Annotated in this window: 58 protein-coding genes (1 of these 58 cut by a window edge); 28 read left to right on the top strand and 30 right to left on the bottom strand. The window is 73.6% G+C overall.

Annotation, left to right across the window (positions count from 1 at the left end):
- A protein-coding gene (locus ABZ135_RS00290) for an amino acid transporter (RefSeq protein ID WP_356690172.1) crosses the window boundary here: on the top strand, positions 1–956 show its end. Its footprint begins 1,036 nt before the window's first position; 956 of the gene's 1,992 nt are visible here — the last part of the coding sequence; its start codon lies off the left edge, out of view; it ends in the stop codon at positions 954–956.
- A gap of 3 nt (positions 957–959) precedes the next feature.
- On the opposite strand, the gene ABZ135_RS00285 is transcribed toward ABZ135_RS00290, so the two are convergent.
- Both ABZ135_RS00285 and ABZ135_RS00280 read right to left on the bottom strand, forming a co-directional pair.
- Positions 960–1,310 (bottom strand): YkvA family protein, encoded by a 351-nt coding sequence (locus ABZ135_RS00285; protein WP_356690170.1) that lies wholly within the window; start codon positions 1,308–1,310, stop codon positions 960–962.
- 420 nt (positions 1,311–1,730) lie between these two features.
- On the bottom strand, positions 1,731–1,904 hold the full coding sequence (locus ABZ135_RS00280) for a CsbD family protein (protein WP_356690168.1): 174 nt from the start codon (positions 1,902–1,904) through the stop codon (positions 1,731–1,733).
- A 266-nt stretch (positions 1,905–2,170) separates the two neighbouring features.
- On the opposite strand from ABZ135_RS00280, the gene ABZ135_RS00275 reads away from it, so the two are divergent.
- The 3 genes from ABZ135_RS00275 (at position 2,171) to ABZ135_RS00265 (ending at position 4,201) form a co-directional block, all read left to right on the top strand.
- Entirely contained in the window at positions 2,171–2,605 is a 435-nt protein-coding gene (locus ABZ135_RS00275) for an ATP-binding protein (protein WP_356690166.1), read from the top strand.
- Positions 2,606–2,802: 197 nt separating this feature from the next.
- The gene (locus tag ABZ135_RS00270) at positions 2,803–3,615 is read left to right on the top strand and encodes an RNA polymerase sigma factor SigF (protein ID WP_356690613.1); all 813 of its coding nucleotides are present in this window, start codon (positions 2,803–2,805) and stop codon (positions 3,613–3,615) included.
- A 220-nt stretch (positions 3,616–3,835) separates the two neighbouring features.
- On the top strand, positions 3,836–4,201 hold the full coding sequence (locus ABZ135_RS00265) for a PRC-barrel domain-containing protein (RefSeq protein WP_356690164.1): 366 nt from the start codon (positions 3,836–3,838) through the stop codon (positions 4,199–4,201).
- Here the strand turns inward: ABZ135_RS00265 and ABZ135_RS00260 are convergent.
- The 3 genes from ABZ135_RS00260 to ABZ135_RS00250 all read right to left on the bottom strand — a co-directional run bounded on the left by ABZ135_RS00260 (position 4,165) and on the right by ABZ135_RS00250 (position 6,253).
- Positions 4,165–4,809, bottom strand: coding sequence for a TIGR03086 family metal-binding protein (locus ABZ135_RS00260; protein WP_356690162.1), 645 nt, complete (start codon positions 4,807–4,809; stop codon positions 4,165–4,167). The two genes, ABZ135_RS00265 and ABZ135_RS00260, sit on opposite strands and share 37 nt — an antisense overlap.
- 224 nt (positions 4,810–5,033) lie before the next feature.
- Positions 5,034–5,963, bottom strand: a complete 930-nt coding sequence (locus ABZ135_RS00255) for a sensor histidine kinase (RefSeq protein WP_356690160.1) — start codon at positions 5,961–5,963, stop codon at positions 5,034–5,036.
- Positions 5,960–6,253: an STAS domain-containing protein gene (locus tag ABZ135_RS00250; RefSeq protein WP_356690158.1), complete on the bottom strand. Its 294-nt coding sequence runs from the start codon at positions 6,251–6,253 to the stop codon at positions 5,960–5,962. The genes ABZ135_RS00255 and ABZ135_RS00250 overlap by 4 nt, the downstream gene beginning before the upstream one ends.
- Positions 6,254–6,566: 313 nt before the next feature.
- Here ABZ135_RS00250 and ABZ135_RS00245 point away from each other — a divergent pair, with 313 nt between their 5' ends.
- The gene (locus ABZ135_RS00245; protein WP_356690156.1) at positions 6,567–6,971 is read left to right on the top strand and encodes an STAS domain-containing protein; all 405 of its coding nucleotides are present in this window, start codon (positions 6,567–6,569) and stop codon (positions 6,969–6,971) included.
- Between the two features lie 61 nt (positions 6,972–7,032).
- Positions 7,033–7,515 carry an ATP-binding protein gene (locus ABZ135_RS00240; RefSeq protein WP_356690154.1) on the top strand — a complete coding sequence of 161 codons (483 nt, stop codon included), beginning with the start codon at positions 7,033–7,035 and terminating at the stop codon, positions 7,513–7,515.
- Positions 7,516–7,562: 47 nt separating this feature from the next.
- On the opposite strand, the gene ABZ135_RS00235 is transcribed toward ABZ135_RS00240, so the two are convergent.
- Together ABZ135_RS00235 and ABZ135_RS00230 are read right to left on the bottom strand one after the other, a co-directional pair.
- On the bottom strand, positions 7,563–7,814 hold the full coding sequence (locus ABZ135_RS00235; RefSeq protein WP_356690152.1) for a DUF6479 family protein: 252 nt from the start codon (positions 7,812–7,814) through the stop codon (positions 7,563–7,565).
- Positions 7,815–8,111: 297 nt separating this feature from the next.
- Entirely contained in the window at positions 8,112–8,474 is a 363-nt protein-coding gene (locus ABZ135_RS00230) for a hypothetical protein (protein ID WP_356690150.1), read from the bottom strand.
- Between ABZ135_RS00230 and ABZ135_RS00225 the strand changes: the two genes are divergently transcribed.
- From ABZ135_RS00225 to ABZ135_RS00200, 6 genes are all read left to right on the top strand, one after another.
- Positions 8,437–10,152, top strand: a complete 1,716-nt coding sequence (locus ABZ135_RS00225; protein WP_356690148.1) for an RNase A-like domain-containing protein — start codon at positions 8,437–8,439, stop codon at positions 10,150–10,152. The two genes, ABZ135_RS00230 and ABZ135_RS00225, sit on opposite strands and share 38 nt — an antisense overlap.
- 10 nt (positions 10,153–10,162) lie before the next feature.
- On the top strand, positions 10,163–10,819 hold the full coding sequence (locus ABZ135_RS00220) for a hypothetical protein (protein WP_356690146.1): 657 nt from the start codon (positions 10,163–10,165) through the stop codon (positions 10,817–10,819).
- 35 nt (positions 10,820–10,854) lie between these two features.
- The gene (locus ABZ135_RS00215) at positions 10,855–11,265 is read left to right on the top strand and encodes a WXG100 family type VII secretion target (protein ID WP_356690144.1); all 411 of its coding nucleotides are present in this window, start codon (positions 10,855–10,857) and stop codon (positions 11,263–11,265) included.
- Positions 11,266–11,352: 87 nt separating this feature from the next.
- The gene (locus ABZ135_RS00210) at positions 11,353–11,655 is read left to right on the top strand and encodes a WXG100 family type VII secretion target (RefSeq protein ID WP_356690142.1); all 303 of its coding nucleotides are present in this window, start codon (positions 11,353–11,355) and stop codon (positions 11,653–11,655) included.
- 2 nt (positions 11,656–11,657) lie between these two features.
- Positions 11,658–12,026 carry an RNase A-like domain-containing protein gene (locus tag ABZ135_RS00205; RefSeq protein WP_356690140.1) on the top strand — a complete coding sequence of 123 codons (369 nt, stop codon included), beginning with the start codon at positions 11,658–11,660 and terminating at the stop codon, positions 12,024–12,026.
- A gap of 8 nt (positions 12,027–12,034) precedes the next feature.
- Complete coding sequence (locus ABZ135_RS00200) at positions 12,035–12,673, top strand: contact-dependent growth inhibition system immunity protein (RefSeq protein WP_356690138.1); 639 nt, start codon at positions 12,035–12,037, stop codon at positions 12,671–12,673.
- A 55-nt stretch (positions 12,674–12,728) separates the two neighbouring features.
- On the opposite strand, the gene ABZ135_RS00195 is transcribed toward ABZ135_RS00200, so the two are convergent.
- The 4 genes from ABZ135_RS00195 to ABZ135_RS00180 all read right to left on the bottom strand — a co-directional run bounded on the left by ABZ135_RS00195 (position 12,729) and on the right by ABZ135_RS00180 (position 17,537).
- A complete protein-coding gene (locus tag ABZ135_RS00195) occupies positions 12,729–14,207 on the bottom strand; it encodes a glutamate--cysteine ligase (RefSeq protein WP_356690136.1) in 1,479 nt (492 codons plus the stop codon).
- A 111-nt stretch (positions 14,208–14,318) separates the two neighbouring features.
- Positions 14,319–16,118, bottom strand: coding sequence for a SpoIIE family protein phosphatase (locus ABZ135_RS00190; protein ID WP_356690611.1), 1,800 nt, complete (start codon positions 16,116–16,118; stop codon positions 14,319–14,321).
- Positions 16,119–16,478: 360 nt separating this feature from the next.
- Positions 16,479–17,030 (bottom strand): GNAT family N-acetyltransferase, encoded by a 552-nt coding sequence (locus ABZ135_RS00185; RefSeq protein ID WP_356690134.1) that lies wholly within the window; start codon positions 17,028–17,030, stop codon positions 16,479–16,481.
- Between the two features lie 111 nt (positions 17,031–17,141).
- Complete coding sequence (locus tag ABZ135_RS00180; RefSeq protein ID WP_356690132.1) at positions 17,142–17,537, bottom strand: Imm7 family immunity protein; 396 nt, start codon at positions 17,535–17,537, stop codon at positions 17,142–17,144.
- A gap of 366 nt (positions 17,538–17,903) precedes the next feature.
- Between ABZ135_RS00180 and kdpF the strand changes: the two genes are divergently transcribed.
- The 4 genes from kdpF to ABZ135_RS00160 are packed head-to-tail and all read left to right on the top strand — an operon-like array spanning position 17,904 to position 22,644.
- On the top strand, positions 17,904–17,993 hold the full coding sequence (kdpF, locus tag ABZ135_RS00175; protein ID WP_356690130.1) for a K(+)-transporting ATPase subunit F: 90 nt from the start codon (positions 17,904–17,906) through the stop codon (positions 17,991–17,993).
- A gap of 8 nt (positions 17,994–18,001) precedes the next feature.
- Complete coding sequence (gene kdpA, locus ABZ135_RS00170; protein WP_356690128.1) at positions 18,002–19,666, top strand: potassium-transporting ATPase subunit KdpA; 1,665 nt, start codon at positions 18,002–18,004, stop codon at positions 19,664–19,666.
- Complete coding sequence (gene kdpB / locus ABZ135_RS00165) at positions 19,663–21,936, top strand: potassium-transporting ATPase subunit KdpB (protein WP_356690126.1); 2,274 nt, start codon at positions 19,663–19,665, stop codon at positions 21,934–21,936. The genes kdpA and kdpB overlap by 4 nt, the downstream gene beginning before the upstream one ends.
- 33 nt (positions 21,937–21,969) lie before the next feature.
- Positions 21,970–22,644, top strand: a complete 675-nt coding sequence (locus ABZ135_RS00160; protein WP_356690124.1) for a potassium-transporting ATPase subunit C — start codon at positions 21,970–21,972, stop codon at positions 22,642–22,644.
- A 24-nt stretch (positions 22,645–22,668) separates the two neighbouring features.
- Here the strand turns inward: ABZ135_RS00160 and ABZ135_RS00155 are convergent, their stop codons facing one another.
- From ABZ135_RS00155 to ABZ135_RS00145, 3 genes are all read right to left on the bottom strand, one after another.
- Positions 22,669–24,177 carry a hypothetical protein gene (locus tag ABZ135_RS00155; protein WP_356690122.1) on the bottom strand — a complete coding sequence of 503 codons (1,509 nt, stop codon included), beginning with the start codon at positions 24,175–24,177 and terminating at the stop codon, positions 22,669–22,671.
- A complete protein-coding gene (locus ABZ135_RS00150; RefSeq protein ID WP_356690120.1) occupies positions 24,167–24,679 on the bottom strand; it encodes an AAA family ATPase in 513 nt (170 codons plus the stop codon). Before ABZ135_RS00150 ends, ABZ135_RS00155 begins: the two co-directional genes overlap by 11 nt.
- A gap of 239 nt (positions 24,680–24,918) precedes the next feature.
- Positions 24,919–26,430 carry a SpoIIE family protein phosphatase gene (locus ABZ135_RS00145; RefSeq protein ID WP_356690118.1) on the bottom strand — a complete coding sequence of 504 codons (1,512 nt, stop codon included), beginning with the start codon at positions 26,428–26,430 and terminating at the stop codon, positions 24,919–24,921.
- A gap of 380 nt (positions 26,431–26,810) precedes the next feature.
- Here ABZ135_RS00145 and ABZ135_RS00140 point away from each other — a divergent pair, with 380 nt between their 5' ends.
- A complete protein-coding gene (locus tag ABZ135_RS00140; RefSeq protein WP_356690116.1) occupies positions 26,811–27,152 on the top strand; it encodes a GNAT family N-acetyltransferase in 342 nt (113 codons plus the stop codon).
- A gap of 106 nt (positions 27,153–27,258) precedes the next feature.
- On the opposite strand, the gene ABZ135_RS00135 is transcribed toward ABZ135_RS00140, so the two are convergent.
- Positions 27,259–28,536 (bottom strand): glycosyltransferase, encoded by a 1,278-nt coding sequence (locus ABZ135_RS00135; RefSeq protein WP_356690114.1) that lies wholly within the window; start codon positions 28,534–28,536, stop codon positions 27,259–27,261.
- Between the two features lie 86 nt (positions 28,537–28,622).
- Positions 28,623–28,913, bottom strand: a complete 291-nt coding sequence (locus ABZ135_RS00130) for a hypothetical protein (protein WP_356690112.1) — start codon at positions 28,911–28,913, stop codon at positions 28,623–28,625.
- Positions 28,914–29,171: 258 nt separating this feature from the next.
- Here ABZ135_RS00130 and ABZ135_RS00125 point away from each other — a divergent pair, with 258 nt between their 5' ends.
- On the top strand, positions 29,172–30,404 hold the full coding sequence (locus ABZ135_RS00125) for an SUKH-4 family immunity protein (protein WP_356690110.1): 1,233 nt from the start codon (positions 29,172–29,174) through the stop codon (positions 30,402–30,404).
- A gap of 27 nt (positions 30,405–30,431) precedes the next feature.
- Here ABZ135_RS00125 and ABZ135_RS00120 read toward each other — a convergent pair whose 3' ends face one another.
- The 4 genes from ABZ135_RS00120 to ABZ135_RS00105 all read right to left on the bottom strand — a co-directional run bounded on the left by ABZ135_RS00120 (position 30,432) and on the right by ABZ135_RS00105 (position 34,557).
- The gene (locus ABZ135_RS00120) at positions 30,432–31,502 is read right to left on the bottom strand and encodes a universal stress protein (protein ID WP_356690108.1); all 1,071 of its coding nucleotides are present in this window, start codon (positions 31,500–31,502) and stop codon (positions 30,432–30,434) included.
- Between the two features lie 5 nt (positions 31,503–31,507).
- The gene (locus ABZ135_RS00115) at positions 31,508–32,110 is read right to left on the bottom strand and encodes a CBS domain-containing protein (RefSeq protein ID WP_356690106.1); all 603 of its coding nucleotides are present in this window, start codon (positions 32,108–32,110) and stop codon (positions 31,508–31,510) included.
- Between the two features lie 142 nt (positions 32,111–32,252).
- A complete protein-coding gene (locus ABZ135_RS00110; RefSeq protein ID WP_356690104.1) occupies positions 32,253–33,140 on the bottom strand; it encodes a potassium channel family protein in 888 nt (295 codons plus the stop codon).
- Positions 33,141–33,192: 52 nt separating this feature from the next.
- The gene (locus tag ABZ135_RS00105) at positions 33,193–34,557 is read right to left on the bottom strand and encodes a nicotinate phosphoribosyltransferase (protein ID WP_356690102.1); all 1,365 of its coding nucleotides are present in this window, start codon (positions 34,555–34,557) and stop codon (positions 33,193–33,195) included.
- Positions 34,558–34,657: 100 nt separating this feature from the next.
- On the opposite strand from ABZ135_RS00105, the gene ABZ135_RS00100 reads away from it, so the two are divergent.
- Complete coding sequence (locus tag ABZ135_RS00100; protein WP_356690100.1) at positions 34,658–35,632, top strand: hypothetical protein; 975 nt, start codon at positions 34,658–34,660, stop codon at positions 35,630–35,632.
- A gap of 232 nt (positions 35,633–35,864) precedes the next feature.
- A complete protein-coding gene (locus tag ABZ135_RS00095; protein ID WP_356690098.1) occupies positions 35,865–37,286 on the top strand; it encodes an amidase in 1,422 nt (473 codons plus the stop codon).
- A 33-nt stretch (positions 37,287–37,319) separates the two neighbouring features.
- Here the strand turns inward: ABZ135_RS00095 and ABZ135_RS00090 are convergent, their stop codons facing one another.
- From ABZ135_RS00090 to ABZ135_RS00060, 7 genes are all read right to left on the bottom strand, one after another.
- Entirely contained in the window at positions 37,320–37,535 is a 216-nt protein-coding gene (locus ABZ135_RS00090) for a hypothetical protein (protein ID WP_356690096.1), read from the bottom strand.
- Between the two features lie 35 nt (positions 37,536–37,570).
- Positions 37,571–40,240 (bottom strand): LuxR C-terminal-related transcriptional regulator, encoded by a 2,670-nt coding sequence (locus ABZ135_RS00085; protein ID WP_356690094.1) that lies wholly within the window; start codon positions 40,238–40,240, stop codon positions 37,571–37,573.
- Positions 40,241–40,366: 126 nt separating this feature from the next.
- Positions 40,367–41,266 carry a dienelactone hydrolase family protein gene (locus tag ABZ135_RS00080; RefSeq protein WP_356690093.1) on the bottom strand — a complete coding sequence of 300 codons (900 nt, stop codon included), beginning with the start codon at positions 41,264–41,266 and terminating at the stop codon, positions 40,367–40,369.
- 214 nt (positions 41,267–41,480) lie between these two features.
- Positions 41,481–41,879, bottom strand: a complete 399-nt coding sequence (locus ABZ135_RS00075; RefSeq protein WP_356690092.1) for a nuclear transport factor 2 family protein — start codon at positions 41,877–41,879, stop codon at positions 41,481–41,483.
- 154 nt (positions 41,880–42,033) lie between these two features.
- A complete protein-coding gene (locus tag ABZ135_RS00070) occupies positions 42,034–43,338 on the bottom strand; it encodes a phytase (RefSeq protein ID WP_356690090.1) in 1,305 nt (434 codons plus the stop codon).
- Between the two features lie 125 nt (positions 43,339–43,463).
- Entirely contained in the window at positions 43,464–45,104 is a 1,641-nt protein-coding gene (locus ABZ135_RS00065; protein ID WP_356690088.1) for a DEAD/DEAH box helicase, read from the bottom strand.
- An 89-nt stretch (positions 45,105–45,193) separates the two neighbouring features.
- Positions 45,194–45,397 (bottom strand): cold-shock protein, encoded by a 204-nt coding sequence (locus tag ABZ135_RS00060; protein ID WP_031486274.1) that lies wholly within the window; start codon positions 45,395–45,397, stop codon positions 45,194–45,196.
- 193 nt (positions 45,398–45,590) lie between these two features.
- Between ABZ135_RS00060 and ABZ135_RS00055 the strand changes: the two genes are divergently transcribed.
- A complete protein-coding gene (locus ABZ135_RS00055) occupies positions 45,591–46,370 on the top strand; it encodes a uracil-DNA glycosylase (RefSeq protein ID WP_356690086.1) in 780 nt (259 codons plus the stop codon).
- 30 nt (positions 46,371–46,400) lie between these two features.
- Here ABZ135_RS00055 and ABZ135_RS00050 read toward each other — a convergent pair whose 3' ends face one another.
- Complete coding sequence (locus ABZ135_RS00050) at positions 46,401–47,048, bottom strand: ATP-dependent Clp protease proteolytic subunit (protein WP_356690084.1); 648 nt, start codon at positions 47,046–47,048, stop codon at positions 46,401–46,403.
- A gap of 258 nt (positions 47,049–47,306) precedes the next feature.
- Between ABZ135_RS00050 and ABZ135_RS00045 the strand changes: the two genes are divergently transcribed.
- The 3 genes from ABZ135_RS00045 (at position 47,307) to ABZ135_RS00035 (ending at position 48,585) form a co-directional block, all read left to right on the top strand.
- Complete coding sequence (locus ABZ135_RS00045) at positions 47,307–47,705, top strand: ATP-binding protein (protein WP_356690082.1); 399 nt, start codon at positions 47,307–47,309, stop codon at positions 47,703–47,705.
- Positions 47,706–47,780: 75 nt separating this feature from the next.
- Complete coding sequence (locus tag ABZ135_RS00040; RefSeq protein ID WP_356690080.1) at positions 47,781–48,203, top strand: STAS domain-containing protein; 423 nt, start codon at positions 47,781–47,783, stop codon at positions 48,201–48,203.
- A gap of 145 nt (positions 48,204–48,348) precedes the next feature.
- Entirely contained in the window at positions 48,349–48,585 is a 237-nt protein-coding gene (locus ABZ135_RS00035; protein WP_356690078.1) for a DUF397 domain-containing protein, read from the top strand.
- A 137-nt stretch (positions 48,586–48,722) separates the two neighbouring features.
- Here the strand turns inward: ABZ135_RS00035 and ABZ135_RS00030 are convergent, their stop codons facing one another.
- Complete coding sequence (locus ABZ135_RS00030; RefSeq protein ID WP_356690076.1) at positions 48,723–49,172, bottom strand: DUF4383 domain-containing protein; 450 nt, start codon at positions 49,170–49,172, stop codon at positions 48,723–48,725.
- A 233-nt stretch (positions 49,173–49,405) separates the two neighbouring features.
- Entirely contained in the window at positions 49,406–50,851 is a 1,446-nt protein-coding gene (locus tag ABZ135_RS00025) for a hypothetical protein (protein ID WP_356690074.1), read from the bottom strand.
- Between the two features lie 420 nt (positions 50,852–51,271).
- Here ABZ135_RS00025 and ABZ135_RS00020 point away from each other — a divergent pair, with 420 nt between their 5' ends.
- From ABZ135_RS00020 to ABZ135_RS00005, 4 genes are all read left to right on the top strand, one after another.
- Entirely contained in the window at positions 51,272–51,790 is a 519-nt protein-coding gene (locus tag ABZ135_RS00020; RefSeq protein WP_356690072.1) for a toxin-antitoxin system HicB family antitoxin, read from the top strand.
- A gap of 94 nt (positions 51,791–51,884) precedes the next feature.
- Positions 51,885–52,727 (top strand): DUF4097 family beta strand repeat-containing protein, encoded by an 843-nt coding sequence (locus ABZ135_RS00015; protein WP_356690070.1) that lies wholly within the window; start codon positions 51,885–51,887, stop codon positions 52,725–52,727.
- Between the two features lie 100 nt (positions 52,728–52,827).
- Entirely contained in the window at positions 52,828–53,835 is a 1,008-nt protein-coding gene (locus ABZ135_RS00010) for an ATP-binding cassette domain-containing protein (protein WP_356690068.1), read from the top strand.
- A complete protein-coding gene (locus tag ABZ135_RS00005) occupies positions 53,832–54,623 on the top strand; it encodes an ABC transporter permease (RefSeq protein WP_356690066.1) in 792 nt (263 codons plus the stop codon). Before ABZ135_RS00010 ends, ABZ135_RS00005 begins: the two co-directional genes overlap by 4 nt.
- Positions 54,624–54,721 lie beyond the last annotated feature (98 nt).

Raw genomic sequence — 54,721 nt, 5'->3', positions numbered from 1 at the left:
TCGGCACCGTCTACGACATCAGCACCATCCTGATCCTGTGGTTCGCCGGCGCGTCCGCCATGGCCGGACTGGTCAACATCGTCCCGCGCTACCTCCCCGGCTACGGCATGGCCCCCGAATGGGGCCGCGCGGTACGGCCCGTGGTGCTCGTCTACACCGCCCTGTGCATCCTCATCACCTTCGCCTTCGACGCCGACGTCGACGCCCAAGCGGGCGCGTACGCCACCGGGATCCTGGCCATGATGGTCTCCGGCGCCTTCGCCGTCACCCTGTCCGTCGCACGCTCCGGCCGCCGTCTCGTCGCGGCGGGGTTCGGCCTGCTCACCCTGGTCCTGCTCTACGCCCTCGTCCACAACATCGTCGACAAGCCCGACGGCATCACCATCTCCGGCTGCTTCATCGCCGGCATCATCCTCGTGTCGCTGATCTCCCGCGTGTCGCGCACCACCGAACTGCGCGCCGACCGCATCGTCTTCGACCCGGACGCGCGGCGCTTCCTCACCGAGACCCTGGCCCACGACGCCGCCATCAACATCATCGCCAACCGCCGCCAGGCCGGCGACGCCGCCGAGTACCGCGCGAAGGAGGCCGAACAGCGCGGCACCAACCCGGTCCCCGGCCCGGCCGACGTGATCTTCCTGGAGATCGACGTCGTCGACCCCTCGGACTTCAGCGACGCCCTCATGGTGCGCGGCGTCGAGGTCGACGGGTACCGGGTCCTGCGAGCGGAGGCGCCGGCCGCGCCGAACGCGATCGCGGCGATCCTGCTGGCGCTGCGCGACACCACGGGCGTCAAGCCGCACTGCTACTTCGCCTGGGCCGAAGGCAGCCCCCTGCTGCACATGTTCCGCTACTTCCTCCTCGGCCGCGGCGACACCGCCCCCGTCACCCGGGAGATCGTCCGCAAGCACGAACCCGACCCCGACCGCCGACCCGGCATCCACGTCGGCGGCTGACCCTCACCGCGACGGTGGCACCCGCGCCGGACCGGGAAGCGGAGACGGCGCGCTCCCGGACGATCCCGTGGATCCCGTGGGGGCGACCCCGCCGGCGGCCGCCGCCGCCCGCAGTGCCCGCAGGGCGATCAGGAGCACGCCGATGTCGTCCAGGTAGACCGGATCCGGGATGAGGTCGACCGGCGAGACCGTGTAGATCACCGCCGTCCAGAACAGCGCCTTGGACCGCAACGGGACACCGGCGTCCCGCAGCAGCCTGCGCGCCCGGAGGACGCGTACGAGCAGGACGGCCGCGCACGCCGCCACCGCGAGGACGAGAATCGCGGCCACGACGAGCCAGGCGGTGCTGTCCATGGGGCTCTCCATTCCCGGAAGGGTCCCGGCCGCCCGTCGGGGCGTACGGCCGTGGTGCGGGCAAGGCTACGACGCCGGGCCGCCCCTCGGAGCACCCGCCCGCCGCCCGGCTGCTCCGGGTTTGCCCGTACGAGAAGCGGCAAACCGAAACGAAAGGGGCCAATGGCTCGATGACGGGCGGTCAGATCCCGTCGTTCCCCGGCAAGGGGCACATGAGTCCGCCGTCCCGTCCGAGGACCCCAGTGCCGCGGGCCGGAGCGGCCGGGAGCCGCAGGAAGGGCTTCCGCCGTGACCTCCGCCGCACCGCGCGGACGGGACACCGGGCCGCCACGGCGAAAAAGGGCGGCTCCGCCGTGGCGGAGCCGCCCTCTTCTCTTGTCGACTTCTTTCGTCGACTCTCTTATGGACGAGGTCGGCGCGTCAGTGCTTGAAGACGTCCTTCGTCTTCTCCTTGGCGGCGCGCGCGTCGCCCTTCGTCTGCTCCGCGCGCCCCTCCGCCTCAAGGTGCTCGTCACCGGTCATCCGCCCGGCCGTCTCCTTGATCTTGCCCTTGACCTGCTCGCCCTTGGCCTTCGTCTTCTGCTCACCGGACACAGCCGATCACTCCTTGTCCGTTCGACACATCTGACGCAAAGGCGCCTGACCGCAAACCCCGGCCGTAAACCCCGGCCGTCACCCCGACCACCGACCCGGGCGGGGAACGGGGAACGGAATTCCCCATGGCCGGAAAAAATCGCGCGTTCGAAGGGATGGCTCACGCGCTACGGGGCAGGCCACCCCGGGAGGTCGTGCGTACGCTGCGGTGGTACGGCGGCAGCCAGGAGAGACGGTCCCGGGAGGAAGGAGGGGCGGTGGTTGAGGTGATCACCCGAACGGACACGGCGCGTCGGCCGTCGCTGTCCGCGAGCGTGTCCTACGGGGACGCCGACTCGGGGGACTGGACGATCGCGGCGGCCCGGGACTTCGTGGCCGACTTCCTCGCGGCCGCGCCGGCCGCCGGAGGCGACCCGGTGCCACGGGACAGCGTCGACCTGGCGCGCCTGGTGGTGAGCGAACTGGTGACCAACGCGGTGCGGCACGCCCCGGGCCCCTGCCAGGTGATCCTCGAACGGTTCGAGGACACGGTGGACATCTCGGTGGCCGACGGGCGCGAGGCCGCCCCCGTGCCCCGGCCCCACGATCCCGAGCGCATCGGGCAGCACGGTCTCGAGATCGTGCTCGCGGTCTGCGAGAGCGTGAGCGTGGAGCCGTACCAGGGCGGGAAGCGGGTCCGGGCCCGGCTGCCCCTCGCATGAGGGGCCGGGGGAGGGGGAGGGGCATGGAGGCCGGCTCGAAAAGTTTTTTCCGTGCAGATGAGTTTTCTCGGCATACGCCGCCGAAGTGGGGGTAGGCGACCCGCCTCACGGGGGTAATGACCACCGACGGACGAGGGAAGGGCATCACAGTGCCGACCGAGGTGACGACGGACACGAGGGCGGATGTCGAGACGGGGATGGAGGACCTTCCCGTACTTGAATCTCCCCGCAAGGTCGCTCCCAAGGACGCGCGCGAGCTGTCGAAGGTGTTCTTCGACAAGCTGGCGGTGGTGGAGGAGGGGACCCATGAGTACCAGTACGTGCGCAACACGCTGATCGAGATGAACATGTCTCTCGTCCGCTACGCCGCCGGCCGCTTCCGCGGGTCGCGAAGCGACGAGATGGAGGACATCGTCCAGGTCGGCACCATCGGCCTGATCAAGGCCATCGACCGGTTCGACCTCTCCCGCGAGGTGGAGTTCACCAGCTTCGCCGTCCCCTACATCGTCGGCGAGATCAAGCGCTTCTTCCGCGACACCTCCTGGGCGGTCCACGTACCGCGCCGGCTCCAGGAAGCCCGGGTGGAGCTGGCCAAGGCGACCGACGAGCTGAGCTCCCGACTCGGGCGCGCCCCGACGGTGGCGGAGCTGGCGAGCCTCATGAACCTCTCCGAGGACGAGGTGATCGAGGCGCGGATCGCCGCCAACGGCTACAACTCCGCCTCGCTCGACGCCGCCATCGGCCCCGACGGGGAGGACGACGCGGCGGCCCTGGCCGAGTTCATCGGCGTGGAGGATCCCGCGCTCGAACTCTTCGAGGACTTCCACACCCTCGCCCCGCTGCTCGGCGAACTCGACGAGCGCAGCCGCCGCATCCTGCACCTGCGCTTCGTCCAGGAGTTGACCCAGGCGGAGATCGGCAACGAGCTCGGCATCTCCCAGATGCACGTCTCCCGACTGCTCTCCCGCAATCTGGCACGCCTGCGCAAGGGCATGCTGGACCAGACGTAGACACCACCCCTCGGCGCCGTCAGGCGCGCCCCCGCACAGAACGGCCTCACCGCCCCCTTCGGTGAGGCCGTTCTGCGTGGTATGGGGTGGTATGGGCCGCGGGCGTCGGGGCACACGGAACGCAGGCGGGGAGAGACCCCGCCGTGAACGGCACAGGGGAAGAGCGAGCGGCGACGATCCGCCGGCTCTCCCCGCGCGGCCACCAGAGGAGTTGTTTCGCGTGACCGAGCACGTGTGGAGCTACAAGCCGACCGCGGGCCACCTGGCCGGTACCGAACTGACCGGATACAAGGTCGAGGCCGTCGACGGCAGCATCGGCAAGGTGGACAAGCACTCCGACGAGGCCGGTGACGCCTATCTGGTCGTGGACACCGGCGTGTGGATCTTCGGCAAGGAGGTCCTCATCCCGGCCGGTGCCGTGGTGCGGATCGACCCGGACGAGCGGAAGGTCTTCGTCGACCGGACCAAGGAGCAGATCAAGAACGCTCCCGAGTTCGTCCGCGACACGCACCTCCACGACCCCGACTACCGTCACCAGTTGGGCAACCACTACGGCCTGGGCGGCCCCTTCGGCCCCATCGTCTGAGCCCGTGGGGCCGACGCCCCCGGCGGTGTCCAGGCCGGGTCGCGGCCGCTGAGGCCGACGGCCCGGTCCAGGAGGGGCGCGTCGTCCGGTACGGGGACGACGGGCCCGAAGATGTCCCCGCGGCCCGGGTCGTCGGCGGACGCCAGCAGGAAGTCGTACGCGGCCCGCAGCGCGGCCTGATCGGGGTCGTAGGGCAGGCCGGCCGCCCGGGCGAGGTCCCAGCCGTGCACCACCAGTTCGTCGATCACCACCGCGCCGGCGACATCGCCGGGCAGGTCCACGCCACCGGCCCGGGTCATACCGCTCCAGGCGGCCGGCCGCCGCCACGCCTCGGCCAGTTCGTCGAGGACGTGGGGCAGCTCCTCCCGCCACGCGGCGGAGAGGACGGGCTTGGCCGAGTCGGGGGCCGTGTCCGTCGTGGGCCCCAGATCCTTGCGGGCGGCGTCCCGGAAGGCGACGGCGAGACCCGCGAGGTGGGCCAGCAGGTCGCCGACCGTGTACGCGGGGCACGGCGTCGGGTCACCGAGCCGCGCATCCGCGACACCGGCCGCGAGACGGGCCACGATCCTGGCCTGGGGCGTGAGGTCGAGAGTCGTCGAGGGGGGCATCCACCGCTCCTTGGGTGTCGGGTCGCAGGGTAGACCGGCGCCGGAGCCCGTACTCATCGGTCCGTACGGGCCCGATTCACCGGGCCGGACGGCCCGGCGGCCCCGCTGCCGGCCCGGCGGCCGGTTGACCAGGCTCCCGGCCCCGGCCCAGGCCCGGTCCCGAACCAGCTTCGGCCCCGACCGGGCCAGGACCTCGCAAGGTCGGGCCCGGCCGCCCCCGTCGTCTACAGCCCCAGGTAGAAGCGGATCGTCGTGCCTTCCGCGCCGGTGTGCACGCGTACCAGGTCGGACACATAGTGGACCAGCATCAGGCCCCGTCCGCCGATCTGGCCCGGCTTCGCAGGGCGGCGGCCCGCCAGAGGGTCGGACAGGCGGCCGGCGTCCCGGATCTCGCACACCACCGACCCGGCCTCGCTCCAGACCGCCAGCGTCCCGCGTCCGCCACCGTGCAGCACGCTGTTGGTGGTCAGCTCGGCGACGGCCAGCTCCGCGTCGTTCAGCCGCTGCGCCGCCAGGCCCAGCCGTGCCGCCTCGGCGACCGCGAACCGCCGGGCCGCCGGAAGGCCGTCGACGTCGAAGGCGAAGACGGCGGAGTCGGCCACGGGCGCCAGCGTCTCGTTGTACCGGGCGACGACCGCCTCCCAGTCGTACGCGTCGCTCTCCTCCTCGCGGCCCTCGCTGATGAGGACGGGGTGGGTCATGCGCGCGTCGGCGATCACCCGCGCGTCGAGCCGCGTCTCGTCGTACGGACACAGGATCGTGACCGCGCGGCCCTCGAAGGCCGCGTTGATCAACGCCTCGTGCTGCGCGCACGCCGGGTACTCGACCTCGCTGCGACCGGCCCAGATCGGCTCGCCGATGATCCGCACGCGCCCGTTCGGATGGGCGTCGGCGAAGCCGCGCAGCACGCGGGGGATGATCCGCCCCGGGTTGCGCCCGACGTCCGTCATGTCCAGGAACAGAACGCCGTCGGCGTCCGCGCCCAGTCCGTTCCTGATGAGCTCCAGGCGGGGGCCGGGCACGGCCACGGCCAGCGGCTCGCCGCCCGCGAGTCCCTTCCGCAGGAAGTCCACCGTCTGCCGCGTGTACTCCTGTTCGGTGCGATAGAACAGGGCGGGGTGCACGAACCTCTCGTCGGTCCTCACCGTGCTCATCGCTGCACCACCTCGATCTGCGGCAGGTCCGGCCAGAACATCTCCAGCACCCGCGGCACCTGCGGTGGAGGATGCTCCACCACCACCCGTCCTTCGGACAGGCCCATGGCGGTGACGGCCAGGGCCGTCACCCCGGCCACGTCGACGAAGGCGACGGCCGACAGTTCCACGTAGGACAGGCCGCTGTGCTTCCGGGCCAGCCCGGACAGAGCCTCCTCCCAGGACCGGCGGGTGACCTCGCTGATCTCACCGCCGACACGTATCCCCGGACGACCGGGCAAGGGGCTCACCTCCAACGCGGCCCTCGCCGGCGCCGTCACGCCGGGCCCGCCCACCGCATGCGGGACATCCTCACTCGGACTCCTCCACCCTCCATCAGCCGGCTGATGGTCGTCTCGGCTCGCCGGGCGCGACAGGCGACACCTTCCAGCCGAACACCCTATCGCGGTATCGCCGGCCCCCGTGCGCCGCACGGGGCGCGCCGCGCGCTCCTCCTCGACACGACGGTATCCTCCTCGACGTGCTGGAGCAGGCCCGGGTGTCTGCGGCGCCGAGCCCGGGTAGACCCCTTTTCCGTTCGTACCCAAGGAGCACACCATCACCATGCGAGCCGACAACGGCCAGGAGAGCACGGCCCAGCACGCACCCGAGGCGAAGGCCGCGGTGACGTTGCGAACGCACCACACCGAGACGGGCGTGGCCGTGTGCACGATCGTCGGTGACCTCGACTTCGACACCCGGGAGTCCGTCCAGGGGGAGCTGGCCGCCCTCGTCGAGGAGGGGACCTCCCCGCGCCCGCCCGCCCTCGTGGTGGACCTCTCGCAGGTCGGGTTCTGCGACTCCTCGGGCCTGAACATGCTGCTGCGCACCCGCGCGGCGGCGGAGGCCGTGGGGACGGAGCTCCGGCTGGCCGGCGTCGCTCCCGCCGTGATGCGGGTTCTCGAACTGACCGGTGCCGACACGGTGTTCTCTCTCTACGATTCGGTGGAGGACGCACTCGCGGTGTGACGGGACCCGCTCGGCCCGGCGCCCGCACACGGCATCACCGACGTCGAAGGGAACCCGGCACATGACGAACAGCAGGGGCGCCCGGGACGGCGCACAGGTGCGGGACAGCCCGACGACGGTCATCGGAGCCGCCCGGCGACGGCTGGCACTGGCGGGGCTGCCGTCGCCCGCCGGCCGGGCGAGGGAGTTCACCGTACGGGCTCTCGCCGACTGGTCCTGGTCCCCGGCCGCCGCCGGGGTCGACGCGGACGTGGCGGGCGACGTCGTCCTGGTCGTGGCCGAGCTCGTCGCCAACGCCGCAAGGCACGGGGGCGGGCCCTCGGAGCTGGTCCTGGACGCCTCCGCGCACCGCCTCCGGATCGAGGTCGGCGACCGCGACCCGCTCCCGCCCGCACCGCGCCGCTCCCACCACCCTGCGCTGCCCGGCGGACACGGTCTGTTCATCGTCGAGCGGGTCACCGACCGGTGGGGCGTCGAGCGGCACGGGCGGGGCAAGACGGTGTGGGCCGAGGTGGACGTCAAGCGCCTGGTGCCGGGGGACTGAGCCGGCGCCCGGTGACGTAAGAAGTCCCGGTGACGTAAGGAGTACGGTCAGCGGGGGCGGGAGTCGCCCAGGTCCTGGTCCTCGTCCGGAGTGGTCCAGGACTCGTCGCGTCCCCGCCCGCCGTGGGCCTGGGTGGGGTCGCCGACCGGACGGCGCCGGCGCGCGACGCGACGGCTGCCCCACAGGAACGCGCCGATGAGGACGGCGACGACCACCACGCCGATGACGATCGCGAAGACCATGGCGTTGGATCCGGCCGATGCGAGCGCGGGGACGGATGCTGATGCGGATGCGATCATGATCACCTTTCAGCGGGTCGGGGCGCGCCGTGACGGCTCCGGCCACGGGTGCCGGGGGCGCAAGCCGCGAATGTCCCGTTCTGAGGTTCGTAAACGCGATCGTCGGGGTCAGGGTCACCGACGGCTTCCGGGCGAGGTCGTTACCTCCGAGGCGCCGTGCCCGCAACCCCCAGCAGCGTGTCGCCTGCCGAATTCGGTCTTCCCTACGATTCTTTTCGGCCAACTGTGCGAGTGATTCCCGGATTTGGCGCATTCCCCTGCTAGCTTCGGCCGCAGTCCGACAGAGCCGGGGGGATCTCATGGGACGAGGAACGGGCGAGTGCGCGCCCTGCCGTGAGGCGAACGGGACGACCCGATGACCACGCCCACGCCCAGCCCGACCAGCACCCCCACCGCGAGCCCCAGCGCAAGCCCCACGCCGAGCCCGAGCTCCAGCCCCAGCCCGAGTGCGACGCCGACACCCGGGACGACGCCGACGCCCGGCACCACGCAGCCGCCGTCGCCGGGACAGCCGTCGGGTTCGCCCGGCTCCGATCCGACGCCGATGCCGTCGCCGAGCCCGAACGCTCCGCCGAAGCCCCCGGGCCCGCCGCCCCAGCTTCCTCCGGCGACCCCGCCGGCCGTGTCCAACCCCTGGACGGGTCCCGGCGGCTTCGACATCCAGCCGCTCCACCTGTACCAGGTGTCGGGCGCGCTGGCCGTCGAGCAGCAGTCGTTCCACAAGGCGCTCACGCAGTTCCTCGACGTCCACGGCTACTACTCCCGGGTCGGCGGCGCCGGCACCGTCACGGCCGAGTTCGCCACCCAGTACGCCGCGGTCATCGCCCTGCTCATGGAGGTGCACGGCAAGGCGGTGGTCGCCATCGGCGGCGCTGCGGTCGGCTTCACGACCACGGCCAACAACTTCCGGCAGGCGGACGCGGCCACCCACCCGCTCAATCCGCCCTTCGCGCCGCAACCGCCGCCGCAGGTCATCACCGCGCCGCCGGCGTACGCGGCCCCGCCGGCGTTCGGCGTCCGCGACGGCAACCCCGTCGACGACTTCCTCGACGTCTTCGACGGCGACGTCCCCGGCTCCCTCATCCGCACGGTCGTCGAGGAGGCCCTGGGCGCCGGCCGCGCCCTGGAGATCCTGCCGCTCCCGAACTACCTCAAGGTCAACGAGCTCTCGCAGGCATGGCTGCCGTACCAGACCGGCCTCGGCACCATCCAGGGGCAGCTCACCGGCACCGTCGACACCATCACGGACAACGCCAACGGCGACTGGCACGGGGCGATGCTGGAGTTCGTGTCGTCGCTGTGGGGCACGAAGGCGTGGGGCAAGAACACGGCCGGCTACGAGTGGGCGCACAAGCCGGCGACCGGGGCGGGCACCAGCCTTCCGGTCTTCGCCGTCCTCAGCACCACGGCGCAGATGCTGGCCCAGGCCCTCCGCTCCTACGCGGAGGCCGCCGAGAAGGTCCGCACCGAGCTGCGCGAGATCCTCTACAAGGCGATCAAGGACGCCCTCGCGCTCCTGGAGGCCACCGACCTGAAGGGCTTCCTGGGGAACCTCGCCGAGCGTCTGAAGAAGCTGTGGAAGGGCCTGGGCGCCGCCGTGCTCGTCAGCATCGACACGGACGCCGTCAACAAGGCCGTCGCCACCTACGAGACCGCGCTGCGGGAGCAGACGGAGGTGGTGAAGAAGCTGCTGGAGCCCCTGCGGGAGGCGTCGCGCGCGGTCCCGACCTTCCAGGCGCAGTCGGCGCGGGCCGAGGCGTTCGGCGCGCGCTCGCTCTTCGAGTTCGACCGGTCGATCGTCCCGCTCAACGAGCAGTCGCGGGACCCGAACAACCGGTTCGGCATCGACCTCGCCTCGATGGAGTGGGAGACCAACCCGTTCCAGCCGCCGCCCCCGGAGCCGCTGAGGCCCGGCAAGGACGCGCACACGATCGACCGGCATGTCGGGCTCACCGCGGACCAGCTCCGGATGCGCGTCCGGGATCAGGGCGTCGACGCCTCGGCCTTCCCGGACCTGCCCGTCGCGCAGAAGTCCGTCCAAGCTGCGCTCAACGATCCACGCAACATCCGGACGATCGAGGACTGGATGGAGAAGCAGGAGCAGAAAGTGGCCAACGGCACGTTCAAGCCCGGCTCTTCTCCGGACCTGCAGGTCGTCACCGTGAAAGACGCGCACGGGAACCCAGTCGCGACGGGCTCCTCCGTCACGCAGTCCGACTTCGCCGCCCAAGGCTTCGGCGCGCAGCCGCGACAAGTCCACAGCGTGAAGCTCGTCCTCGGCTATTCGCCGGAGTCCGGGACGTTCTATGTCCGCACCGCCTTCCCGAACCCGCCGTAACATGCGCCACGTGACCACGGAACACCATGAACTCGTCACCCAAGGCGCGGTGGGACTCCTCCTGCGTGTCGCCGTCGCGTCCCGCAACCCGGGGGCAGCCCCGCTGGAGGACGAACTCCAGCGGCTGTCGCGCGTTCTGCAGGATTCCAGGACGACATCCGGGGTGATGCCGCATGTGGTGCTCGCCTCGCTGCTGGACCTCCTGGCCGACGAGGTCGGCACGGCGGCGTTCGAAGCCAGGCCCGCCGCGTACCGCCAGGCACTCGCGCGGGCGGCCGGCGACGATCCGCCGGCGGACTTCCTGCGCGCGCTGGCCGCGCTCATCCGGGATCGCTACTTCCGCTCCTATCCGGACATGACGGAGCTGCCGCTCTCCGAGTGGGAGGCAGGTGCACGCTTCTCGCTGACCTCGGCCTTCATCTCGTCGATGATCTCGGGCGAGTACGACAGCGTGGACGAGGCCCTGGACGAGATCCTGACCAGCGAGCATCCCGACTGCCACGAGCGACTCGGGAACCTCGCAGGCGAGTTGCAGCGCCTGCTGTACCTGTTCCGCACGCCCGCCGAACTCGACGCGGCCTTCGCCGAGGCCGCGCCCTACGTCACCCACGCACGGATCCGCCTCCTCCTCGACGCCGTCCACGCCCACTTCGCCGAGCAGCACTGACAGCCCGCCCCGTCACACCGGAAGGAGCCGCCGCCATGTCCACCGAACCGAACCTCGACGTGACGGACGAGGACCTGAAGCGCCTCGCGGACGACCTGGACGCCATGCGGTCGCACATCGACGGCCAGGTCCGCCGGATGGACGCGATCGTCGACCGGGCCGAGGCGCGGTGGCGCAGCGAGGCGGCGACGGCGTACCGGAAGCTGCACCGGGAGGCCGGGGCCGACGCCGTACGCATACGCGAGATCCTCGGGGTCCTGGCCAAGGCGGTCCGGATGAGCCGGGACGGGTTCACGCGCCAGGAGCTGGACATCCTGCGGCAGTTCCGGGCCGAGATGAAGAAGGTCGACATCGACGCGGAGGTACGCGAACTGTCCGGCGAGCGACCGGGCGGCGCGGGGCCCGGCGGCGGGACGGCACCGACCAGCAGGATCAACGACATCTGACCGTACGGTGGAACGGACATCCGTCCACCTACGCACCCGTACACCCGTACATCCGCACCACCGCACGTCCGTAGGGCAGGGGGAAACGTGAACGACGACGGCTCCATCTCCGTCGACCTGGTCGCGCTGCGCGAGATCGCCGGCGACCTGGAGGACATCCTGGCGAAGCTCAACGAGCGGCTAGCCGCGCTGTACGACCGTACGGTGCCGGTCGTCCTCGCCTGGCAGGGCGAGGCCCGTGAGGCGTTCGTCGACGAACTCGACCGCTGGGACCGGCAGGTGGAGGACCTCCAGGCCGCGCAGAAGTGGCTGCACTCCATCGTCACCACCGGGCACGCCAACTACTCCGCCGCCCATCGGGCGACCCTGCGCGGCTGGGGCGGTGCCTGAGCATGACGACACCTCCCACACCTCCCGTACCGCCCGCGCCGCCCACCCCTCCGGTCCCGGCCCGCGCCGACCGTGCCGCGACCTTCCCGGACCGGGCGACCGCGCAGTGGGCCACCCAGCAGGCGATCTCCTTGAACGAGCAGGTCATCCACCGCTGGCTCGCCCAGTCCACCCGGCAGCGGCTCGTGATCGAGGCCGCCTGGCCCTCGCGGCCCGAACCGGTGGGGACGCTGATGACCACCGGGATGGCACTGGCCGACCAGGACCCGATCCCGGTGCGCGCCGTCCGGGTCGTGCTCCGCCGGACCGCGTCCGGCGAGCCCGGCGCACACCCCTTCACCGTGCACTCCTCCCTGCCCGTCGAGCTGTAGAGGCCCCCGTGTCCCTGAACCCCGCCGAGCACGACCGCAAGTACGGCGAGCTCGACCAGGTCGTCCGCGCCCACCTGGGCCTCGGCCCGCACGCCCCCGAGGCGGTGGCCGGCTATCTGCGGCAGACGTGGCGCACCCGGCCCTGGGCGATCGCCGTCGCCGCCGAGCAGCTCCGTACGCTCGCGGACAACCCGCCCGGGCGGCTCCGGCTCCGGCTCGGCGAGTACTACCGGATGCCCGACGTGGGGCTGCCGCCCGAGGAGATCCGGGGCTGGCTCACCGGTCTCGCCGACCGGCTCGACGAGAGCCTGGCGAACGGCCAGGCGCCGCCGCCCGGGCCGCCCGCGACGCCCTGGGAGTGGCGGGCCCGCTTCCCCGAGCTGGCGCAACTGCTCGGCGGCTGGTTCACCCAGGACATGCCGGAGGAGTTCGGCGACCACGACTCGGCGCTCGCCGACTATCTGGAGGGCACCGACCCGGGGCTCGTCGCCCAGTTGACGGGGGAGCTGCACGACCTGCTCGCCCTGGACCTCGACGAGGACGGCCTGGCGCTGGCGCTGGTGACACTCGGCGCGGAGGTGGAGCCCCCGGTGCCGTACAGCCCAGGCGCCTGGCTCGCCACCCTCGCCGTACGACTGCGCGGCTGACCGGCCGCCCGTGCGGTGACGGGCCTCGCGCGCGGTGGTGGGGTCGGGCTCCCGCTCACTCGACGGGCCAGGCGTGAGCCGGAACGTTCATGTGCATGTAGTCGAGGTACTGCCCCGTCATCCGCCTCAGCGCCTCGTGCCGGTCGGCGTGACCGTGCTCCAGGAGGTGATGGAACGTCTCGGCCTGCCACACCGCGCCGTTGCGGCCGCTGACACACCGCTGCTCGATGATGCCGAGCAGCGGCTCGCGCCGGTCGGCGTCCATGCCCCACCGCTCCAGCCCCCGGTCCGCGAGCGGCAGCAGCCGGCGCAGGACGAGTTCGGTCACCGGGACTTCGCCCATCCCGGGCCAGTAGAGCTGCGCGTCGATCCCGTACCGGGCGGCGGTGTGCAGATTGTCCTCGGCCGCCGAGAACGACATCCGGGACCACACCGGGCGGTCCTCGTCGACCAGGGCGCGGACCAGGCCGTAGTAGAAGGCGCCGTTCGCCAGCACGTCGGCCACCGTGGGGCCGGCGGGCAGCACGCGGTTCTCCACCCGCAGGTGGGGCACCCCGTCGACGACGGCGTAGACGGGGCGGTTCCAGCGGTAGACCGTCCCGTTGTGCAGGGTGAGCTCGGAGAGCTGGGGGATCCGTCCGCGGTCCAGCACCTCCTGGGGGTCCTCGTCGTCGCACAGCGGCAGCAGGGCCGGGAAGTACCGCGCGTTCTCCTCGAAGAGGTCGAAGACGCTGGTGATCCACCGCTCGCCGAACCACACCCGGGGCCGGACCCCCTGCACCTTGATCTCGTCCGGCCGGGTGTCGGTGGCCTGCTCGAACAGCGGGATGCGCGTCTCGCGCCACAGCTCCTTGCCGAAGAGGAACGGGGAGTTCGCGGCCAGGGCCACCTGCATCCCCGCGACGGCCTGCGCGGCGTTCCAGTGGTCGGCGAACTCGTCCGGCGAGACCTGAAGGTGGAACTGGGTGCTGGTGCACGCCGCCTCCGGCGTGATCGTGTCGGCGGAGGCGCGCAGCCGCTCCACCCCGTCCACCGCGATCAGCAGGTCCTCGCCCCGCGCGGCGAAGATCTGCTCGTTGAGGAGGTGGTACCGGGGATTCTCGGACAGCGCGGCCTGTCCCACGTCCTTCAGTTCCAGCGTCGGCAGAATGCCGATCATGACCAGATGGGCCCCGATGGCCGCGGCCCGCCGCTCGGCGTGGTTGAGCGCGTCCCGGATCTCCTGCTCCCAGGAGTCGCGACCACCCGCCACGAGCTGCCGGGGCGCGATGTTGATCTCCAGGTTGAACCGGCCCAGCTCACTCGACCACGAGGGATCCGCGATCGCCTCCAGGACCTCCGCGCTGCGCATGGCGGGCTCGGCGGCCGCGTCCACGAGGTTCAGCTCGATCTCGAGCCCGACCTGCGGCCGCTCGAAGTCGAACCGCGACTCGCGCAGCATCCGGGCGAGCACGTCGAGGCAGGCGTGCGTCTTGTTCCGGAACCGGCGACGGTCGTCACGGGTGAACACCAGCGCCGGGACATCGCGTCCCATGCGGCCTCCCGGAGGGTCGGGGGCGGATCCGGGGTCCGGGGTCCGGGGTCCGGGGGACCGGGGGACCGGGGGCCGGAGCGCGAACCCTGCCCTCCCAGCGTCCCACAGACCTCAGGAGGGCATGTTCTGCTCCGCCCACACCACCTTGCCGGTGGCGGTACGGCAGGACCCCCACCGGCGGCACAGCATGTTGATGAGCTGAAGCCCCCGGCCGCCCTCGTCGCTGAGGTCCACGTGCTGGATCTGGGGCAGGTCGGGGCCGGTGTCCGAGACCTCCACGACGAGGCGTTCCCCGCGCAGCAGCCGCAGCAGACCGGGCCCGTTCCCGTAGCGCAGCGCGTTGCCGACGAGCTCGGAGACGACGAGCTCGGACACGTCGGCGAGCTCCGCGAGGCCCCACTCGGCGAGCTGGTCGGTGACGAGGCCGCGGGCGACGGAGGCGGCCCGCCCGTCCTGCGGCAGCTCCCACACCCGCAGATCCCCGGCCGGCAGCGAGGCGCTCGCGGTGATGAGGAGCACGGCCTCGTCGAAGCGGGCGGCGGCGGCCGGCGCGCACTCCACCAGGCCGCCCCGCTCCAGCGCCCCGGGCGGCAGGCTCAGCGTCGCCGACCGCAGGCGCTCGAGCTGCGTGTCCACGTCCTCGTTCCGCGTCTTGACCAGGCCGTCCGTGTACATGACCAGGTGGGCGCCGTCGGGGACGCGCAGCCGCAGCGGGTCGTACGGGATCACTCCCGCGCCCAGCGGCGCGCCGGTCGGCACGGGGACGAACTCGGCGCCGCCCTGTCCGTCGAGCAGCAGGGGCGGCAGGTGCCCGGCGCTCGCCAGCGTGTAGGTGGAGTCGGCGGGGTCGTAGACCGCGCAGAGGCAGGTGGCGACCTGCTCGTCCTCCAGGTCGCGGGTGGCCAGGTCGAGCCGGGCGAGGATCCGCTCGGGGGCCATGTCCAGCGTCATCAGCGTGCGGCCGACGGTCCGCAGGCGCCCCATGGTGGCGGCCGCGGGCAGCCCGTGCCCCATCACGTCGCCGACCATGAGCGCGGTCCGCCCGCCGGGCAGGCCCATCACGTCGTACCAGTCCCCGCCCACGCCGTGGTGGGCCGCCGAGGGGGCGTACTCGGAGTGCACCAGCAGGCCCGGCGTCGCCGGAGTGAAGCGGGGCAGCAGACTGCGCTGCAACGAGACGACATGCTCGCGCTCGCGACCGTACAGCCGGGCGTTGTCGATGAAGACGGCCGCCTTGGAGGCGAGCTGCTCCGCCAGGGCCAGGTCGGTGGAGGAGAACGGTGGCGTTCCGGGGCCGCGGACGAAGTCGGCGCTGCCGAGGAGCAGCCCGCGGGCGATCAGGGGCACGGCGAGATAGCTGTGCACGCCCGCGGCGCGCATCTTCGCCGCCGCGCTCGCGGTGGGCGCCACGCGGACGTAGTCGTCGTCCCGCATGCGGCTCAGCAGAACCGGCTTGCCCTGCCGGAGGCAGTACCGGTGCAGCAGGGTCTCGTGCGGCTGCTCGGTGTACACGGACGTCTCGCCGACCGGCGTCGGCTCCAGGGAGGAGAGCTCCTCGATGGCGCACAGCGCCGTGGCCCGCATGACCGGGATCCCGGGCTCCGTCCACCGGGAACCCTCGTCGCCCCGCAGCACGCTCTCCAGAATGTCCACGGCCGCCCCGTCGGCGAAGCGGGGCACGGTGAACTCGGCGAGCTCCCGCGCCGTGCGCTCCAGGTCCAGGGTCGTGCCGATGCGCGAGGTCGCGGAATTCAGCCAGGCGAGCCGGCTGCGCGTGGTGAACCGATCCGGCGGCAGCACGCCCCGGCTCCGGCGAAACCGCACGTTCTCCCCCGCCGAGCGGCGCACCGCTGGGTCCCGCCCGGCCGAGCCCCGGCTGTGCAGACCCCGTCTGCCGCTGCCGCCGTTCACTCTCTCGGCCCCCAACAGGACTCGACACCACTGTGGTGCCCAGTGTGCACCGGAAACGGCCACGGCGCCTCCCACCGGCGGTGGCTTCGTGCCCTGAGAAAACCGGAGGCGGCATGAAGGGGCGTGTACGTCCCCCGGAACCGCGTCCTCGTCGACGCTCTGGCGTCACTGCCGCGCGACCAGCGGGAACGCATCGAGCGGAGCGAGACTCGATTGGTCACCCACCTGGACCGGCAGCACGGGGACGGCCGCCCCGGCGTGTGTTCAAGGGCCAAAAGCCCCTGTCGATCGTGATCACGGCAGGACAGCGCGGGGATTCGCCGCAGTTCGAACCGGTGCTGGAAGGTTGAGCGAAGACCGTCACGGTCCCCGCGTCGAATCGAGGTCCAGGATCATGTCCAGCGACCGCACTCCGTCGGCCCCGGTGAAGGGCCCGACCGCTTGGAAGCCGTTCTTCTGGTAGTAGCGAATGGCGCGTGGGTTGTCGGCGAGAACGCCGCCCCACAAGATGATTCTCTTCCTGCCGAAGCGGCGCGCGACGTCCGTCACGAGTGGGAACACTTGCGTTCCCACCCCTCTCCCCTGGTAGTCGTCAGCCAGGGTGGGACCGAAGCGGCAATCGGTGGCTGCAAGGCGGATACCGGCCTCGCGATAGCGCGCGATGTCCTCGGTGTGGAGATCGAAACTGAACTCAAATAGGCCGACGATCCTGCCAGATGGCACTTCCTCAAGCACAAGCCGGAGCTTGTCGTAGCGGGCGATCGCGTCACACAGCTCCGACGCAGTTGCGAGGTCGTACCCATCGAACGTACTCAGCCGCCTCGAGTCGCCTGACAAATCCCCTAAAAAGCCCAACGTCAGGCGACTTGTCAGAATCAACGGGTCGTCGGCGACCTCCGTCAACGCAAGCATCCCAGCACCCCCACCAGCTCAGATCCGGTGGCATGAACCTATGGGTGATCAATCTTCGGGGCAACGATCAAGCTAGCTGCGATGGCATGGGTCGACTTTCAAGAACAGACCCTATGAGGGGAAGGCGTCCTCCAGTTGTGGGACGCACGGCGACAGCAATGTTTCCGTGTGCCGGGTGACTGTGCCGCGGGCGAGTCTGAGGACTTGGACGTCGTTCTCGTGGCCCGGGTCCTCGTCGTCGCGGATGTGGAGGAGCCCGTAGGAGCCGGGGGCCACCGCGGCCACGTGCTCAAAGAGTTCGATGACGTCGTCTGACGGGCGGTGGTTGGCGTTGCCTCCCACGTGGAGGAAGGGCTCGCCGTTCATCCAGCGGAGATCGAGGAGGTAGGGGCCGGACATCCGGGCGACATGCAGCCGAAGCTCGTCGACGATCCGCCGCAGCCGGACGTCATCGTCGTCGTCCCCCGCGGTCTCCCGGATCGTGATCCACCCGTGGTACTCGAACACGCCGTGATCCTACAAGCCCGGACGTGACCGGCATCTGAAACCCGCCCCCTTCGCCCGAGTCTGCTCGCCGTGGCCCGACCGGCCGGAAGTGGTCGGCCGCCCTCGGGCGGGCAGGGGCGCGGGCGGCGTGGGCGTAGGGGACGCGTCAAGAGGGGCGTCGGGGGCGTCAGGGGGGTGTCAAGGGCGGCGGGGGCGTGGCCGAAAGGCGGTTTCCTCGTCTTCGGCGCCGCTCACGGACAGATCCGGGCGGCCCGTTCGTCCCATCCACTCACCTCAGGAGTTCACGATGGCCGACACGGCCTTCGTGGTCACCACGGTCGCGGTCTTCGCGCTGGTGGCCCTCATCGCCAAGGGGGTGGCGAAGCCGTGACGGTCGAGAACGTCGTCGGCCTGATCGTCGCCGCCGCCCTGCTGGGATACCTCGTCCTCGCGCTGATCAAGCCGGAGAGGTTCTGAGCACCGATATGTCCCCCGTCCTGGCCGGCATCCTCCAACTGCTCGCCCTGGTCGTCGCCCTCGGCCTGTCGTACCGGCCGCTCGGCGACCACATGGCCACGGTCTACTCCTCTAAGCGGCATCTGCGCGCCGAGAAGTGGATCTACCGGGCCATCGGCGCGAACCCGGACCCCGAGATGCGCCGACCGGCGTATCTGCGCGGTGTGCTCGCCTTCTCCCTCGTCAGCGTCCTCTTCCTCTACGCACTCCAGCGGCTCCAGGGCGCGCTGCCCGGGTCCCTCGGCTTCGTCTCCATCGACCCGGACCAGGCGTTCAACACGGCCGCGTCGTTCGTCACCAACACCAACTGGCAGTCGTACTACGGCGAGCAGGCCATGGGCCACGTCGTGCAGACCGGCGGCCTGGCGGTGCAGAACTTCGTGTCGGCGGCCGTCGGCATGGCCGTGGCCGTCGCCCTCGTACGCGGCTTCGCCCGCTCCCGTACCGGCGAACTCGGCAACTTCTGGGCCGACCTGGTCCGCGGCGTCGTACGGATCCTGCTCCCGCTCGCGGTGATCGGCGCGCTCGTCCTGGTCGCCCGCGGCGCGATCCAGAACTTCTCCGGCATTCACGAGGTCGGCCGGTTCACGGGCGGCACACAGCAGTGGAACGGCGGCGCGGTCGCCTCCCAGGAGGTCATCAAGGAGCTCGGCACCAACGGCGGCGGTTACTTCAACGCCAACTCCGCCCACCCCTTCGAGAACCCCGACGGCCTCTCCAACCTCTTCGAGATCTATCTGATCCTCGTCATCCCCTTCGCGCTGACCCGCACCTTCGGCCGCATGGTCGGCTCGCTCAGGCAGGGCTACGCGATCCTCGCGGCGATGGCCACGCTCTGGCTCGGCTTCACCGCGCTGATGATGGCGACCGAGTTCCACCACGGCGGCCCGGCGTTCGACCTCGCCGGCGGCGCCATGGAGGGCAAGGAGACACGCTTCGGCATCGCCGGCTCGTCGCTCTTCGCCGTCGCGACCACGCTGACCTCCACGGGCGCGGTGAACTCCTTCCACTCCTCGTACACCGGCTTCGGCGGCGGCATCACCCTGCTGGGCATGCAACTGGGCGAGATCGCGCCCGGCGGCGTCGGCTCCGGTCTGTACGGCATGCTGATCATGGCCGTCATCGCGGTGTTCGTCGCCGGCCTCATGGTCGGCCGCACGCCCGAGTACCTGGGCAAGAAGATCGGCACGCGCGAGATCACCTTCGCCGCCTGCTACCTCCTCGTCACCCCCGCGCTCGCCCTGTGCTTCACGGCGGCCTCGTTCGTCCTGGACAGCCCGGCGCACTCGATGACGAACACGGGCGCCCACGGTTTCTCCGAGATCCTCTACGCCTACACCTCCGCCGCCAACAACAACGGCTCCGCCTTCGCCGGCCTGAACGCCGACACCCCGTGGTTCAACACGACGATCGGCATCGTGATGCTGCTCGGCCGCTTCCTGCCCATGGTGTTCGTCCTCGCCCTGGCCGGCTCCTTCGCCGAGCAGACCCCCGTCCCCGCGACCACGGGCACCCTGCGCACCGAGAAGTCGCTGTTCACCGGCCTGCTCGTCGGCACGATCGCCATCATCACCGGTCTCACCTACTTCCCGGCGCTCGCGCTGGGGCCGCTCGCCGAAGGGCTCGCGGCATGACCACCGAACTGAGGAATCACGAGGACGCCATGTCCACCTCCGCCGCCCCCTCGCCGAAGACGAAGACGAAGACGCAGACGAAGACGCATACGGATACGAAGACGGAGACGGAGACGGGGGCACCGCGCGGCGACGCGCCCGGCGACGCCCCCGGTGGGCTTCCGGGGCACCGGCCCGCCGGGCAGCCGCCGGCCGGGCGGGTCGGCGGCGGTCTGTTCGACCCCCGGCAGTTGGCGCGGGCCTTCCCGGACGCCCTCCGCAAACTCGACCCGCGCGCGATGGTCAGGTCCCCCGTCATGTTCGTGGTCCTGGTCGGCTCGGTGCTCACCACGGTGCTCGCCGTCCGGGACCCCGGGAACTGGTTCGGCTGGGCCGTCGCCGCCTGGCTCTGGCTGACCACGGTCTTCGCCAACCTGGCCGAGGCCGTGGCCGAGGGCCGGGGCAAGGCGCAGGCCGAGACCCTGCGCAGGGCCAGGACCGACACCGTCGCCCGCCGCCTCACCGAGGACGGCACGGGTGAAGAGCGCGTCCCGGGGACCGGTCTGCGCGTCGGCGACCTGGTGGTCTGCGAGGCCGGTGAGATCATTCCGGGCGACGGGGACGTCGTCGAGGGCGTGGCCTCCGTGGACGAGTCCGCCATCACGGGCGAGTCGGCCCCGGTCATCCGCGAGTCGGGCGGCGACCGCTCGGCCGTCACCGGCGGTACGAGGGTGCTGTCCGACCGGATCGTCGTCAGGATCACGACGAAGCCCGGCGAGACCTTCGTCGACCGCATGATCGACCTGGTCGAGGGCGCCGCCCGCCAGAAGACGCCCAACGAGATCGCGCTCAACATCCTGCTGGCCTCGCTGACCATCGTCTTCCTGCTGGCCGTCGTCACCCTCAAACCCTTCGCGATCTACGCCGGGGCCGACGCGCAGACCTCGCTGATCGTCCTCACCGCGCTCCTCGTCTGCCTGATCCCCACGACCATCGGCGCCCTGCTCTCCGCGATCGGCATCGCCGGCATGGACCGGCTCGTGCAGCGCAACGTGCTGGCCCTGTCGGGGCGCGCCGTCGAGGCCGCCGGCGACGTCTCCACCCTGCTCCTCGACAAGACCGGCACCATCACCCTCGGCAATCGGCAGGCCGCCGAGTTCGTACCCGTACGCGGGACGACGGAGGACGAGGTGGCGGACGCCGCCCAACTGTCCTCGCTCGCCGACGAGACCCCCGAGGGCCGCTCGATCGTCCTCCTCGCCCGGGAGGGGTACGGGCGGCTGGAACGGCACCGGGACGAGCTCGCCCACGCCACCTGGATCGAGTTCACCGCCCGGACCCGCATGTCGGGTGTCGACTACGTGGACGAGGCGGAGGAGGCGGACGGCCGCGAGGTCCGCGCGGTCCGCAAGGGCGCGGCCGGCTCCGTGATCGCCTGGGTCGAGGAGCAGGGCGGCACGGTCGCCCCCGACGCCCGGGTGCTGACCGACCGCATCTCCCAGGCCGGCGGCACACCGCTGCTCGTCGCGGTGAGCGACGGCAAGGGCGCCCGCGTCCTCGGCGTCGTCCACCTCAAGGACGTCGTCAAGGAGGGCATGCGCGAGCGATTCGGCGAACTGCGCCGCATGGGCATCAAGACCATCATGATCACGGGTGACAATCCGCTGACGGCGAAGGCGATCGCCGAGGAGGCGGGCGTCGACGACTTCCTCGCCGAGGCCACCCCCGAGGACAAGATGGCCCTCATCAAGCGCGAGCAGGCCGGCGGCAAGCTGGTCGCGATGACCGGCGACGGCACCAACGACGCCCCGGCCCTCGCCCAGGCCGACGTGGGCGTGGCCATGAACACCGGCACGTCGGCCGCCAAGGAGGCCGGCAACATGGTCGACCTCGACTCCGACCCGACCAAGCTCATCGAGATCGTCGAGATCGGCAAGCAACTCCTCATCACACGCGGAGCGTTGACGACCTTCTCGATCGCCAACGACGTCGCGAAGTACTTCGCGATCATCCCCGCCCTCTTCACCGTCGCCTATCCGTCCCTGGACAGGCTCGACATCATGCGCCTGTCCTCGCCCGAGTCCGCGATCCTCTCCGCCGTCATCTTCAACGCGCTGATCATCGTGGCCCTCGTGCCGCTCGCCCTGAAGGGCGTGCGCTACCGGCCGGCCGGCGCCGACGCGATGCTCCGCCGCAACCTCGGCCTCTACGGACTCGGCGGCCTCGTCGCCCCGTTCGTCGGCATCAAGGCCATCGACCTGCTCCTCTCCCTCCTCCCCGGACTGCGTTGATCCGGAGCCACTCCAGAAAGCGTGCTGATCGACATGAACAACTCCGTGGGAAACGCCGGGCGTTCGGCGGCGGCCGGCCTCCGGGCCCTCCTCGTCCTCACCCTCCTGTGCGGCGTGCTCTACCCGCTCGCCGTCACCGGCGTCGCCCAGGCCGCCTTCCCCCACCAGGCGAACGGCTCCGAGATCAAGGACACGAGCGGCCGGGTCGTGGGCTCCGCACTCATCGGCCAGCGCTACGACCTGCCGCTCCGGGACGGCGAGGAGACCCCGGCCCCGGACCTGAGGTGGTTCCAGCCGCGCCCCTCCCGCGGCCTCGGCACGAACACCGTCAACACGCGGTACGCGCTGATCCTGTCCGGTGCGACCAACCGCTCGGGCGACAACGCGGAGCTGATCCGGTGGGTGACGGAGGCGAAGGCCGCCGTCGTGACGGACAACTCCACCGCCACGTACCGGGTGCGGCCGTCGGAGGTCCCCGCCGACGCCGTCACCTCCTCCGGCTCGGGCCTGGACCCGCACATCTCCCCGGCGTACGCGCGACTCCAGGTCCACCGCGTGGCGGAGCGCAACCACCTGTCCGTCGCCGCCGTCGAGAAGCTGGTCGCCGACCACACCGAGGCCCGCCTCCTCGGCTTCGTGGGCGAACCCCGCGTCAACGTCCTGAAGCTCAACATCGCCCTCAAGGGGATGGTCGCGGCGGGTGGCTGACGGCCGCCGGACCGCTCCGGTCCTTCACCGGGCCGGTCGCCCCGCCCCGGTGGGGTCTTCGGCGGCGGGGGCGGCGGTGGAGCGCTGGGCCGGCAGGGACAGCGGATGGCGGCGGTGGCGTCCCGAGTCGTCCGGGCCGGTGTCGTCGACGTGGTCGAGGAGGCGCCGGAGGGCTCGGTGGGCCTGAGGGGCGTCCAGGCCGGGGTCGAGCTGGGCGAGCGCGCGCCGGGCACGGTGGCGGGCCCGGCCGGTGCGGCCGGCCCGGTGGTCGGCGAGGGCACGGGCGTAGTGGGCGAGCGCTCTGGCCCACGTGTCGTCGCGGACGGCCGGCCGGGCCAGCGCGCGCCGCGCGGTGCGGAGCGCGGCCTCGGGGTCGGTGTGCGTCTGGACGACCGCCAGGGCCGCGAGGCTGACGGCCGCCGGCGGCCCGGCGGAGGCGTGCTCGGGAATGGTCGCGGCGGCGTACCCGTAGTGCTCGGCGGCCGCGCGCAGATCGTGCCGCTGCCACGCGAGGGTGCCGTGGACGTGCGCGATACGGCCGAGGAGCGCGTCGTCCCCGGCGAGCACGGCGGCCGGCCAGGCGGCGTCCAGGAGCCGGTGCGAGGTGGCGGGATCCCGGGCGGTGCTGAGCCACGCGGCGAGCCACTGCGCCCGGGCCCTGTCGGCCTCGTCCGTACGCAGGAGGGGCAGCAGCCCCAGGAGATGGGCGGCGCCCTCCTCCGCGTGGCCGTGGGCCGCCCACCAGAACCACAGGTGCAGCACGCTGTCCGACGCGGCCCGGGCGAGCGAGGGTTCGCGGGCCGCGCGGCGCACCAGGCAGACGATGTCCGTGTGTTCGTCGAGGACGAGCCGGGCGGCCTGACGCTGCAATCCGCTGGTCCACAGGGCCTCCGCGACGGCGGCCACGCTCCGGCAGTGACGGGCGTGACGGTCCCGGACCGCGACCGCCTCCCCGGACGCGGTCAGCCGTTCCCGGCCGAACTCGCGGGCGGCCCGGGCCATGCGATAGCGCACCTCCTGTACGGTGCCGATCTCCCCGTACGGGTGGAGGACGCCGGTCGCGGCGAGCGCGGCCAGCGCCGGGGGCACCTCGTCCGCGTCGATGCCGAGCCCCTCGCAGACGAACCTGGCCGCGGCCTCCGTGAAGGCCCCCGCGAAAACGCTCACGCAGCGCCAGACATGCCGTACGGCCGGCTCGCACAGGGCGTGCACGGCCCCGATCGACGAGCGGACCGACCGGTGCCGGCTCACCCGCGAGCCCGGCCCGGCCAGCCAGCACACCCCCGCCTCCAGACGCTCGGCCAGCTCGCCCACGGTGGCGTCGCCGAGCTGCGCGGCAGCGAGCTCGATCGCCAGCGGCACCCCTTCCACCAGCCGGCACACCCGCTCCACCGCACCGAGCTCCCCGCCCCCGGGCGGCGACCCGTGCGCGGCGACCCGCGCGAGAAACAGCTCGGCGGCGGGTGAGGGGCGCGCAGCCGCGGCGCCGAGCCCCCCGGCCCCCTCGGTCCCCGTGACCTCCTCACTCCCCACGGCTGGGCCAGTCCCCGCCGCCCCGCCAGGCCCCCGGCACGCCCCCCGTCCTCAGCGGTGACAGGCGCAGCACATGCTCCTCGCCGAGGCCCAGGGGGCGGCGGGTGGTGACCAGGATGTGGAGGTCGGGGAGGCGCATCAGCAGGGACTGGACCAATCGGGCGCATTCGCCGTGGACGGGATCGATGTCGTCCAGGACCAGCAGGGGCCGGCCCGTCGACAGTGGGGGAGTGCGCGGGTCGTCGGCCGTGGGGCGGCCGGGTGGGTCGGCGGTGGCGGCGTCCAGGGCCCGTAGGATCCGCGCGGCCAGGGCGTGCGGGCCCACCGGGACGACGTCGTGCCAGCGGACCTTCACCATCCCCGACCACGGCCCCCGGCCGGGCCGGCCGGCCGCCGCCATCGCCAGGCGGCTCTTGCCCACGCCCGCCGCACCCGACACCGTCACCAGCCGGCTCGACGCCAGCGCCTTCTCCAGGGCGGCCAGCTCCTCGGAGCGACCCACCAGCCTGCCGTGACGCCCTGTGATCGGGGCGTCATCCCCCTCGGCTCCAGCCCACACGTCCGCTTCCACCCGCAATCCGGCCCATCGCCTTCCACAGCGACGCCAACCGCAGGTCCGGCGTGCAGAACCGTCACTGCACGAGCGTCGCGCCACACCAACGCGCGGCGGACGCCCGGAGTGGCGACGATCCGCACCGGACCACACGTGCGAGTGAACGCGGTCGGCGGGGCAGAGGACCGTCAGAGGGTGGCGTGCAGGACGCAGATGTCGTCGCGGCGCAGATCCGGTGTGACGAGGGCGTCCAGAATGTCCTCCAGGACCCGGCCGCCGCCGGAGCACTCCGCCGCCGTGCGGGCGAGGCGGGCGAGGCCGTCGCCGATGTCCTCGCCCGGCTCCTCGACCAGGCCGTCCGTGTACAGCAAGAGCTGGTCGCCGGGCAGCAGTTGGACGGAGGCGGAGTCGTGGTGCGGAGTGGCCACGGCGCCCAGCAGCACGCCGTGCGGAGCCGCGAGGCAGCGGGCCTCCCCGTCACGGATCAGCAGCGGCGGCAGATGGCCGGCCTGGACCCAGGTGAAGCGCGAGGAGTCCGGCTCGTAACGGGCCATGATCATGGTGGCGGTGCTGAAGTTCCGCTCCGCGCTGTGCAGCAGCAGCGTGTTGAGCCGGGCGAGGATCTGCGGGAGCGGAGTGCCGGTGATCGCCATGCCCTTCGCGGTGAAGCGCAGTTGGGCCATGGTGGCCACCGCGTCGAGCCCGTGGCCGGCGACGTCACCGACGACGAGCAGCGCGCTGCCGTCGGGCAGTTCGATGGCGCTGTACCAGTCCCCACCGACGTTGAGCCCCTCCTGGAGCGGCTGGTAGGCCACGTCGACCGTGAGGCCGCCCAGGCTCAGGGACTGCTGGGGCAGCGGCAGCAGGGCGTGCTGGAGGCGGGCGGCGAGGTCGCGCTCCGCGTCGAGCAGGGTCCGGTGCGCCAGGGCGGCCCGCTCGTGGGCGAGCACCTGCTCCTCGGCCCGCTTGAGGGTGGTGAGGTCCTGGAAGAAGCCGTGGACCTCGAAGGGGGCGCCGTCGAGGTCCCTGTCGGCCTCCGCCACGATCCGTACGTGCCGCACCTTCCCGTCCGGGTCGGCGACGCGGAAGGTGTGGTCGATCGGCCGGCCGTCCTCCAGCAGGCGCCGCACGCTGCCGCCGAGCGCCGGGACGTCCTCCGGGACGACGTGGGCCGGCAGCTCCTCCAGCGTCATCGGGCCGAGGGACGGCTCCCGCCCGAAGATGGCGTATGCCTCCTCGGACCAGGTGATCACGTTTCGCACCAGGTCCCAGTCGGCCCATCCCATCCTCGCCAGGCGCTGCATGGCCCGCAGTCTGCGCCGGTCGCGCTCGCTGCCGTCCAGGCGCACCCAGGACACGATCAGCCCGGCCTGGCAGGCCGAGGCCCGCACCACGAAGCGCGAGCGGTGCGGTACGCCCGCGACGACCTCCTCGTAGTCGAAGGGCTCGCCCTCATAGCGCTCGCCGGTCTCCAGAACCCGGAGGTATCCCTCCCACAGCTCGGTGCCGACCACGGAGGGGTAGGTGTCGCGGACGCTCAGCCCCACCAGCTCCCGGCCCCTGCGGGCGACGGCGTCGAGGGCGTCGGGGGAGGCCGCCATGATCCGGAAGTCGGTCACCTCTCCGTCCGCGCCGGTCAGGGGCATCAGGAAGATCGCCGACCCCGGCAGGCCGTCCAGCACCTGCTGAACGGCCGGCACCGGCACGACGGGCGTGGCACGGACACCTCCGGCCGCCCGGTCCCGCCGCGACACGTAACGGCTGGACGAGAACGGGGAGGCTCCAGCCTCCGTATCGAAACCGCCCCCTCGTGACGGGGGGACGGACGGCACCTCGCGGTCGGTCATAGGACGAGCATGACACGCCTCCGTATGCGCCCCACCAGACCCGTGCCCTGCCCGGAGGCCGTCGTTCCGCCCCTTGCCCCCTTATCGACCCATCGGTCCCCCGGCCGTCGCCGTCCGGCCCGGGCCGAGGGGCAGGGCGACCGCCCGGCCCGGCGTGGTACGCATCAGGGCCGTGGTGGCACCCTCGGACACGGCACCGCGCTTCGCGGGCCACGACCGAGAGGCAGCACGGCATGACCGAGCAGACCACCACCCCCGTCGTCCGCCGCGTGGACGAGCGGCACCGTTACGAGATCCTGGTGGACGGCGCGCGTGCCGGGCTCACCGCGTACCGGGACCGCGGGGAGCAGCGTGTGTTCTTTCACACCGAGATCGACGACGCCCACGCCGGACAGGGCCTCGCGTCGGTCCTGGTACGGGAGGCGCTCACCGACGTGCGCGCCGCGGGCCTGCGCGTCGTGCCCGTCTGCCCGTACGTCGCCGGTTTCCTCACCAAGCACGAGGAGTTCGCCGACCTCGCGGACCCGGTCACGCCCGAGGCGCTGCGGTGGCTGGACGGTGCACTGGGCCGCTGACGCCCGGATCGCCGCCGCCCGAGCCACGTCAGAGCCGCCCCATCCGCCCGAGCCGCGTCCGAGCCACGTCAGGGTCCTCCGATCCGTCCGATCCGTCCGAGCCGCGTCAGAGCTCTCCGGCGCTCTCGCCGAGCCGGTCGAGTGCGTCCCGTACCGGCGCCACGCCGTCCTCCTGCCGCAGCCGCTCGGCGAGGGCGGCCGCCCGCCGGCGGTACGACGGGTCGCGGACGGCGGCGGCGAGCGCCGCGGCCAGGGGCTCCGGCGTCGTCAGCCGCCGCAGCGGTACGGGGCCGGGCGAGACGCCGAGGGCGGTGAGCCGGGCCGACCAGAACGCGCCGTCGAACCACACCGGCATCGGTACGGCCGGCACGCCGGCGCGGAGCCCCGCGGCCGTCGTCCCCGCGCCCGCGTGGTGCACGACGGCCGCCATCCGCGGGAACAGCAGGGAGTGCGGGACCTCGCCGATCGTCAGCATGTCGTCGCCCGCGCCGTCGGCGCGCAGCCCGCTCCAGCCCGACTGGATCACGCCGCGCAGTCCGGCCCGGCGCAGCGCCCGTACCAGCAGGTCGCTCACGCGCTCCGGGTCCGGCACCGTGGGGCTGCCGAGGCCCACGAAGACCGGGGGAGGACCGGCGGACAGGAACGCCTCGATCTCCTGGGGGAGTTCGGCGTCCGGCGAGGTGTACGGCCACCAGTAGCCGCCGATCGTCAGGCCGGGGCGCCAGTCGGCGGGGCGGGGCACCACGAGGCTGCTGAAGCCGTGGTGGACGGGCCATGCCCGCGACGCACGGCCCCGTGCGCGGGCCCGTGTCCGGGAACGCGGGTGGGGGCCGCCGAGTTCGGTCTCGACCGCCCGGACCGCCTCGGCGAACACCAGCTCCAGAGCGGCGTTGACGGCCCGTCCGGCCAGCCGGTTGCCGGCCCTGCCGCAGGAGCGGGTGCCGACCACCGGCGGCGGGAACGCGCCGGTGGGCGCGAGCGGCTGCAGATACACACCCCGGCTCGGCAGACCCAGACCCTCCGCGAGGGCACGGCCGAGCGGCGCGACGGACCCGGACAGCAGCAGGACGTCGCTCGCGCGCGCCGCCGCCACCAGTCCCGGTGTCATGTCCCCCACCAGCTTCCGTGCCATGGCCAGCACCCGCGCCAGTTTTCCGGGACCGCTCCGGCTGGTGAGGAGCCGCCGGCCGTGCTCGGAGCGCAACTCGGCCCGCGGGTCCACCGGCAGGCCGTGGAAGGCGAGCCCCGCCTCGCGCACCAGGCCGGCGAAGGTCTCGTGGGTCACGACGGTCACCTCGTGCCCCGCGCGCGCCAGCCCGTGTCCGAGGCCGGTGAACGGCGCGACGTCACCCCGGGAGCCCGCTGTCATCAGTGCCACACGCATCGCGCCCAGTATCGGGGGCGCGCGAGCCTCGGACGGGGAAGGTGCCGGACGTGTCGTCGCCCGGTGCCGGAGCACCCGGCCGAGGGTCAGCCGGCGGCGCCCGGGACCCAGTGGTTGTGAACGCGCATGATCCGCGGCGTGTCCGGTGACGCCGGCCAGCCCTCCTCGGTGGCGATGGGCATCATCTTCTCGGCGAACGTCCGCATCTGCTGCTCGCTCTCCCAGACGTCGAAGATCTCCAGGCCCCCGTCCGTCGGGACGCACGCGTGGGACACGCAGCCGTCGAAGATCCCGGGCACCTGCTGCAGCCTGGCGTTCAGGGCGTCGTACTGGTCGGTGGTGACCCCGGGGACGACGGCGTGGACGAAGATCGCCATGGCGATCACTCCTCGTGCTCATCGGGCGGGGCAGAGCCTCCTGCGCTGCCCCTGTGGCGGCAATCCGCCCCTCTGCCAGCACACCACGTCCCGCCGGTGACGGCATCCGAGCGGTTCGGGGCGGCGTCGGGCGGGCGGGGCGCGGTCACGCGGGGGAGGCCCCCGCCGTACGGCAGGGTGCCCGACGGCGTACGGAACGCGGCACCGTACAGTGGCGGCCGCCGTAGAGAACCGAACATCCGATCGCGCGGAGGCATCGTGGAAGACCCGACGAGCGTCGGCACCGCCCCCCTCACCCTCGCGGAGGACGCGTCCGTCCCGGCGCTGACCCACGAGCCGACCCGGCGGTGGCTCGCGACTCGGGGCCTTCCCGCCCGGCACCGTCTCATGTCCTTCCGCCCGCTCGCCGAGGCGCGGGTGCGGACGGTCCGTCAACACCTCCTCGACCAGGGCCCGGACGCCGGGGCCCGCGCCGACGAGCTCGCCGAGGACACCGCGCCGCTGCTGCTCCTCGGCCATCTGCTGGTCCAGGGCGAGGAGGCGGACCAGGTCGTCCTCGACGGCGGCACCGGCCGGGTCTTCAGCCTGTGGCTCTACGAGAAGGACCCCGCGTGCGCCGAGCGCTTCCCGCTGGCCGCCTCCGTCGAGGCCCTCGCAGGACACCTGGCGGCCGTCGACGACTTCGCCGCCCTGCGCGGGGACTTCGCCGACCTGGCCGGTGCCGTGGGACCCGCGGCCGTCGCGGAGGCGGAGGCCCGCCTGACCGCCCGCCTCACCGAGGGCGAAGGCGCCGGAGCCCTCCCGGTGTTCTGGCGGATCGCCGCGCGGATCCGTCCGCTCGCCCTGATCGCGGGTCAGGGCCCCGCAACGGGCCTGCGGCTGGACCTGCCCCGGGGCCTGCTGGAGGCGGAGTTCGGCGAGGAGGAGATCGTCCGCCTCGCGCCCGCCGACCTGCCCGCCGCGCTGGAGCACGAGCCGACCCGGCGGTTCCTCATGGAGGTCGGACTGCCGAGGGAGGCGGGCATGTTCGGGCTCTGGGAAGACGAGTACCTCATGCGCACGCTGAAGGAGACCGAGGACGCCCGGTCCGGCGACGACGGCGACAGCAAGGGTGACGGCAACAGGAACGACAGCAGCGCACTGCCGGACGGTGCCGAACGGCTCGTGTGCCTCGGCAGCCTCGTGCACGACTTCGAGGTCGTGATCCACGGTGCCACGGGGAGGCTGTACCACCGCCTCTACGACAGCGCCGAGATCACCCCGGTGAACGCCGACGTGTCCACCCTGGCCTTCACCCTGTGGCTGCACCAGCGCGAGCAGCGGCTCGACGAGACGGAGGAGTTCACCGCGGACTTCTACCAGTACCTGGCGGACACGATGAGCGAGGTCCTCGGTTCCGTCGACCCGGTCGCCTGTGCCCCCTCCACCGGCGACGAGGACTACCGCTACTGGCCCGAGGTCTTCCACGACGAGGCCGGCGGAGTGCTCTGACCGCGCCCGGCGGCCCGGTCCCGGCGCTCAGTCGTGGGGCACGACCGCGACCGGTGCCCGGACGTGGTGCAGCACCGCGTGCGCCACGCTGCCGAGGTGCGCGCCCAGGGTGGAACGGCGGGTGCGGCGCCCGATGACCACCAGCGCGGCGCCCTCGGCGGCCCGCGACAGCACCTGGCCCGCCGAACCGGCCACCACCCGCCCGGTCGCCGACACGTCGGGGAACCGCTCCCGCCACGGTTCGACGAGCCCGTCGAGGGAGCGTTTGACCTCCGGGGAGATCGCGGGCGCGCGCCGGGCCTCCGACGCGCCCGAGGCCACCAGGCGGTCGTGGAGCGACGGCCGCCGCGCGTGGAACACCCGGACCTCGGCGCCCCGCCAGGCCGCCTCGGCGAAGGCGAACTCCAGGATGCCGTCGACGGGATCCCTCGGATCGATCCCGACGACGACCGGACCGCCGCCGAGGTCGGGAGCGCCTGGGACGACGCCCCGCCCGCCGCCCTCGACAGGACCGCCCGAGTCGACAGGACCGCCCGCGTCGACCGGACCGTCGCCGTCGGCAGGACCCTGCGCGACGGCAGAGGCTCCCGGGCCGGCGGCGGAGGTCTCGGGCCCGTCGGCGAAGGCACCGGCGTCGGCGGCAGCGGTCGCGGGGCCGGCGTCCTCCGGGCCCGGTGGGTGCGACGCCCGTACGAGGACCACGGGACGCTCGATCCGGCCCGCGACGGTCATCCCGACGGAGCCCAGCAGATAGCCCGCCACCCCGCCCAGCGCCCGTGAGCCGAGGACCAGCAGGTCGCCCCGCTCCTCCGTCGCCAGCACGAGGCTCGTGACGGGATCCGAGGGCAGCAGCCGGGTGGTGACCGACAGCCCCGGATGCCGCGCGCGCAGACCCGCCGCCGTGCGCGCGAGGAGCTCCTCGCCCCAGGACGCGACCGGCTCCCGCGACACCAGCGGCACGAGCGCGTCCGGCGACGGTTCGAGCACGTGCACCAGGTGCACGCCGGTGCCGCGCAGCACCGCCTCGTCCGCCGCCCACTCGGCCGCGGCGTCGGCCTGCTCCGTACCGTCGAGACCGACCACGACGCACCCTGCCATGCCTCTCACCTCTCCGTCGTCCGCCGCGGCCCGGGCGTGAACGCCGCCGCCGCGTCCACCACCCCGGGCACCGCGCGGGCGAGCCGCACCGCCAGGTCCTCCGGTACGGACGCCGGCAGGCTGCCCGTGAGCGTCACCACGCCGTCCGTCACCCGGACGGCGAGGGCCGCGTCGCCACCCGGGCCCAGACCGGTGGCCAGCTCGTGGCGTACGTCCTCGGCGATCTCGGCGTCGGAGCGCAGACAGGCCCTCAGCAGGTCGCCCCGGCTGACGACGCCGACCGGACGGCCGTCCTCGTCCACCACCGGCAGCCGCTTGAGCCGCCCGCGCCCCATCAGCCGCGCGGCCCCCGCGATCGTGGCACCGCGCGGAACCGTCACGGCGGGCGCCGCCATCAGCCGCCCGGCCGTGGGCCCGCCGTGCTCCTCGCCGCCGAGCACGGCGGTCTCCGACACGGTGCCGACGACCCGCCCCTCGGGCGAGACGACCGGAACCGTGTGCACGCCCCAGCGCCGCATGGACCGGGCGATCTCCCGTGCCGTGGTGTCGAGCCGCACGGACACCACGACATGGCTCATGACGTCGTCGACGGTGCGTGGATGCTTCATGACCGGCCTCCGGCCGCTGCGCTGCTGGGCCTCCGCTGCCCGGAGCCCGGTGCTCCGTGCTCGGTGCTCTGTGCCCTGTGCCCTCACCACGAGTGTGTGCCGCCGAACCTCTGGCGCACCAGAGGCCACAGGGCCAACGGGCCTAACGGCCGTCCTCCCGCCCGCGCCCGTGTGCCTCGGCGTAGGCGGCGAAGACGCGGTCGTGAGCCCCGCCCGTCCGCAGGAAACGCTCGTCGAGCACCCCCGCCAGGTCGTCCAGGGCCCTGCGCAGCACCGACGCGGAGAGGCGTACGTCCGGATGACGGGCCTCCGCCGCCTGGTCCGCCAGGTCCACCGCGTACCGGAGCTGGAGGGGAAGGGACGTGCGCTCGTCCACGTCGTAGAAGTAGTACGACTCGGGGTACTGCAGGAAGTCCACGGTGATCGTGGAGAGGGCCGACGTGAGCCCGTCGAGCAGCGCGGCCCCGCCGTCCGAGTCGAGCGCCCGGGCCGTGGCGCGGCTGCGCCGCACGTGGGAGAGGCGCAGCGCCAGGGTCCTGCGGCGGGCCAGCGCCGGGTAGACACCGAGGATCCAGGCGACGGTCGCCGACAGCAGGACGAAGCCCACCAGCGCCTCCATGGGCGCGAGCACGCGCAGCCAGCCGGCGGTCGGCGTGATGTCACCGAGACCGAGCGTGGCCAGGGTGACCAGCGAGACGTAGAAGGCGTCGAGCAGGGAGGCGTGCTCGGAGGGGACGAGATCCGTGGCGTACGAGAAGTCGTCCGGCATGTGGGGCCAGTAGACGAGCGCCCATCCCACGGACACGGTCAGTGCCCAGACGGCGAGGACCGCCACCATGCCCATGGGGCCGGCGAGACCGGCCGGCCCGCGCCGTCCCCGCTTGCCGCGGCGCGCCGACACGCGCCACAGGGACATCATGACCAGTCTGCTGAGGCCGCCGTGACGGGTCGGGTGCCAGAGCGTGTGGAAGAGATCCCGCAGGACGAACAGGACCAGCAGTGCGCCCGCGAGTGTCGGAAGCCAGGTCATGCGGGCCTCCTTCCCCGTTCGGCGGCATCCTCTCGCCCGCCGCCCCCGGATCTCAGCCCCATGGCGGCCGGACCGCAGGCGGGTCCGGCGCGGCCGACCGCGCCCCGACCCGGTGCCGCACGACGGTGGTGAGCGCCGCGAGCCGTGTCGACAGCGCGGGGCGCGGGGCCACCGGCGCCTGGATGCGGCGGGCCTCCTCCGGCAGCGCGGCGAGGTCCGCCTCGAAGCGGGCACGCGCCGCGGCCGGGGTGTCCGGCGCGTCCACCCGCAGCCCGCGCCGCATCACGGTCCGCAGCAGCGGCTCCGTCCCCTCGGGCGGTTCCTCGTTCACCAGACCGATGACGTCCCTCAGCCCCGGCCCGCGGAACACCTGCTTGGGCCCCGGAGCCGTCACCTTGCCCGTCGAGAGCTTCATGACCGGCCGTCCGTCGTACTCGACGAGCTCGTACGTGGCGTCCAGCGCCGGCGCGTCGGCCGCCGCCCCGACCTTCACGCCCACGGCGAAGACGTCGATCGGCGCCCCCTGCCGTACGAGCGCGGCCACCCGATACTCGTCCAGGCCGCCGCTCGCCACGATCCGCACCTCCCCGAGCCCCGCCGCGTCGAGCACGGCGCGGGCCCGGCGGGCCAGGACGCCCAGGTCCCCGCTGTCGAGCCGGATCGCGCACCCGGGGCCGCGCCCGAGCTCCGCGAGCACGCGCGCGGCCGTCGCGACCCCGCGCTCGGTGTCGTACGTGTCGACCACGAGCGTCACCGGGCCGGGATGGGCCCGGGCGAAGGCCCGGAACGCCTCCGCCTCCGAGGCGAACGCCTCGACGTAGGAGTGCGCCATCGCCGCCCCCGTGGCGGGAATGCCGTACCGCTGTGCGGCGGCCACGTCGCCGGTGCCGGCGAAACCGACCAGCGCGCACAAGCGTGCCGCCCGCGATCCCGCCTCCGGCCCGTGCGCGCGGCGCGGCGAGAAGTCGACGAGCGGGCGCCCTTCGGCGGCCAGGACGCACCGGGCCGCCTTGGAGGCGACCGCCGTCTGGGGGCCGAGCAGCGACAGCAGGCACGTCTCCACGAGCTGCGCCTGCGGCAGCGGAGCGGTGACCTCCAGGAGCGGCTCGCCCGCGAGGACGAGACGCCCCTCGGGGATGGCCCGGACCTCGCCGTCGAAGGTCAGCCCCCGCAGCGGCTCGACCTCCGCGACCGGCCGGCCCAGCGCTTCGGCGAACGCCTGGACGTCCGAGCGGTCCACCAGGAACCGCGCGAGACGGTCGAGCGCCGGTTCGAGCCCCGCGGCGACCAGGAACCCGCGCCCCGGCGGCAGGTCGCGCACGAAGAGGCTGAACGTGGCCGGTGCCCGCATGTCCTCCCGTACGTACGAGAGCGCCATGGTGACCTCGTACAGGTCGGTGGCGATCACCTCGGACATGCTTCGAGCATGCGCGGTCGTCCCGCATCGCGCACGGCCGGGCGACGAGCCGCCTTGCGACGAGCGTGCCGGGCGGGGGCGGCCGGGTGAGAGTGGAGGGGTGGACGTCGAGGAGATCATCGCCGAGCTGTACGGGCTGCCGCCGTCGGACTTCGTCGCCGCCCGCGACGCCCACGTGGCGCGGGCGCGCAAGGAGAAGGACGCCGACGCGGCCCGCCGGATCGCCGGCCTGCGCCGGCCCACGCTGGCGGTGTGGGCCGTGAACCTCCTCGCCCGCGACGAGCCGGAGCAGACCGCCCGGCTGCTCGCGCTCGGCGCGACCCTGCGGGACGCGACCCGGACCCTCGACGCCGCTCGGCTCCGGGAGGCGAGCGGGCAGCAGAACCGCGTGATCGCCGCCCTGGCCCGCCAGGCCGGCGACCTGGCCGCAGGGGCGGGGCATCCGGTCGGCGGTCCCGTCCTCCAGGAGGTCGAGCAGATCCTCCGCACGGTCCTGGCCGACGACGACGTCGCCGAGCGGTGGGCGGCGGGACGGCTGACGGAGGCGCCGGAGCCGGTGTTCGGCTTCGGCGCGGTCACCCCCGAGGCGACCGCCGTGGCCCGCCGCCCCGCCGCCGCGCCGCCCCGGGCGGACAAGGGGCGGGCGGCGGACCGGGAAAAGGAACGGACACGGGAACGGACGCAGGAACGGAAACGGGAAAGGGACCGGGACGGAGACCGGGAGAGGGCGCGGCAGCGGGAACAGGAACGGGAACGGCAGCGGGGGCTGGAGCGCGCTCGCGCGCGGGCGGCGAAGGCCGAGCAGGAGGCGAACGCCCGCGAGGACGCCGCCCGAACCGCCGAGGAGGCGGCCGAGGCCGCGGCGCGCCGGGCCGAGGAGGCCGGCGCGCACGTCGCCGACCTGGAACACCGCCTCACCGAAGCCCGCCGGTCCCGCCAGGACGCCCGCGCGGCCGCCGACACCCTCCGCCGCGAGGCCGCCGCAGCCCGGGCCGCCGCCGACGAGGCCCGGCGCGCGGCGGACGAGGCGTCCGACGCGGCGAGCGGGCTTGCCGAGGACACCGCTTCGGCGTAGGCGCACGGTCGCACCGTACGGAAGCGTCGGCGGCTCGCGGCGTTCCGGACCCTCGCGCCGACGGTCCTGTTTGTACCACCCCGCCGGCGAGTGCGGCCTGGCCGAACGGCGGTCACGCCGACGTGAGGTCGGGGTGGAAAACGGGGGATCATCGGCGCGGAACCCTCGCCTGTTACTTGTCGGTACGGAATGATGGCGGTCAACCAACCACATGGCGGGGGCTGATGCAGCGGTGACGACATCCGAGGAACTGACCAGGGTCCACGCCTTCCGGGACGACGCCCTGGGCGAGCACGACGCCGTCGGTCTCGCGGCGGCGATCCGGCGCGGCGAGGTCGGCGCCGCCGAGGCCGCCCGCGACGCGGCCGAGCGGGTACGGGAGGTCGAGGAGCGGCTCCACGCCGTGCAGGTGCACGTCGACGCCCCGATCCCCGTCGCCGGTGGCGTGGGTGTCGGCGCCTTCGCCGGCGTCCCGACCTTCGTCAAGGACAACACCGACCACCGGGGACTGCCCACCGGCCACGGCAGCGCGGCCTTCACCCCGCGCGCCGCGCGCCGCGACGCCCCGTTCGTCCGGCAGTTCCTGAGCAGCGGCGTCACGGTGCTCGGCAAGACGCGGCTGCCCGAGTTCGGCTTCAGCCCCACCACGGAGTACGAGGGAGCCGAGCCGGTCCGCAACCCCTGGCACACCGACCACTCGGCGGGCGGTTCCTCGGGCGGCAGCGCCGCGCTCGTCGCCGCGGGGGCGGTGCCGATCGCGCACGCCAACGACGGTGGCGGCTCCATCCGGATCCCCGCCGCCTGCTGCGGGCTCGTCGGCCTCAAACCGACCCGCGGCCGGGTCGTACCGAACGCCCAGAGCCGCCAACTGCCGATCGACCTCGTCTCCGACGGCATCGTGAGCCGCACCGTGCGCGACTCGGCCGCCTTCCTCGCCGCCGCCGAGACCTACCGGCGCAACCCGAAGCTGCCGCCCGTCGGCCTGGTCGAGGGCCCCTCGGAACGGCGGCTGCGCATCGGCTTCCTGACGGACTCGCCGAACGGCGTCCCCACCGACGCCGCCACCCGGGCGGCCGTCACCGAGACCGCGCACACCCTGGAACGGCTCGGCCACACCGTCCAGCCGGTCGAGCTGGCGATCGACCCCCGCTTCACCGAGGACTTCCTCGTCTACTGGGGTCTGCTGTCGTTCCTCCTCGGCGTCACCGGCCGCACCCTCGGCACCGACTTCGACCGGCGCCGCATGGACGGCCTCAGCCGGGGCCTGCGCGAGACGTACCTCGAACACTGGCGCCGCACCCCGGGCGTGCTGCGCAGGCTGAAGCGGACGACGGAGGCGTACGCGGCGGCGTTCCGCGGACTGGACCTGATCCTGACCCCCGTCCTCGCCCACACCACGCCCCGGATCGGTCACCTCAGCCCGGCCGTTCCCTATCCGACGCTGGTCGAACGGATCCTCGCGTACGTCGCGTTCACACCGATCAACAACGTGGTCGGCACACCGTCGATCTCGGTGCCGGCCGCGAGCACGACCGAGGACGGGCTGCCCATCGGGGTGATGCTCTCCGGCCGGCCCGGTGGGGAACGGACGCTGCTGGAGGCCGCGTTCGCCCTGGAGGCGGAACGGCCGTTTCGCCGCATCCAGGACGCGTGACCCCGGGCGCCGCCGACTTCACGACGGGTGCGGTCAGCCCGCGGTGGTGCCGCCGATGACGCTCGTCGAGGCGTTTCCGGCGACGGTGGCGTTCGGCGCGTCACCGCCGCCGGATCCGTGGTCGTGGTCGGGCGCGAGGAGGCCGACGAGCGGGAGAGGGCCGTCGGCGGCGGCCGGTGCGGCGGAGGCGAGGGCGGCGGCGCCGGCGACGGCCGCGGCGCCGAGAACACGGTGCAGAATCCTGGTCATGCCCGGCCAACGACGACGTGCGCCGCGGGACACGGTCAGCGCCGTGCGGCGGCGTCCCCGTCCGGCCCGGCGGTCCCCAGCACCCCCGGCAACTGCACCCGCGAGCGGATCTGCAGGCGCGCATAGACGTTCCGCAGGTGGTGGTCGATGGTCCGGGGGCTCAGGACCAGACGGTCGGCGATCTCCTGGTTGGTGGCGCCCTGCGCGGCGAGGCGGGCGATCCGCTGCTGCTGCGGGGTGAGTTCCCGCAGCGCCGACGGTCGGCCGGCCGGACCAGCGACCGCGCCGCCGGTCGCCCGCAGCTCGGCCCGGGTCCGCTCGGCCCAGCCCCCGGCCGCCGCCCGCTCGAACGTGACAAGGGCGTCGCGCAGCGGACCGCGCGCCTCGCTGGGGCGGCGGTGGCGCCGGAGCCAGGAGCCGTACGCGAGGAGCGTCCGGGCCCGCTCGAAGTCGTTGCCGCAGTCGTCGTCGTGCCGGCGGACCGCCTCCTCGAACCAGTACGCCGCACGCGCGCCCTCCGCGAGGAGGGCCCGGCAGCGGGCGAGCCGGGCCGGGGCCGGACGGTCGAGCCCCTGGGCGGCCCACACCGCGTACTCCTCGGTCGCCGCCCGCGCCTCGGCGTACCGGCCGCAGGTCACGGCCGCCTCCACGAAGCAGGGCACGGCCAGCATCCGCAGCGCGAAGTGCCCGCCGCGCGGGCCCGTCCGGACCAGCGGGGCGAGCCGGGCGGCCGCCTGCGCGGCGAGCCCGCGCCCCGACTCGGCCCGCGCGAGCGCCCATTCGGCGAGCGTCGCGGCCTGGACGAGACCGTGGGCGCGGGCCGTTCCCAGGGCCCGCTCGGCATGCTCGGCGGCGCCCGGCCCGTCGTCGGTCACCGACGCCACCAGGGCCAGGACGGCGTGCTGATGGGCCGCCACGTTCACCTGGCCGGTCCGTTCCGCCTCGTGCAGCCCCTCCCGGGCGTGCCGCGCGGCACGCCCGTAGCGCCCCGCCCGCAGCTCGGCGTAGGCGAGGTGCTCCAGGGCGTGCGGCAGCAGGGCGGCGCGGTCCTCCGCCCGGGCCAGCGTGAGCGCCCGCGCGTGGAGCCGGGCCGCCGCCGTCGTGGCACCCAGCACGAGCGCGGCGGACCCGGCCCGCAGCAGCACCCGGGGCTCGTCCCCGGCACCGTCCACGGCGACCACCCGGGTCAGCAGGGAACGGGCCTCGTCGAGTCGGCCGTCGAGCGCGGCGCGCAGCCCACCGGCGAAGTCCCGCTCCGTTCCCCGCGCACCGGCGGCGCCGTCGAGCGCGGCCACACAGCCGGCCGCGTCCCCCGCCGCCCAGGCGGCCTCCATCGCGAGGAACCGCGCGTCGGCCGCCTCCACCGGCGCCCGGTCCCGCAGCAGGGCCGCCGCCTGCGACAGCGCCTCGTACGCGTCCGTCACCGGCCCGCCCGTCAACGCCGCCGCGCCGCGCACGAGATGGAGCCTGCCCCGACCGAGGCCCTCGTCCTCCCGCGCCACGGCGGACGGCCCGGGCCGTCCGGCGCGGTGGGTGTCGGACCGTTGCGCCTCGGCGGCGGCGGCGGCGCCGTCGGCGGACCGGACCGGGCCGGTCCCGCCGGTGCCGCCGGCCGGGGCCGACGGCGGCGAGCTGAGCGCGGTCCGGGCGCGTGGGGGCCGGGCGAGGGCGGTGCGGGCGAGGAAGGCGTCGGTGAAGCGGAGGGCGTCGTCCGCGCGCTGGAGCAGGCCGTCCGCGATCAGGCCGTCCAGCGCGTCGACCGGGGTGCGGGCGGTCCGCGCGGCCGCGAGGACGGTGTCGACGGGGACGGGGAAGACCCCGGCCGGAAGGGCGGCCACCAGGGCGAGGAGACGGCGGCTGTCCGCGGGCAGCGAATCCAGGAGGCCGCCGTACACCTCGTGGAGGACGGCGGCGTCGACCAGGGGCGGCGACGGCGGTACGGCGCCGGAGAGCCGCTCCGGCCCCAGGCGCCGTACGGCCGCGGTGAGCACGCCCGGGTGCCCGGCCGCCTCGTCGAGCAGACGCTCCAGGACCTCGGGCGCGACCGGCACCGGGCTCAGGTCGTGCAGCAGCGCCCGCGCGCCGGCCGGGCTCAGCCGGCCGAGCCGGACGGTCTCCGCGCCCGGTACCTCGGGCAGCCGATGGTGCCGCGCCGCCGACACCAGCCAGCCCGTGCCCGGCCGGTCCGCCCGTCTCCGGTCCTGCCAGGCGGCGGCGAGGGCGGCGCGGGAATGCGCGTCCCAGAGGTGGAGGTCGTCCAGACAGACCAGCACGCCGGGGGCGGCGCCGGAACGGGAGTCGGGTCCGGTCCCCGTTCCCGCCCCGGCGCCAGGTCGGGGCCCGGACCCGGGGCCCGTGCCTCGGACGAGGCCGGCCACGGCGGCGGCGAGACCGGACTCGCCCCGCGCCTGCCGCAGCGCCCGGCGGGCCGCCGACGCCGTGGGGGCGAGGGCCGTCAGCAGGGCCCGCACTCCGCTCCACGGCCCCCGGTGGCCGGGCGCCGCCACCCGGTGCGCCGTACCCGGGAAGTCGTATGCCGCCCGGGCCAGGAGCGCGGTGCGGCCCGTACCGGGATCACCGGTGACGAACAGGACGCCGCCGCCCCCCTCCGCCGTACGGGCCGAAAGGCGGGCCACCGCGGCGAGTTGGGGGGCGAGGTCGTAGAGCCGCGGGCCGGGGGCGGCGGCAGGCGTCGCTCCGTTCACCCCGCCCACGTTACTGGCCCGTAAGGACGCGGGGAAGGTCCCCGGGCCTGGGCGGTGGCCCAGGCCCGGGACGCGAGGTCTGTGGGTCCGCACAGACCTCGGGAGCCACGCCGGGGACCCGGTGCCTCAGGAGCCGAGGGGGCAACTCCCGCGGTACTCCTCGATCGTGAGGCTGGGCCGGGGCAGCGGGCAGAGGAACTGCTCGTAGCGGGTGTCGTCGTCGATGAAGCGCTTGAGCCACGACAGGCTGTACTTCGCGATCGTCGTGTTGGAGGTGTTCGGGGTGAAGTGGGTGGCCCCGTTGAGCTCCAGATACGCCTTGTCGAGCGAGCTCGGCAGGCTCTCGTAGAAGGGCTCCGAGTGCGTGGCGACGGGGGCGACGGTGTCGCCGTCCGCGCCGATGACGAGCGTGGGCGTGCTGATCTCCGGCCAGGTCTTGTCCGTGTTCCAGCCGGTGAGGGGCACGGCGGCCTTCAGGGACGGCCGGCTCTTCGCCGCTTCGAGCGAGCCGCCGCCGCCCATGGAGTGGCCCATCACGCCGAGCCGGCTCGCGTCGATCCGGCCCCGCACGGCGCTGCGCTGCGTCAGGTAGTCGAGCGCGGCGAGGAGTTGGCGGCCCCGGCTGTCGGGCTGGTCGAGCGTGCTGTTCGTGTCGATGATGAAGACCACGAAGCCCTGGGACGCCAGCCGCGGCCCCAGCCAGGCGAGGGAGGACTGGGTGGCGGTGAACCCCGGCGACACCGCCACGGCGCCGAAGGTGCCGTCGCTGGTCGACGTCGGGTAGTAGATGGTGCCGCCGCCGAAGCCGGTGACGACGAGGGAGGAGACGCTGGTCTCGGAGACCGCGTACGGGCCGCGGAGCGCTTCGACGCTCGACTGGGTCGGGGCGGGGCCGCGTTCGTAGGGGTTCTCCGCCGTCACGTCGGCGGCCGTGGTGTCGGCGGCCGTGGCACCGGGGGCGAGGAGCAGGGCGAGGCAGGCGGAGATCGCGGCCGAGGCCGCGTAGGCGGAAAGGTGTCGTCGCACGACGAGTCGTCCTCTCGTGTCGTGTGGCGGCCGCCGACGAGGGGCAGGTCGGCGGTCGCGCCCTGGACTGGCCCGGCCACTGTCCAGGCGGCACGGCCCGCGGGCATCGGTGAAATCACCGGCCGTCGGGGCGGGGTGCCCACGCACCGACGCCCCGTGGGGCATCCACGGGGCGTCGAGGACGAGGCGGCCGTCGCCGCCGTACGAGGGGTCGTCAGGCGCCGCCCGCGGCCGCCTCCTCCGCGATGCGGTCGAACTGGGCGCCCATCGCCGCGGCGAGCGCCTGCGCGGCGGAGAGCGGGCGGACCATGACCGTGAACGCGTCGATGAGGCCGTCCTCGTTCAGATGGAGGAAGTCGCAGCCCTCGATCTCCCGGTCGCCGACCTTGGCCCGGAACACGAGGGCGTGGTCGCGGCCGTCCGCGCCGGCGAGCTCGCCGACGTACCGGAAGTCGGTGAAGACCCGGGAGACCCCGCGCACGATCGCGGCCGTGATGGCCTTGCCGGTGTACGGCGTGAAGGCCACGGGGCTGGTGAAGACGACGTCCTCGGCGAGGAGCGCCTCGATGGCCGCGTGGTCGTTCGCCTCGACGGCCTGGCGGAAGGACCGCATGGGCGCCTCCATGACTAGTCAATAAAGTGAATAGGTGGAGGTGACGCTATCGGCGCCGGCGTGCCCGCGTCCAGGCCCCGGCCACGCCCGCCCGTCCGACCTCGGGTCCTCCCCGGGTCCTCCCCGGGCCCTCCTCGGGTCCCGGGGGGCGTCCTCAGTCGTCGAGAGCGTCCAGGACGTCGCCGAGGTCCACGAACTTGAAGCCCGTCGCGTCGCGTTCGCCGTCCTCCGGGTTCGCGTGACCGTCCTGGACGACCAGCAGGCCGTTCGGATACCTGCTGCCGAGCGGCGCGTTCAGGGCCGCCGCTCCGTCGCACTCCTCCGAGCCGTCGAGGACGGCGTCGGCGGCCGTCACCCGGAAACCGCCCTCGTACTCGTTGGCGTCGCCGATCTCACGGTCGTACGCGGCGAACGAGTCGTCGCCCTGGCTGGAGGCGAGCAGATAGCCGTCGCCGTCGGACTCGGTGACCAGCGTCAGTCCCTCGACGTCGGCGGCCAGCCGGTCGCCCCCGAAGCCGGGGTCGGCACCCGGGGCGCACCCCTCGGTCTCCTCGTCGTACGTGCCGGGCACGCCGTACTCGCGGACCTTGTCCACCAGGACCGGAGTGCCCGTCAGGTCGGCGCGCAGCCGCCAGATGCCGACGTCCTCCTGGCCGGCGTAGAGCGTGCCGTTCGCCGGGTCGACCACCATGCCCTCGACCTGCGGCAGCTCGCCCGGCTCGGCGCACGGCGACCACGAGGCGCCGTTCGGGAGCCGGAAGGAGGAGGGCAGGTCGAGCGTGCGGACCGTGCGGTACGAGACCGTCCCCGACGCCGTCGGGAGGATCTCCAGGAGGGCGACGCGGGTCGTCTCGCGGCGGCTGACCAGCGCGTACGAGCGCCCCGTGGCACGGTCCGTCCAGGTGGCGAGGCCGTACGCGGTCCGCTGCTCGTTCACCTCCGCCTGGCCGGCCGAGAAGACCGGGGCGACGGCCGGGTCCGTGACGTCGGAGAGGGGGCCGCCGGGCCGGTCGCGGTCGATCCGGTAGAAGCGGAGCCGGTCGTTGCCGCGGTCGCTGGTCACGGCGAGGTCGGCGCGGCCGGTGGAGAGCCGCAGGCCCTGGACGAGGTCGACGTTGTTGAAACGCCCCGGGGCGTCGTCGGCACCCGGCCCGGCCGGGGCGGCGATCGCCTGGACCTGACGGGCGTCCAGGTCGTACACGCGCAGCCCGCCCTCCTTGGCGGTGGCGACGACGAGGCTGCGGCCGGGGTCGGCGGCGTTGCGCCAGATCGCCGGGTCGTCGGCGTCGGCGTTGCCGCCCTCCTCGTCGTCGTACAGGGCGGCCGTCTCGGCACGGGCCGTGACCGAGGGCAGCTCGCTCAGGTGCGCGGCCTGCGCCTGCCAGGGCGACAGGACGGCGAGCACCGAACCGGCGGCCGCGGCGAGGGCGCTCGACCGCCACGTACGGGACTGGGGCACGGCGGAACTCCTTCATGTCGTGAACACGTCGCCGACATGCTTCGGCCGGAGCGTGAAGAGATCCGGCCGACACCCATCCCGCCGACCGAACACGACATGAACACTTCGCCTACCGCGTTCGAGATCTAGGACGTGCCGCCACGCCGAGCGCGCTGTGCGGGCCGTCCGCCCTGCCCCGCGCGACCGCTCTGGCCGGCCTGTCCCGTACGGCGACCGCCCTGGCCGGTCCGCGCGCCCTGCGCGGCCCGCTCGCCCTGACCCGCGCGACCGCCCTGTCCGCGCGGGGCGGCCTGCGCGCCGCGCTCGTGGGTCTCGGTTCCGGCCGCCTTCGGCCGGCCCCCTGTGGTCCTGCGGCGCCGGCTCGACGGGGCGCCCTGCTCGCCACCGCCGCCGGCCCCGGCGCCACGGCCACCGGTGGCCTTCTTGCGGGCGGGGCGGGACGAGGACGCCTTCGGCTGGGCCGGCTGCGGGACCTCCAGGACGGCCGGCACGCCGGAGGGCTCACGGGCGCCGGTGATCGCGGACAGCTCCGGGGCGCTGGAGGTGACCTGCGTGGTACGCGCACGGATGCCGGCGTCCGTCATGAGCCGGCTGACCTCCCGCTTCTGGTCCGGCAGCACCAGCGTCACCACGCTGCCCGAGCTGCCGGCCCGGGCCGTGCGGCCGCCCCGGTGCAGGTAGTCCTTGGGGTCGGTCGGCGGATCGACGTTCACGACCAGGTCGAGGTCGTCGACGTGTATGCCCCGGGCCGCGACGTTGGTCGCCACCAGGGCGGTGACCCGGCCGTCCCGGAACTGCTCCAGGGTCCTGGTCCGCTGCGACTGGGAACGGTCGCCGTGCAGGGCGGCCGCGAGGACCCCCTGGGACAGGAGCCGCTTGGCGAGCCGGTCGGCGGCCCGCTTGGTGTCGAGGAAGAGGATGACCCGGCCGTCCCGTGCCGCGATCCGCGTCGTCACGGCCTTCTTGTCGGTCTCGTCCAGGACGTGGAGCAGGTGGTGCTCCATGTCCACGACCGCGCCCGCGTTCGGGTCCACCGAGTGCACGACCGGATCGGTCAGGAAGCGCTGCACCAGCTTGTCGACCGTGGCGTCCAGGGTGGCCGAGAACAGCAGGCGCTGACCGTCGGCCGGCACCTGCCGCATGACCTGCGTGATCTGCGGCAGGAACCCCATGTCGGCCATCTGGTCGGCCTCGTCGAGCACCGTGACGCGCACGTCGCCGAGGAGGCAGTCGCCGCGCGCCACGAGGTCGTTGAGCCGGCCGGGGGTGGCCACCAGCACGTCGGTGCCGCGCCGCAGGGTCGCGGCCTGCTTGGTCACCGAGAGGCCGCCGACCACACTGGCGAGCCGCAGGTTCAGGGCCGTCGCGTAGGGGGCCAGCGCGTCCGCGACCTGCTGGGCGAGTTCCCGGGTGGGCACCAGGACCAGGGCGAGCGGAGCCTTGGGCTCGGCGCGGTGCCCCGCCGTGCGGGCCAGCAGCGCCAGGCCGAAGGCCAGCGTCTTGCCCGAGCCGGTGCGCCCGCGGCCCAGCACGTCACGGCCGGCCAGCGCGTTGGGCAGGGTGGCCGCCTGGATGGGGAACGGGACGGTCACGCCCTGCGCCGCGAGGGTCTTGGTCAGCGCCGCGGGCATGTCGAGGGCGCCGAAGTCCGCGACCGGCGGAAGCGCGGGCGTCGACGTCTCCGGCACGTGGAACTCCCTCGGCGGCGAGGTGGGCCGGGAGGACGCGGACGTGCGCCGGGTGGATTTCTGGGGCCTGCGGGACAATCCGTTGTCTGCCTTCCTGGAAACAGCACGAAACAGGGGCCCGCACCGTGATGGTGCGGACCCCTGGCAAGCGGACACGCGTCCGGGGATCAGGCGGGGACGATGTTCTCCGCCTGCGGGCCCTTCTGGCCCTGCGTGACGTCGAAGGTCACCCGCTGGCCCTCCTGGAGCTCACGGAAGCCCTGGGTGGCGATGTTCGAGTAGTGGGCGAAGACGTCGGGGCCGCCGCCGTCCTGCTCGATGAAGCCGAAACCCTTTTCGGCGTTGAACCACTTCACGGTTCCCTGTGCCATGACATTCTCCTTCAGTAGGCAGAGGCCCCATCCGGAAAAGCCGGGAAAACAACAATGCGCCTGCAGGAGAAACATTCCCGTCAGGCGCACATGGGTTCATGGGTACCAAAACTGCAACTCCTGAAGCCTAACACAGCGGCACGTGCCGCACGAGGCGAGGGGCCGACCGACACGAGGGAAAGCGGGGTGCACGATGTCCAGCGCCGCACCGGACCACCCGGAGCGGGCCGCCGCCGGGACCCGCACACTGGCCGATCTGGACGCGCGGGTGACGCGGTGCCGGGCCTGTCCCCGGCTCGTGGCGTGGCGGGAGGAGACCGCCCGCGTGAAGCGCCCCGCGTTCCGGGACTGGGACTACTGGGCGCGTCCCGTGCCCGGTTTCGGACCCGCCGGGGCCGCGCTGCTCGTCACGGGCCTCGCGCCCGCCGCCCACGGCGGGAACCGGACCGGCCGCATGTTCACCGGCGACCGGGCGGGCGACCTGCTGTACGCCACCCTGTACGAGCTCGGCCTGGCCTCCCGGCCGACCGCGGAGCGCCCCGGCGACGGGCTCGAACTGTACGGCGTGCGGGTCACCGCGCCCGTGCACTGCGCGCCGCCCGACAACCGCCCCACCCCGGCCGAACGGGACACCTGCCGCCCCTGGCTGAGCCGCGAGCTGCACCTCCTGCGCCCGACCGTGCGCGCCGTCGTCGCGCTGGGCGCCTTCGGCTGGCAGGCCACGCTCGCGGCCCTGGCGGAGGCCGGGTGGACGGTGCCCCGGCCGCGCCCCGCGTTCGGCCACGGCACGCGCATCACCCTGGCGCGGGCGGGCGGCCCCGGGGGCGCGGCGGACGCGGGCGGCGCGGTGACGCTGTTCGGCTGCTACCACGTCAGCCAGCGCAATGTGTTCACCGGCCGGCTCACCCCGGCGATGCTGCGCGAGGTCCTCGCCGAGGCGGCCCGGACGGCCGGTCTGCCCGGGGCCCCGTGAGCCGTCCCGCGGCGCGCCGTACGCGCCGGGTCAGCCGGCCATCGTGGCGTCGATGAGGCCGTACTCCCTGGCCTCGTCGGGGGTCAGCCAGCGGTCCTCGGCGAAGTCCCGGGCCACGCGCGCCGGGTCGCGGCCGGTGTGGCGGGCGACGAGCTCCGTGATCCGGGTCCGGGTGTGGTGGAGTTCGTCGACGCGGGTGCCCTCGCTGTCGGCGGCGACGGCGTCGACGAAGGACGGCAGGTGCAGCATCAGCCGGGTGTTGGGCAGGGCGTACCGCTTGCCCGGGGTTCCGGCGGCGACGAGGAACTGGGCCATCGAGGCGCAGTAGCCGAGACCGATGGTGACGACGTCGCTCCTGATGTGCTGCATGGTGTCGTAGATCGCCATGCCGGCGGGCAGCGAGCCGCCGAGCGAGTTGACGTAGAGGGTGACGGGGCGGTCCTCCTCGGCGTCCAGGAGCAGCAACTGGGCGGTGACGCGGTCGGCGGTCTCGGCGGTGATCGGCGTCGCGATGTGGAGGATGCGGTGGCGCAGCAGCCGCCGCAGTACGGCGTCGGCTTCGGCTTCGGCCTGGGCTTCGGCTTGGGCTTCGGCCTGGGAGTTGCCGACGGTTGGGCCGGCCGCGGCGGCGTCGGCGGGGACGGGGCGGTCGCTCGGGTCCTGGGCGGCGGAGGGCATGCGGGCCTTCCTTGTCGGGTCCGTGGGCCGGTGTCGTCCGGCAGGAGAAACGTCCCCTCCGCGGGCCGGACCGTCACGCCTCACCGCCGAACGGAGCAGGGCCCCGCGCGTCCGCCGGCCGGGGCCGGCGGTGGGGGCACGCGTGGCGGCGGTGAATTCGGGGCGCGTCCGTGGGCAGACGCACCGTAGGAGACCGCGCTCCCGGAGCCGGAGGAGCCGGAGGAGCGCGCCGAGGAGCCCAGGAGGAGGTCGGAGATCATGGGGGGTGCGGTACGACGCCACTGTGACATCCGGGGACCGCATGCGGCGGCGCAGGCCCGGCAGGAGGTGCGCCGGCTGACCCAGGAGGCCCTGCGCGCCGGGGACCGGGTGAGCCGGACGGCGGAGGACGACGCCGTGATGGTCGTGAGCGAGCTGGTGACCAACGCCGTACGGCACGCGGGCGGCGCGTGCTCCCTGGACCTGTCGTGGCGTCCGGACGGCATCGACATCGACGTCAGCGACGACAGCCCCGAGCCGCCCCGGCCCCGCGATCCGGCCTTTCTGGGGGAGGGCGGATACGGCTGGGGCATCGTCACCCGGCTGACCCGCGACCTGACCGTACGAGGCGGGGCGCACGGCAAGACCATCCACGCCCACATCGATCCGCCCCGCTGACGCGGGACCCGGCACGGCGCACACTGGAGGGACCGGACCGGCCCTGCCGCTCCGCCCCGGAGGATGGAGACGCCGATGCCCATGACGAGTCCGGGGCCCGCCTCCGACGACGGTCGCCCCGACGTCTTCCGCTCCTCCGTGCGCCGGACCTACCGGACGCCGGACGGCTGCGCCCGCGTGCAGTACGAGGCCACCGGCTCGGCGTCGACCTGGCTGCTGTGCGCGTCCGGGGAGTTCGACGGCGACACCGTCCGCGCCCTGCGCGAGGCGCTCGCCGACGCCCGGGACGCGGGGGCGGAGCGGATCCTGCTCGACCTCTCCCGTGTCACCTTCGGTGATTCCAGCTTCCTCCACGAGCTGCTCAAGGCCCACTACGGGCCGGGCCGCCTCGTTCTCGTCGGCCCGCTCGGCAGCCAGGTCCGCCGCCTGTTCGAGCTCACCGGCACGCTCCGGCTGTTCCACGTCGCCCTAGACCGCGGCAGCGCCGACCTCGCCTGACCGCGCCGCGACCCGGCTCGTCCCCGAACAGCCCTCACCCGGTTGCCCGTCGGCTGGTGCGCGCCCGCATCCCGTCGGCTGGACTGGAGAGCGGTGTCAGAACCAGTGACAGAGCAGTGGGGGAGCCAGGCCGAGGAGAGACGACATGGACAAGCGACCGCTCTACGCGCAGAACCTGGACCACGCCGTGTGGTGGAAGAGCCGGGACAGCGGTGACCTGGGCTGCGTGGAGGTGACCCGACTCGGCGGCGGAGCCGTCGCCCTGCGGGACGCCGAGTGGCCCGAGCGCGGCGACCTCCGCTTCACGGCGGCCGAGTGGGCCGCCTTCTGCGCCGGCGTGCGCGCCGGCGAGTTCGACATGGACGCCGCGGCCCGGGGCTGAGACTGACCTCGGGCGGACGGAAGCCCCCGAAGCAGGGGGCCGGGCAGGCGTGAGCCCTCGAAGCGGGGGTCGGGCGGCCGGGCGCGATCGACAGCGCCCGGCCGCCCTCGTGTGCGACGGGTGGGTGCGACGGGTCCTCAGTCGCGCAGGCGGCGGCGCCGGGCGAGCAGCAGCCCCATCAGCAGCATCGCGAGACCCAGAACGAGGTGGAGCCAGTTGTCGGGACTGTTCACCGGGATGAAGTTGGCGTCGCTGTCCAGGTCGATCAGCAGGCCGTACAGCCACAGCACCAGGTAGATCAGCCCGCCGCCCACCAGGAAGGACCGGGCCGTGGCCGCGGTCCGGGACATGGCGATGCCGGCGACACCGAAGAGCAGATGCACGATGTTGTGCAGCACGGAGACCTGGAAGACGCCGAACAGCTCGGCGCCCGAGTGGTGTTCGGCGAAGGTCATGGAGTCGTACCCCGTGGTCACGCCCGGGATGAAGCCCAGCACACCGACCACCAGGAACACGAGACCGACCAGGAGCGCGGCCGTACGCAGGGGCGAGGCGGTCCCGGCGGCCGGGTGTCTCGGAGTCATCATGGCGGATCCTCTCTCGCGGGACGGCGCGACGGCCGTGGGGCCTGCGGCCACCGCCCGGCGAATGCCCGCCCGTCCCGTGTCCATGCATGCGTACGGGGTGTGCCGGAGGATGCCGGAGGACCGGCTCGGGCGGGAGCGGTGGTGGCCGGGCGGGCGGCGCGCCGGGACGGCGCTACGCCGAAGGGGTGGGGCTTCCGGAGAAGCCCCACCCCTTCACGGGTCGTGCCGGCGGATCAGGTGCCGTCGGCGGCCCCGGTCGCCTTTGTATGGCGGAGCAGTGCGGCGGCCGCCAGGGCGATCACCGCCGCGCCGCACAGGACCGCCAGGGCCTGCGCCCACGCGAACCGGGACCCCAGACTGCTTTGCAGGAGGTCGACGGTGCGCGCGCCGGCCAGGACGTGGAGGGCGATGAGACCGACGGTGCCGGCCGCCGAGGCGGCCCAGGCGCTCGCGGTGTCCCGTGCCGCGAGCCACACTCCGCAGAGCAGGCAGAACACGGTGACCACGACGGACACCATGGAGGCGCTGCCGCCCGAGCGCAGGTCCGCCACATCGGTCGGCAGATGGATCAGACCGCAGGCGAACAGCGCGGCCGCCGCAGGCCAGCGCAGCGCCGAACGCAGCGCGGGGGAGGGGGCGTGGCTGCCCGGGCCCGCCGCGAGGGCGTGGTCCAGCGGGGACTTCGCCGACTTCAGGGCCCCGCGCAGCCGCTTCGAGGAGGGATCCTCCTGGGCGACCGCCACCGCCTCGGCGGGGGCCTCGGGGCTCGGTGCGGGCTCGGCCGGCTGCCCGTCGGCCTCTCCGCCGCCCAGGGCACGCCAGCTCATGCCGTCGGCGCCGATGATGTTCACGAGTTCGACGATGTCCTCGATGGGCCGGCCGACGGCCGCGGCGCGCAGGGTCGTCTCGGCCTGGTGCAGGTCGTATCCCGACTCGTTGAGCAGGGCGACGAGCTGGCGCACCTCGTCGAGGGGGCGGGACACGGCGGCGGCGCGGAGCGCCACGTCGGCCGGACTGGACAGCTCGCCGGACTCCTTGAGGCGGGCGACCAGGGCGGCGACCTCCGGCACCGGCCGCTCGGTGGCGGCCGTCCACAGCAGGGTGCGGATGGCCTCCTCGCCGTTCTCGTCCGAGACCGTCGCCGCCACCTCGGCGGCGGTCGGAGGCTCGGCGCTGGCCGGGGTCCCGTCGGTCGGACGCCCGGCTGCCGGACGCCCGGCTGTCGGCGGGTGCGGCGGTTCGGCCGCCGTTTCGGTTGCCGCGTCGACCGGCACTTCGGCCGGCGTTTCAACCGGCGCTCCCGCCGTGCGCTCGGCCGCCGGCTGGGCCCACGGCTCTGCCGGCGGTTCGGCGACCGGGTGGACCGGCGGGTGGACCGGCGGTTCCGCCGTCGCCGACGCCTCGACAGGGGCCGGAGGCTCGGCGGAGGCAGGGGGTTCGGCCGGCGGATCGGCCGTCGGACGGATCGGTGGCGCGGCCGGCGGGTGGACCGGCGGCTCGAGCGTCGGCTCGGCGCCTGCCCCCGGCGGGGCGAGGGGTATGGGCGGCGCGTCCAGGACGGGCGGCGTGACGTGCTCCGGGGGCTGGCCCGGGAAGGGATGAGGGGCGGGCCCTGGGGTGGTGTCCCGGGTCCCCGTGCCGTCGTCCGCCGGATTCCTGTCGAAGGGGTCGGGGGTCATGATGTGGTGCTCCGTTCGTGGACACCGGTGAGGCGGTCCACCGTGAGGGGACCATGACGCGCAGTGAGCGCGTCCCTCACCACTAGGACGCAGTTGTCCGAACTGCGCCATCCGGGACCGCCCTCGCTGGGCCGACGGAGCGAATAATCCCCCGGTCCGGGGGGTGGGCACCGGTTGAGCGGGGCCCCGAGAACGGGGTGGCCGCGCACGCCGTACACACGGCGGTGGTCATGTGGTGCCACACGGCGCCACGTGGTGCCACACCGATGCCGCCCCGAAGGAGGCGAGAGGGTGATGCCAGAGTGTCTCCGGCGCCGTCGGAGCTGTTTTCCCAGGTCAGGGCGGGTCTGTGTGACGTGGAATGCGGGGGTCGGGTCGGGGAGCTTGCGCGTGGCGCCATGATGGTGCCATGATGGCGTCATGGACCTCACCCCGTATGTCGACACCCTCCGCCGCCAGCTTGCGGTGGCCGCCGAGGCCGGCGGCGACGAAGCGCGCGAGCTGGCCGAGCGGCTGACCGCCCCCCTGGAGTCGGCGGCCCGGCTGGCCATGCTCAACGTGCTCTCCGCCGCGACGGACGAGATCACCCGCGAGCTCGCGCCCGGCTCGGTCGACGTACGGCTGCGCGGGCTCGACCCCGACTTCGTGGTGACGCCGCCGCCCACCGACGGCGGCGGCGCCACGGAGCCCACCGGGCCCGCCGAGCCGCTCGCCGCCCCGGCGCTCGCCAAGGACGAGGAGGGCGGCACCGCCCGCGTCAATCTGCGTCTGCCGGCCCACCTCAAGGCACGGGCCGAGGAGGCCGCGAGCCGCGAGGGCCTCTCGGTCAACGCCTGGCTGGTACGGGCCGTGTCGGCGGCGGTCGAGGGCGGCGGCGGGCCGCGTCCCGCGGAGAAGCCCCGGACCATCGGGCAGAGCATCACGGGCTGGGTGCGCTAGCCGCGCCCCTCCCGCACCACGTCACCCGCACCACCTCACCCCATCACGTCCCACCAGCGGGGACGCCCTGAAGACCCAAGAGGACGGGACAGCCATGCCTTCTTTCGACACTCCCGAAGCCATCTCCGTCACGGCGCGCGTGGAGGCCGGTTCCATCCAGTTCATCGCGGGAGACCGCACCGACACCGTCGTCGAGGTGCGGCCGCGCAATCCGAAGAAGGACCTGGACGTGCGGACCGCCGGTCAGACCGAGGTCGTGTACGGCAGCGGGCTGCTGACCGTGAGGACGCCCAAGTCCAATCTCTTCGGCCGCACCGGCGTCGTCGACGTGACGGTCGAACTGCCCGTCGGCTCGCGGATCGACCTGACCGGCGCCTGGACCCAGGTGCTCGGCGACGGCCCGCTCGGCGAGGTGCGCGTGAAGACCTCGTCCGGCGACGCGCGCTTCGACAGCACCGGCCCGCTGCACCTCACCGCGTCGCACGGCTCGATCACCGTGGACCGGGTCGCGGGCCCGGCCGAGATCACCACCAGCTCCGGCAGTATGCACGTGGGCCTCGTGGACGGCACCGCCGTCCTGAAGAACTCCCACGGCACCACCACCGTCCGCGCCGTGACCGGCGAGCTGCGGGTGAGCGGCGCCCACGGCGACATCGAGATCGGCCGCGCCGAGGACTCGGTCACCGCCACCACCGCCCACGGCACCCTGCGGGTCGGGGAAGTGGCCCGCGGCACCGTCCAGTTGGAGACCAGCTACGGCGCCATCGAGGTCGGCGTCCGCGAGGGCACGGCCGCCTGGCTCGACGTCAGCGCGGGCAGCGGGCAGGTCCGCAACGCGCTCGACAGCGCGGAGGCCCCCGACACGACCGACGACACCGTCACGGTCCGCGCCCGCACCCGGTACGGCAACATCGACATCCGCCGCGCCAAGATCTGACGCCGCAAGCCCCCCGGTCGGCCCGCTCCACCCCTCGCCGCCGCAACCCCCTCACCACGTCCGTCACTCCTCACCCCTCAGTCATCGAACGGGAGGGCTCATGCCTTCTTCTGTCATGTCCATGTCTAGCCGGGCGGCCGGTTCCCCGTCACCCGCCGCCATCTCCGCCCTCGGTCTGCGCAAGTCGTACGGCGACAAGGTCGTGCTCGACGGCCTCGACCTGCGTATCCCGGAGGGCTCCGTCTTCGCGCTGCTCGGACAGAACGGCGCCGGCAAGACCACCGCCGTGAAGATCCTGTCCACGCTCATCGGCGCCGACGGCGGCCAGGTCCAGGTGGCGGGCCACGACCTCGCCACCGACCCCCAGGTGGTACGGGCCGCGATCGGTGTCACCGGACAGTTCTCCGCCGTCGACGGCCTGATCACCGGCGAGGAGAACATGTGGCTGATGGCGGACCTGCACCACCTGCCGAAGCGTGAGGGACGGCGCGTCGCCGCCGAGCTGCTCCGGCGCTTCGACCTGACCGAGGCGGCCGGGAAACCCGCCTCCACCTACTCCGGCGGCATGAAGCGCCGGCTCGACATCGCCATGACCCTGGTCGGCGACCCGCGCGTCATCTTCCTCGACGAGCCCACCACCGGACTCGACCCGCGCAGCCGCCACACCATGTGGCAGATCATCCGCGGCCTGGTCGCCGACGGCGTCACCGTCTTCCTCACCACCCAGTACCTGGAGGAGGCCGACGAACTCGCCGACCGCATCGCCGTCCTGAACGACGGCAGGATCGCCGCCGAGGGCACCGCCGAGGAGCTCAAGCGGCTCGTCCCCGGCGGCCACGTCCGACTCCGGTTCGCCGACCCGGCCACGTACCGGACGGCGGCCTCCGCGCTCGGCGAGGCGTCCCGGGACGACGAGGCACTGGCGCTGCGCCTCCCCAGCGACGGCAGCCAGCGCGAACTGCGCTCGATCCTCGACTGGCTGGACTCGGCCGGCGTCGAGGCGGACGAACTGACCGTGCACACGCCCGACCTCGACGACGTGTTCTTCGCCCTGACCGGCGGCACCGTGCCCAACCGGCCGAACCAGCCCAAGGAAGATGCCCGATGAGCTCCCTCTCCCTCGCCGTGCGCGACTCCACGACGATGCTGCGCCGCAACCTCCTCCACGCGCGGCGCTACCCCTCCCTCACCCTCAACCTGCTGCTCACGCCGATCATGATGCTGCTGCTGTTCGTCTACGTCTTCGGCGACGTGATGAGCGCGGGCATCGGCGGCGGAGGTGCCGACCGCTCCGCGTACATCGCCTACCTCGTCCCCGGCCTGATGCTGATGACCGTCGGCAGCACCACCATCGGCACCGCGGTCTCCGTCTCCAACGACATGACCGAGGGCATCGTCGCCCGCTTCCGCACCATGGCGATCCACCGCGGCTCGGTGCTCATCGGCCATGTCGTCGGCAGCGTGCTGCAGTGTGTCATCAGCGTGGTCCTCGTCGGCGCCGTCGCCGTGGCCATCGGCTTCCGCTCCACGGACGCCACCGTCCTGGAGTGGTGCGCCGCCTTCGGACTGCTCACCGTCTTCGCCCTGGCGCTCACCTGGATCGCGGTCGGCATGGGCCTGATCAGCCCCAGCGCCGAGGCCGCCAGCAACAACGCCCTGCCGCTGGTCTTCCTCCCGCTGATCTCCAGCACCTTCGTCCCGGTCGACGCGATGCCGGGCTGGTTCCAGCCGATCGCCGCCTACCAGCCCTTCACACCGGCCATCGAGACCCTGCGGGGCCTGCTCCTCGGCTCCGAGATCGGGCACAACGGATGGCTCGCCGTCGCCTGGTGCGCGGGGCTGACCGTGCTCGGCTTCCTCTGGACGAAGTCGGTGTTCGACCGCGACCCGAAGTAGCGGCGGCGGCCGCCGGACCGACTCTCCCGGCGCGGGCGGAATCCTCCGCCCGCGCCCGGTCAGAAAGCGTGCGGCACCGAACGCGCCAGAAAGGAAGA

Source organism: Streptomyces sp. NPDC006339, assembly GCF_040612775.1.
Taxonomy (GTDB): domain Bacteria; phylum Actinomycetota; class Actinomycetes; order Streptomycetales; family Streptomycetaceae; genus Streptomyces.
Note: the sequence above shows the minus strand (reverse complement) of the source record. Positions and strands in the feature narration are given on the sequence as shown.

Excerpts from the sequence above, each read along its gene's own strand:
- ABZ135_RS00285 (WP_356690170.1), bottom strand. The coding sequence starts at position 1,310 with ATGGACAGCACCGCCTGGCTCGTCGTGGCCGCGATTCTCGTCCTCGCG.
- ABZ135_RS00270 (WP_356690613.1), top strand. The coding sequence starts at position 2,803 with ATGGAGGACCTTCCCGTACTTGAATCTCCCCGCAAGGTCGCTCCCAAG.
- ABZ135_RS00260 (WP_356690162.1), bottom strand. The coding sequence starts at position 4,809 with ATGCCCCCCTCGACGACTCTCGACCTCACGCCCCAGGCCAGGATCGTG.
- ABZ135_RS00255 (WP_356690160.1), bottom strand. The coding sequence starts at position 5,963 with ATGAGCACGGTGAGGACCGACGAGAGGTTCGTGCACCCCGCCCTGTTC.
- ABZ135_RS00245 (WP_356690156.1), top strand. The coding sequence starts at position 6,567 with ATGCGAGCCGACAACGGCCAGGAGAGCACGGCCCAGCACGCACCCGAG.
- ABZ135_RS00240 (WP_356690154.1), top strand. The coding sequence starts at position 7,033 with ATGACGAACAGCAGGGGCGCCCGGGACGGCGCACAGGTGCGGGACAGC.
- ABZ135_RS00235 (WP_356690152.1), bottom strand. The coding sequence starts at position 7,814 with ATGATCGCATCCGCATCAGCATCCGTCCCCGCGCTCGCATCGGCCGGA.
- ABZ135_RS00230 (WP_356690150.1), bottom strand. The coding sequence starts at position 8,474 with ATGTCGAAGCCGCCGGGACCCGTCCAGGGGTTGGACACGGCCGGCGGG.
- ABZ135_RS00215 (WP_356690144.1), top strand. The coding sequence starts at position 10,855 with ATGTCCACCGAACCGAACCTCGACGTGACGGACGAGGACCTGAAGCGC.
- ABZ135_RS00205 (WP_356690140.1), top strand. The coding sequence starts at position 11,658 with ATGACGACACCTCCCACACCTCCCGTACCGCCCGCGCCGCCCACCCCT.
- ABZ135_RS00195 (WP_356690136.1), bottom strand. The coding sequence starts at position 14,207 with ATGGGACGCGATGTCCCGGCGCTGGTGTTCACCCGTGACGACCGTCGC.
- ABZ135_RS00185 (WP_356690134.1), bottom strand. The coding sequence starts at position 17,030 with ATGCTTGCGTTGACGGAGGTCGCCGACGACCCGTTGATTCTGACAAGT.
- kdpA (WP_356690128.1), top strand. The coding sequence starts at position 18,002 with ATGTCCCCCGTCCTGGCCGGCATCCTCCAACTGCTCGCCCTGGTCGTC.
- kdpB (WP_356690126.1), top strand. The coding sequence starts at position 19,663 with ATGACCACCGAACTGAGGAATCACGAGGACGCCATGTCCACCTCCGCC.
- ABZ135_RS00160 (WP_356690124.1), top strand. The coding sequence starts at position 21,970 with ATGAACAACTCCGTGGGAAACGCCGGGCGTTCGGCGGCGGCCGGCCTC.
- ABZ135_RS00140 (WP_356690116.1), top strand. The coding sequence starts at position 26,811 with ATGACCGAGCAGACCACCACCCCCGTCGTCCGCCGCGTGGACGAGCGG.
- ABZ135_RS00135 (WP_356690114.1), bottom strand. The coding sequence starts at position 28,536 with ATGCGTGTGGCACTGATGACAGCGGGCTCCCGGGGTGACGTCGCGCCG.
- ABZ135_RS00130 (WP_356690112.1), bottom strand. The coding sequence starts at position 28,913 with ATGGCGATCTTCGTCCACGCCGTCGTCCCCGGGGTCACCACCGACCAG.
- ABZ135_RS00120 (WP_356690108.1), bottom strand. The coding sequence starts at position 31,502 with ATGGCAGGGTGCGTCGTGGTCGGTCTCGACGGTACGGAGCAGGCCGAC.
- ABZ135_RS00115 (WP_356690106.1), bottom strand. The coding sequence starts at position 32,110 with ATGAAGCATCCACGCACCGTCGACGACGTCATGAGCCATGTCGTGGTG.
- ABZ135_RS00110 (WP_356690104.1), bottom strand. The coding sequence starts at position 33,140 with ATGACCTGGCTTCCGACACTCGCGGGCGCACTGCTGGTCCTGTTCGTC.
- ABZ135_RS00105 (WP_356690102.1), bottom strand. The coding sequence starts at position 34,557 with ATGTCCGAGGTGATCGCCACCGACCTGTACGAGGTCACCATGGCGCTC.
- ABZ135_RS00090 (WP_356690096.1), bottom strand. The coding sequence starts at position 37,535 with ATGACCAGGATTCTGCACCGTGTTCTCGGCGCCGCGGCCGTCGCCGGC.
- ABZ135_RS00075 (WP_356690092.1), bottom strand. The coding sequence starts at position 41,879 with ATGCGGTCCTTCCGCCAGGCCGTCGAGGCGAACGACCACGCGGCCATC.
- ABZ135_RS00060 (WP_031486274.1), bottom strand. The coding sequence starts at position 45,397 with ATGGCACAGGGAACCGTGAAGTGGTTCAACGCCGAAAAGGGTTTCGGC.
- ABZ135_RS00055 (WP_356690086.1), top strand. The coding sequence starts at position 45,591 with ATGTCCAGCGCCGCACCGGACCACCCGGAGCGGGCCGCCGCCGGGACC.
- ABZ135_RS00050 (WP_356690084.1), bottom strand. The coding sequence starts at position 47,048 with ATGCCCTCCGCCGCCCAGGACCCGAGCGACCGCCCCGTCCCCGCCGAC.
- ABZ135_RS00045 (WP_356690082.1), top strand. The coding sequence starts at position 47,307 with ATGGGGGGTGCGGTACGACGCCACTGTGACATCCGGGGACCGCATGCG.
- ABZ135_RS00040 (WP_356690080.1), top strand. The coding sequence starts at position 47,781 with ATGCCCATGACGAGTCCGGGGCCCGCCTCCGACGACGGTCGCCCCGAC.
- ABZ135_RS00035 (WP_356690078.1), top strand. The coding sequence starts at position 48,349 with ATGGACAAGCGACCGCTCTACGCGCAGAACCTGGACCACGCCGTGTGG.
- ABZ135_RS00030 (WP_356690076.1), bottom strand. The coding sequence starts at position 49,172 with ATGATGACTCCGAGACACCCGGCCGCCGGGACCGCCTCGCCCCTGCGT.
- ABZ135_RS00025 (WP_356690074.1), bottom strand. The coding sequence starts at position 50,851 with ATGACCCCCGACCCCTTCGACAGGAATCCGGCGGACGACGGCACGGGG.
- ABZ135_RS00020 (WP_356690072.1), top strand. The coding sequence starts at position 51,272 with ATGGACCTCACCCCGTATGTCGACACCCTCCGCCGCCAGCTTGCGGTG.
- ABZ135_RS00015 (WP_356690070.1), top strand. The coding sequence starts at position 51,885 with ATGCCTTCTTTCGACACTCCCGAAGCCATCTCCGTCACGGCGCGCGTG.
- ABZ135_RS00010 (WP_356690068.1), top strand. The coding sequence starts at position 52,828 with ATGCCTTCTTCTGTCATGTCCATGTCTAGCCGGGCGGCCGGTTCCCCG.
- ABZ135_RS00005 (WP_356690066.1), top strand. The coding sequence starts at position 53,832 with ATGAGCTCCCTCTCCCTCGCCGTGCGCGACTCCACGACGATGCTGCGC.